Origin of the sequence: Peribacillus faecalis (assembly GCF_014712675.1) — a bacterium.
GTDB classification, from domain to species: domain Bacteria; phylum Bacillota; class Bacilli; order Bacillales; family DSM-1321; genus Bacillus_AD; species Bacillus_AD faecalis.
This window is the reverse complement of record NZ_JACXSI010000045.1, coordinates 57,672-115,342: the sequence shown is the minus strand read 5'-3', so window position 1 is coordinate 115,342 and position 57,671 is coordinate 57,672. Positions and strand designations below refer to the sequence as shown.

Here is a 57,671-nt window from a genome sequence, read left to right as displayed (position 1 = left end):
TGAGCTCGACAGCCAATGCCAAGAAGAAATTACAGGTAGAAGATATTTTAATTGCCAATCAGCAACTGAAGGATGTTGTTGTTCATACACCGTTGCAAAAAAATAAGGTGCTTTCAGAGAAATATGAGTGCAATGTGTATTTAAAACGGGAGGACCTGCAGCATGTACGCTCATTTAAGCTAAGAGGCGCTTATTATAAGATGAAGAATTTAACACAAGATGAAATGAAGAATGGCATTGTTTGTGCGAGTGCGGGCAATCATGCTCAAGGGGTAGCGTATGCTTGTGCACAAATGGGAATAGAAGGCAAGATTTTTATGCCGGCAACAACACCAAGACAAAAAATTAATCAAGTGAAGATGTTTGGTCAGAATAAGATCAGTGTTCATTTAGTAGGGGATACATTTGATGATTCTTATGCAAAAGCAGTTGAATGCGCAGAAACAGAAAATCGTGCATTTATCCATCCGTTCAACGATCAGCACGTAATGGCCGGACAAGGGACTGTTGCTGTTGAAGTATTGAATGATTGCGAGGAACAAGTTGACTTTGTATTTGCATCCATTGGCGGCGGTGGATTGATGGCTGGACTGTCTGCATATTTTCATAGTGTTTCGCCGGAAACAAGCTGTATCGGAGTTGAGCCTGAAGGGGCGCAAAGCATGAAAGCTGCGTTTCAGGAAAATAAAGTTGTGCCGCTCGATATGATTAATCCTTTTGTCGATGGAGCGGCTGTTAAATGTGTCGGAGAGCAAACGTTTGAAGTATGCCGTGAACATGTTCGGGATATAGTGGCAGTGCCCGAAGGTAAAGTTTGTACAACGATTGTGCAATTATATAACGAGCATGCGATTGTTGTGGAGCCTGCCGGCGCATTGCCTGTAGCGGCACTTGATATGTATCGAGACCAAATTAAAGGAAAGACAGTTGTGTGCGTCATTAGCGGCGGCAATAATGATATCGACCGTATGCAGGAAATTAAAGAACGTTCCTTATTGTACGAAGGTTTTTTACATTATTTTATCGTCAACTTTCCGCAAAGAGCCGGTGCTTTAAGAGAGTTTCTTGATTATGTGCTTGGACCAAACGATGACATTACCCGTTTTGAATATACGAAAAACAATAATAAAGAATCCGGTCCGGCATTGGTCGGCATCGAGTTGAAAAGACCTGAAGAGTATAATGACATGATCGAGCGCATGAAAAAAATCGGTTTTAAATTTATAGAAGTCAATAAAAACCAAGACTTATTCAATCTATTAATTTAGCATATATTAAAAAAATGTGAACTCCTTTAATTGTTTTCCATTTATGTGCAAATAAGTATATAATATACTTAGAATGATAAATCTACATAATTAAAGGGGATGTTTCTTGTGTTGCAAAATATCGGGATACCCGGTTTAATATTAATCTTGATTTTAGCACTTATTATATTCGGACCTAAGAAATTACCTGAAATCGGACGTGCTTTCGGCCAGACGCTCCGTGAATTCAAAAAGTCTGCCCGTGATCTCACAAGCGATGTAGATGAAGAACCGAAAAAGAAAATCAATTAACTTTATATTCTGTGAAAAGGTGTGAGATGTGGCCATCTTGCGCCTTTTTATGCATCATCATCTAGGAATTGCTGACGATTAGCCTTTCAATCTATTCGAGTTTAGATTGGCAGAGCTATATGAAAAAGAAGGGCATGAGAGGATTATGAATGATAAAGAATTGAATATGGTCGATCATCTGGATGAGCTGAGAAAGCGACTCATCATTTCAGCAATTGCGTTCATTGCATTTTTTATAGCGGCTTTTCTATTTGTAGAGAAGATATACCAATGGCTTGTTCGTGATTTGGATATGAAATTAATCATACTTGGACCAACCGATATTTTATGGGTGTATTTTATCATTGCGGGAGTGATGGCAATCTCGGCATCGATTCCGGTGATTGCTTTCCAAGTGTGGCAGTTTGTAAAGCCAGGTTTATTGCCGCATGAGCGTAAAACGACGCTTCGGTACATTCCGGCATTGTTCCTGTTGTTTATACTTGGTATATGCTTCGGCTATTTCATCATCTTTCCGACTGTGCTCAATTTTTTAATCGGGCTGGGCGGAGACATGTTTATGACAAGCTTTACTGCCGAAAAATATTTCCGCTTTTTGATGAATATGACACTTCCATTCGCATTTTTGTTTGAATTGCCGGCGATTACAATGTTTTTAACTTCAATCGGCATCCTGAATCCCTATGCTTTGGCGAAGGTCCGTAAATATGCATATTTCATTTTGATTGTCATTGCTGTTTTGTTATCACCGCCGGATTTTATTTCAGATGTTTTAGTGGCTATTCCGTTGCTGTTGCTTTATGAAATTAGCATTACGCTTTCCAAATTCGTTTATAAACGCCGTCAGAAAAGGCTTGAAGACAGCCGGGAAGGCGAATATGAAACGGAAGAATGGGCGTAGAAAACATCGGCATTGCTGCTGGTGTTTTTCTTTTGGATACATATTCTTAATGATTGCAGCACAATAATTTAGGCAAAGAAAAGGGAGATGGGGATAATGAGGTCGCTTAAAAGAATGGGTGTTTACATAGGTATTGCAGTGTTTGCATTATTACTAGCAAGCTGCGGTAATAACAAGGGGATTCCTGACAGCACATCTTGGGAGGTAGGTGATTTTAAATTCAAAAATCAAGACGGCGAAATGGTTTCTTTAGATGACTTGAAGGGGAAAGTTTGGGTTTCGAACTTAATTTTTACGAATTGCGTGGATGTTTGTTTGCCGATGACATCCAATATGGCCAAGTTGCAAAAGGAACTGAAGGCGCAAGGTATTGAAGATGTCGAGCTTATTTCTTTTAGCGTCGATCCGACTGTAGATACACCGGAAGTGCTGAAACAGTATGGAGGGAATTATGGCGCAGATTACAGCAATTGGAGTTTCTTAACAGGCTATTCACAGGAAACGATTGAACAGCTGGCGAGGGAAACCTTCCATACATCTGCCATCAAACCGGAAGACAACAATCAAGTGATTCATGGAACTAGCTTTTATCTTGTTTCGCCAGACGGTGTTGTTGTTAAGTCATATGACGGGGTCAAGGATTTTCCGATGGATGAGTTGATCAAACATATTAAAATTTTGCAAAGCTATTGAAAATTAAGGGGGAAATAATACAGCTTTTTTGCATAAAATAAGTATGATGTTTTATGATAAAGTTAGTTAGAAAGGAGTGTGTAGAGCATTGAAGAAGGCGATAATTTTGGCTATTATTTGCTGCTTCTTGTCTGCATGCTCTTTTTATCGTGTCGATAGTGTGACGCCATCTGAGAAGAAAGCGGATGGGCAAGAAGAGCAGGCAGAGACGTCAAAAGGTAAAGTTGAGGAAGAAAAACCGATTACAGGCAAGGAGACGTTTGAACCTGGCGAGAATGAGCAGCAACAGTTGTACGTTGAGGACGAGTCCGCAGCGGATCTTCGTGTTACGATGCTCGGAGACTCTTTAACGGAAGGGATAGGCGATGAGACGGATAACGGCGGATATAGATATTTTCTTTCAGAGAAGCTGATGGAAGAACCTAGTATCAATCAAGTATTTTTTGAGGAATACGGAAAAAAAGGATTAACCTCAGCAGGCTTGAAGAAACGGCTGAAGGAAGCGGAAATCGTTGAAAGTATTCAAAAAACTGATGTTGTCGTGGTCACAATTGGTGGCAATGACGTCATGAACGTTGTGAAAAAGAATTTTTTGAATCTGAAAGTCGGCGATTTTTATCAAGCGATGGATAAATATGATTCAAATGTCCAAGCCATTATTAAAGACATCCGAACGTATAATGAAGAGGCTGATATTTATTTGGTAGGGATATATAATCCGTTTCAGCTGCTTCTTAGCGATATTCAGGAGTTCGATATATTAATGGATGAATGGAATCGCCGCAGTAATCGAATTGTTGAACAATATGATGCTGCTTACTTTGTCGAGATATGGGAAATTTTCGAAGAACATGATGAAAACCTTATTTTTGAAGGCGATTATTTTCACCCGAATACGAAGGGCTATGAACGCATGGGGGAAGTGATTTATCAATCTGTAAAGGATAATACGATTTCTCGTGAACAGCACCTTGAGACAGAGTAGCAGTATATGGTTACACGGGACAAAGGAGGGGTCGTGTTGGAAAAAAAAGAACGAAATATATGGAAAATACTTTTCTTTACACTGTCCGGTATTGTATTAGCAGTAATAGTTGCGCTATTTGTGTTGATTGGCATACCGTCAGAAGTGCCGCTTCCGGAGAATTCGGCGACTGAAGATGAATATCCGGCACTTGAAGTTACGAGCAGTAAGGATAGTTTGAATGAAATTATTGCGCAAATGATTCAAAAACAGAAAACGACTCAGTCGTTGGATTTCAGTATGGTGTTAACAGATTCTGTCGAGTTATACTCGGTCATTCCGGTGTTTAATCGGGAAATACAGCTGAAAATGACCTTTCAGCCTGAAACGCTTGAAAACGGCGATATTATCTTAAAGCAGGAAACGATGCAGTTAGGGCTAATGCGTTTACCGGTTTCATATGTCTTGAATTTCATCAGCAATCAGGCAAGTCTTCCTGAATGGATGATTATAGATCCGGGCAATAAGCAAATATATATTGCACTTTCGGAAATAGAAATGCCGAATAATTTGAAACTAGAAGCGAATCGAATGAATTTGGCTGAAGATGATATTTCATTTTATGTCGTGTTCAAGAATGAATAAAGAGAAAGGGCTGATGATGCCCCTCCTCTTTTTCAAAAGGCAGGAAGGCACTCATGGTACTAAAATAAGTGCTTCTAAACTAGGCTCATCGCCTGCTAAGCCAATGGCGTAAACAGTATAGGCGGTGTTTGGCAGGAGATTGACGTTCGGCAATGAAAGTGCAACATCACTTGTGCCGGCTTTTTTTACTTCAAGGTCAACATTTGCGGGATAAACGCTTAAGTAATCGGTACCTTTGCGAAATGAGACATTCGTAAATAAATTGTTTCCACCTTTCACTCCGACGTCGACAGGTCCGGCATTTGGCGATAAATGAATAAAGCGTACATTTGTTAATCCGCTCGGAACGTTAAATTTATCTTCATACGTTTGCAAATACAATTTATTGCCCGATCCGGCAGCTGCCACCGTATAGGATTTTCCGCTCTCGACGTTCACTTTTCGGCTAAGCAAGCTGGAAACATGGTTTCCTGTAGGGTATACATCAACTTGGTATTTCCCTTCAGGTACAGACAAATAATCAGTCACTTTTTTGTAAGGGAAATCTTTTAGCACACGCGTTCCATTCAAAAGTACGTCTACGTTAGGTCCGTCCGGTATAGCGTGGAGAATGCGGATTTTTGCCGGCTGCACGCCTTCGCTGCGCGCCATTGCCGCTCTTTCAGCCAGCATGCCTTTTTGAAGATTGTTTAAATGTTTTTTATAGTAATGCATATGCAACGGGGGATTATGGTATTTATAATAATCGGCCAGCATTCCGTATTTGGATGCTTTTTGGAAATAGGCGTCAGTACGATCTGATGTCATGATGATACTCCTTTCCTAAACGCTTTTTTACGTAATAAATGTATGCAGCATAACTTGGGTGTGTGTCTAACTGTAAGCCTTCTTTTTGAAACGCATCCGGAAAACAGGTAAGATGGTATTCACAGAAGGAAAATACATACAATATTGAAAAGGAGTGTGTATAGATGGGCGGAAAGATTGAGAAGGCAACTTTTGCCGGCGGGTGCTTTTGGTGCATGGTGAAACCGTTCGACCGCTATGACGGTGTATTGTCTGTTGTGTCAGGCTACACGGGAGGATCAAAGGAAAATCCGACATATAAGGAAGTTTGCTCGGAGCAAACAGGCCACTATGAGGCTGTGCAAATCACATTTGATCCGAATGTAATCAGTTACGGGCAACTATTGGATATTTTCTGGAGGCAAATTGATCCGACAGATGCGGGCGGACAGTTTTATGACCGCGGGCAGTCTTACCAAACGGCGATTTTTTATCATAACGAAGAACAGAAACAATTAGCTGAAAAATCGAAGGAACAATTGAATGCGAGCGGCAGATTTTCAAAAGAGATTGTTACGCCGATTTTGCCAGCTTCGGTATTTTATGATGCCGAGGACTACCATCAGCATTACTATCAAAAAAATCCTCAGCATTATAATGCATATCATGTCGGTTCAGGCAGAGCCGGATTTATTAAACAACATTGGGGGAATGAGGAATGAAGGAAGAATTGAAGAAAAGATTGACAAAAATTCAATATGAAGTGACGCAAAACAATGCGACAGAACCACCGTTCCAAAATGAGTTTTACAATCATACGGAGCCGGGGATTTATGTGGATATCGTTTCCGGGGAACCATTGTTTTCTTCATTAGATAAATACGATGCCGGCTGTGGTTGGCCAAGCTTCACGAAACCGATCGTATCAGCAGAAATCGTCGAGAAGTTCGATGACAGTTACGGGATGAGACGGACTGAGGTAAGAAGCAAGACAGCTGATTCGCATTTAGGCCATGTCTTTCCAGATGGACCCGGACCGAAGGGATTACGCTATTGCATCAATTCGGCAGCCTTGCGATTTATTCCGCTTGAATCGCTGAAAAAAGAGGGTTACGGAGTTTATGTGAAAATGTTTACAAATTTGTGAATTTTATGATAGAATGTAAAGCTGAAATAGACATAAAAAACAATGTTGTATTAGTTTTACATCCAGAAAGGCGGAAGTTTCATGTTTTTAAAGAAACTGTTTAGTAATAAAGAACAAACTGTAATGAATGAGATTTTAGTTGCTCCTGCAACAGGTAAGCTAGTAGTGTTAGAAGAAGTTCCGGATCCTGTTTTCAGTCAGAAAATGATGGGGGACGGTTTAGCTTTTAACCCGATTGAAGGGGAGATTGTGGCACCGGTTGATGCTAAAGTTATTCAAGTTTTCCCGACTAAGCATGCTATCGGATTGAAAACTGAAAATAATATTGAAATCTTAATTCATATTGGATTAGAAACAGTTTCAATGAAAGGTGAAGGCTTCGAAGTGTTCGTAAAAGAAGGCGACCGAGTGAAAAAAGGGCAAAAACTTGTTACTTTCGACCTTGATTTAATTCGCGAAAAAGCGAAAAGCACAATTACTCCAATTGTAATCACTAACTTTGGTGATGTTGTCGAAAAATTGGAAAAAACAACGGCTGAAGCATTGATTAAAGGGGAAACAAGCTTCATGACAGTTGTTCCTAAAAACTAAACGTACATAGAAGACCTGATTGTGTTATACAGTCAGGTCTTTTTGTTTCTTAAGACAGCATAAATTTGAAGTGAAATCCAAAATAAAAAAGTACCGGTAACGGTTTTTCTAAGCAGTTTTCACAAAAATAGGCGAATACACATGCAGACACAAGCCCTGCTTCATAAAGTATGAGTGTACCGTTAGTAATAAGAAATTTTTGAGGAGTGAAAATATATGCAATATGGATATGATGGTTGTGGCGGATTTGGTTATGGCGGCGGTTGCGGCTATGGAGCAGGCTATGGCGGTGGCTATGGCGGCGGTTATGGTTGGGGCGGCGGAAGCTTTGCGTTAATCGTTGTATTGTTTATTCTATTGATAATCATCGGCGCATCATTCTGCGGCGGTTATGGCGGCGGCGGCGGTTGTTGCTAATGAGTGAGTAACCTGTGTAAAGCCTGAGATGGCTTTACACTTTTTTTATGCAAGTGGATATTGTTTCCAGGTATAATGAGTGTAGAGTTCTTTGTATAGGGGGATTATTAATGGAACGTCATCTGCTCGCGATCTCCGGCAGCGGTTTTTCAGAAGAAGAGAACGCATATATCGACCAATTTTTATTGAAGTTATGTCAAAAAACATCACCAATCAAAATTTGCTTTATTGCAACGGCAAGCGATGATGCTCCGGAATATATTGAAAAGTTTTATAAGCAATTCCAATCTGAAGAGTCAAGCCATTTATCAATAGAAGATTTGCATATGGATAACATACAGGAAATTGTCAATTCTTTCGATGTTGTTTATATTGGTGGAGGCAATACTTATCGCATGATGCAAATTTGGAAGCAAGCAGGGTTTGATCATGTAATCCGTAATGCATATGAATGTGGAGTTATTATATGTGGAGTAAGCGCCGGCGCAATATGCTGGTTTGAGGATTGCTATAGCAAGAAAGGCGACTCTTTCACAGAGTTTAGGGGATTAGCAGTTTTAAAGGGAAGCTTTTGTCCTCATTATGATAGTGAGTCACGCCGCGAAGCTTTTGATCAATGGGAAACAGAGCGAAATATTAAGCCGGTTTATAAGCTTAACGATAATGAGAGCATCCACTTTATTAATGAGGAGCCGGTTGCGAAAATAACTACATAATGTTAACAGAGGCCTTCTAACCTTAGGAGGTCTTATTATTTGCTTGTTCCCCGACATCTGCTAATCAAAGATTCTCTTTATTTTAGCAAGAATGCCTCAATCGCCTCATATAATGAAATAAGCCTGATTAGTTCCGTTATTATTTTTAAAAATCGGCCGAGCAAAGTCTGTGAGGGAGGAATGGATGTGATGGCTTCTTCGCTAATTAAACCGCTGCTTCATCATACATATTCAATGATTGATTACGGTAAGGGTGTTTTTCTTTATGATGAAGACGGCAAGGATTTTTTGGATGCCTCCTCTGGTGCAATTACTGCTAATATCGGTCATGGAGTTGAAGAAATAAAAGAAGCGATTGTCAAGCAGCTTGAGAAGGTTGCCTTTGTTTATCGTTCGCAATTCACGAATGAGCCGGCAGAGCAGTTAGCGCTAAAAATCGATGAATTGACAAGCCGGGGCTTGAAGTACAGTTTTTTCGTCAACAGCGGTTCCGAAGCAACAGAAACGGCATTAAAGATTGCGCTGCAGTATTGGCAGGAAAAAGGGCAACCGAAAAAAACACAAATCATTTCCAGATGGATGAGCTATCATGGCATCACGCTAGGCGCATTATCTATGTCCGGCCACACTGTAAGAAGAGACCGTTTTGTATCTTTGTTGGAAAGTTACCCTTCTATTTCTCCGCCTTATTGCTATCGTTGCCCCTTTAATCAATCTTACCCTAGCTGTAATTTGCTTTGTGCGACGGAGCTTCAGTCGATGATCAGAAAAATCGGCAAAGATAACGTTGCAGCTTTTATTTGCGAACCGGTCATCGGTGCTGCAGGTGGTGCTATTCCGGCTCCGGATGGCTATTTGCAGAAGTTAAAGCAAATATGCGAGCAGAATAATGTGTTATTCATTAGCGATGAAGTGATGACGGGAGTCGGCCGGACCGGAACGATGCTTGCTTGCGAGCAGTGGGATATTGTGCCTGATATCGTTGCGCTTGGAAAAGGTATGAGCGGCGGCTATACACCGATTGCGGCAGCACTCGTGAGCGAGAAGGTGATGGAGCCGATTTTAAATGGATCCGGCAGTGTAATGAGCGGTCACACATTCAGCGCTAATCCGCTGTCTTGCGCAGCTTCCTTAGCGGTTATTTCTTATATTGAAAAAAATAATATTATGCAGCAAGTGAAACAGAAAGGGGTACTGCTGCAAACGGAACTGAAAAAGCTACAGACGAAGTATGCTTTTATTGGTGATGTGCGTGGAAAAGGCTTACTGCTCGGGCTTGAATTCGTTCAATGCGCACACACAAAGCAGCCAATGGAACGGGAACTTAATTTTGGCAATGCAATCGTTGAAATTGCCCATCAGCATGGCTTATTGCTTTATCCGGCTCAAGCTGGCATTGATGGAGTGATTGGCGATGCAGTATTAGTGGCTCCGCCGCTAACAATAACATTTTCGGAAATACACGAACTGATCAAGCGACTTGATTTGACGCTTGCTGCTTGCAGCGAATATATACAAAGCGCGCAAGGAGGGACTAAATGAAAAATTCGTTCGGGAAAATAGTGGATATCAATGAGTTGGCGCAATATTTTCATAATGGCATGTCGATTATGTTCGGCGGCTTTGGCGGAATTGGAACTCCCCCTTCACTCATTAATTTCATTCTCCAATTGAACATCGGGGATTTGACGTTAATTGGAAACGACACCGGATTCCCTGATATCGGCATCGGCAGGCTTGTGACGGCGAAGAGGGCTACAAAATTAGTTGTTTCCCACATCGGCTCCAATCCGAATGCTGGTAAGCAAATGACTGACGGGGAAATCGACATTGAGTTTTCTCCGCAAGGCATTTTAATGGAGCGCATTCGCGCAGGAGGATCCGGTATTAAAGGTTTTTTATCGGATATTGGTGTCGACCATGAAGCGGTCCGTTTATCCAAGCAAGCAGTTATGGTGGATGGAGAACATTTTTTGTTGGAGACGGCTTTGACTGCGGACATCTCTGTCGTATATGCCCAATATGCTGATGAATTCGGAAATTTAATTTATGACAAAAGCGCCAGAAACACAAATCCTATTGTGGCGACAGCAGGAGACATAACGATTGTGGAAGCGGAAAATATTGTACCGCTCGGGGAGCTCCATCCGGAGGAGATTATTACACCGGGGGTGTTTGTTGATTATATCGTCCAATCAGAGGGAGTGAATTGGAAATGGGTGTGGGAGCAGACATTAGACAAAAAATAGCGAGACGAGCGGCTGGTGAAGTGCAACAGGGCATGATTGTGAACCTTGGTATCGGCATCCCGTCTCTCGTTCCTGATTTTATAAAAAACAAGGAAACGATTTTTTTTCAAGCAGAAAATGGCATACTCGGTCTTTCAGATAAGCCGGAGCCGGGAAAAGAGGATGAAAATTTGTGCAACGCAGGCGGCCTTCCTGTCACATTGCGAACAGGGGGCTGTTACTTTGACAGCGCCTCAGCTTTTGCGATGATCCGAAAAGGGAAAATTGATTTGACGATATTGGGGGCTCTTCAAGTCAGTCCGAATGGCGATTTAGCTAATTGGATTGTGCCCGGCAGAAAAGTTCCCGGGATGGGCGGAGCGATGGAACTGGCCGCTAAGGCAAAACGCGTCATTGTGACGATGAATCATTGTGATAAAAATGGACATTCGAAAATTGTGAAGCAATGCGACCTCCCGCTGACGGCAAAAAAGTGTGTCAGCATGATCATTACGGAAATGGCGGTATTTGCTGTTGAGGATGGCAAACTGATTTTAATAGAGTATTTTAGTCCATTTACAATAGAAGATGTAAGGAATGCAACCGATGCTGGTTTTGCGGTTAGTGAAAATGTGTCTGTCATTGGAGGATGAGAGATGAACGTCAAAGAGACAATAAAAACGTATATTTACAGTCAGAGGAAGGCCGCTGTTCAGTTGCTGCAGCAATTGGTTCAGCAGCCGTCCGTTAGAGGCAATGAGGGCAAGACGCAAGCGATTGTTGTGGAAAAGTGCCGGCAACTGGGTCTTGAAATTGATTTGTGGGATTTGGATGAGGACCCGAAGCTGAAAACTCATGCAAGTTTTCATTGCGACCGTGAACAGTTTAAAGGCAATCCTAATATGGTAGCTGTCTTGAAAGGAAGCGGAGGCGGAAAATCACTCATCTTGAATGGGCATATTGATGTCGTCCCGGAAGGAAATGAAGCAGATTGGCATGTTTCTCCGTTTAGCGGGGTAGAAGAGAATGAAAGAATTTACGGCCGCGGCACGACAGATATGAAGGGTGGCAATGTGGCGCTTCTTTTGGCGATGGAAGCGATTATTAAGACTGGAATTCTATTGAAGGGAGACGTTATTTTTCAAAGTGTCATAGAGGAGGAAAGCGGAGGAGCAGGGACGCTCGCCGCTGTTTTGCGAGGTTATAAGGCAGATGGTGCTATAATTCCTGAGCCGACAAGCATGAAGCTGTTTCCGTATCAGCAAGGCTCAATGTGGTTCCGACTCCATATAAAAGGGAGATTGGCACATGGCGGCACTCGTTATGAAGGAGTCAGCAGCCTTGATTTGGCATATGACGTGATTCAAGCAATTAAGCAATTGGAGTCGATGCGCAATAAAGAGCTGAAAAAGGATAAATTGTACAAAAACGTGCCGATACCGATTCCGATTAATATTGGTGTCTGTAAAACCGGCAATTGGCCATCATCGGTGCCGGATTTGACTGTTTTGGAAGGCCGATTTGGAGTATCGCCTTATGAGACGATTGAGGAAGCGCAAAAAGATCTTGAACATCAAATAGCTGAATTGAACGAAACACATGACTGGTTCCGCAGCAAACCGGTTGAACTCGAATGGTACGGAGCAAGATGGTTGCCGGGAAGGCTTGATTTAAACCACCCGCTTATGAGAACAATTAGCAAAAACTATCAACTGGAGAAAAAAGCAGAGCCGGTTATAGAAGCGTCGCCTTGGGGAACGGATGGGGGTATTTTGTCTACTGTTGCAAATATTCCAGTCGTTGTGTTTGGACCGGGTGTTACAGAGAAAGCTCATGACATTGATGAATACATTTTAATAGATGATGTGCTGGCAGCTGCCGTTATTATTGCAGGCAGTGTTATTGACTGGTGCGAAATAAACGCGGAGGAGTGAAAGGCATGTCTATTTTACCGAAAACATATGCGGAACATACCGAAAATTACAAATGGAACATTACAAAAGATTCCTATAATAAAAGAGTAAGAGTCGATGATTTTTACGGCGATGCCCGTGAAGTGATTAAAGCGGCTATACAAAAAACGGAAGAATGGCAATGCGAAAAGCTAATTATTAAAGCACGAAATGAGGATTTGTCTGCTTTTATCGAAAAGGGCTTTAATTTGGAAGCTATGGTCGATAAATATTTTTCGGGAAATACGATGTACTTTATGTGCATGTATTTAACTGCGGAGCGCCGGAAAAGCGATACGTGGGCAGAAGATGATCGGACATTGGCGAGGATTTTGGAAAAAACGGCCGAAAAAAAAGAGCCGAAACCTCCGATTCCATCTCATTTGCAGCTAAAAAAATGCGGTTCTGAAGACAGTGGTCGCTTGGCGCAGCTGTATGACGCAGTGTTCACTGTGTACCCCGTTCCGATGAACGATGAGGGCTATGTGCGAAAATCGATTGAGAGCGGAAATGTATTTTTCGCTTACTTTGATGGGGAAAAAGCAATCAGTGCCGTGTGCGGCGAAATCAATAAACATTACAGCAATGCAGAAATTACTGATTGTGCGACATTGCCGGAATATCGGCAATATGGACTGATCCAAAGTTTGCTGGGGGAGCTTGAAAATGAATTGGCAAGTCAGCATATTTTTTGCTTATATAGTATCGCCCGCTCACGCTCGTTTGGCATGAATGCTGCGTTCTACCGGCTACAATACAAATATCGCGGTAGATTAGCCAATAACTGCATCATTTCCGAAGGACTTGAAGATATGAATGTATGGGTGAAATTACTGAAGAGCCAAAAATCCGGCGATTGATGACAAGTTTCCGGCACTTTTTCATAGACTTTATTAAAAAGGAAGTGAAATAGTGCCGGAAAATGAAATGATTTCAAAAGAAATTTTAGAAGCAATTTTAAAGGTCATCGACGAAGGCATTCATGTGATTGATTTGGACGGCAGGACGATTTTTTACAATGATATTGCAGCCGCTCATGACGGTATGAAGGTTTCTGAAGTGATTGGCAAACATGTGCTCGAGGTATTTCCTTCATTGACAAAAGATAGCAGTACACTGCTGCAAGTGATTGAAAGCGAAAAGCCGCTTGTCGATCAAAGTCAAACATACGTCAATGTTCATGGAGCAACGATTGATACAGTGAACACGACGGTGCCGATTTATGTAAAGAATAAATTAGTTGGTGCGGTAGAAGTTGCGAAAGACTTTACCCAGCTCCGCAAACTGATTGAACGTCTGCTGGAGTTAGAATACCGGAGAATCCCTACAAAGCAAAAGAGGAAATCAACTGGAGCGCATTATACATTTGAACACATTTTGACCGATGATAGCGATTTGCTTGAAGTGATTGCTAAAGGTAAGCGAGCTGCATTGTCGCAGTCCCCAATATTGGTTTATGGGGAAAGCGGGACAGGGAAAGAGTTGTTTGTGCAAGGTATTCACAATGCATCGACAAGAAGAGCGAAGCCATTTATCGCTCAAAATTGCGCTGCATTGCCGGAAACGCTACTTGAAAGTTTACTATTTGGCACGGCGAAGGGCAGCTACACTGGTGCAATCGACCGTGCAGGTTTATTTGAGCTTGCTGACGGCGGAACATTGTTTCTAGATGAAATCCAGTCGATGAGTCCCGGTTTGCAGGCGAAATTGTTACGGGTTCTTGAGGATGGGGTCATTCGTCGCATAGGCTCGACGAAAAGCAATGTTGTAGATGTGCGTGTCATCGCTGCTATGAATATGCACCCCGAGCAAGCGCTAGTGGAGGAAAAATTACGTCTTGATTTATTTTATCGTTTGAATGTGTCGAGCTTTCATTTGCCTCCTTTAAGGGAACGAAAGAATGATATTGCCTTGCTTGCATATCATTTTATCGATCAGCTCAAGAAAACGAGCGGACAACACGCTAAAACGATCTCAGCACCTTTAATGAAACAGTTAGAACTTCATTCGTGGCCGGGGAACGTGAGAGAGCTAAAGCATTGTATCGAGCATATGATGAATGTCGCAAGTTCTCCGGTGCTGCTGCCGGAAGATTTGCCTGTGTTTTTTACGGAAAAAAGAAAGCTGCCAATTGAAGAGATAACGCCGCTTCGGGAAGCGCTGCAGGAAACAGAGAAAACATTAATCCAATTGGCGCTCACAAAGACGGAAGGCAATGTTCTGAAGGCGGCAAAACTTCTCAAAATTCCTCGGCAAACATTGCAATATAAAATGAAAAATCTATAAGTTGGCACGATACTTGCATTATTACCTTCTATAAGCGAGGAGGTAATGTCATGAAATCTTTTTTATATGAGCCGGAAAGACATTGGAAAGAGATTGAGCTTTGGAAGGATATCACTGATGAGCAATGGAATGATTGGCTATGGCAGTTGACACACACAATCCGCACTTTAGATGATTTAAAGAAAGTCATTAATTTGACGCCTGAGGAAGAAGAGGGCGTCAAAATATCCACGAAAACAATACCTTTAAATATAACTCCTTATTACGCTTCATTAATGAACAGAGATAATCCGCGTTGCCCGATTCGGATGCAATCAGTACCGATCGGAAAGGAAATGTATAAAACAAAATACGATATGGAAGACCCGCTTGAGGAGGATGAAGATTCGCCTACACCAGGTTTGACGCACCGCTATCCGGACAGGGTGCTGTTTCTAGTGACAAATCAATGCTCGATGTATTGTCGCTATTGTACAAGAAGGCGCTTCTCCGGGCAAATCGGCATGGGCGTTCCGAAGAAACAACTGGACGATGCTATTCGCTACATCAGAGAAACTCCTGAAGTTCGTGATGTACTGCTATCAGGAGGAGACGGTCTGCTTATTAACGATACGATTTTGGAGTATATATTGAAAAACTTGCGGGAAATTCCTCACGTTGAAATTATCCGTATCGGAACACGGGCACCGGTCGTATTCCCGCAGCGCATTACCGATAATTTATGTGAGATATTGAAAAAATACCATCCGGTCTGGCTCAATACTCACTTCAATACGAGCATCGAAATTACAAAGGAAGCAAAGGAAGCGTGCGAAAAACTTGTCAATGCCGGCGTCCCGGTCGGCAACCAGGCCGTAATATTGGCCGGTATAAACGATAGCATTCCGATTATGAAGCGGCTGATGCACGACCTCGTTAAGATTCGGGTCCGACCGTACTATATTTATCAATGTGATCTGTCAGAGGGAATCAGCCATTTCCGAGCGCCTATTTTAAAGGGACTCGAAATCATCGAAGGTTTGCGAGGGCATACGAGTGGCTATGCTGTACCAACTTTCGTCTGCGACGCTCCTGGTGGTGGAGGGAAAATCGCATTGCAGCCAAACTATATTCTGTCGCAAAGTCCTTCCAAGACCGTTCTTCGTAATTTTGAAGGCGTCATTACGACATATCCGGAGCCGGAAAACTATACGCCGGGACTGGCGGATGAATACTTCGAAAGTATTTACGGCGCACCAGCTAAAAAAGAAACCGGCATTTCCGGTTTGCTTCATGATGAGCGTTTGAATCTTGTTCCCGACAACCTGCCGCGCATTCAAAAACGAAAGCAATACGAAACAAACCCGGAACATGCCTCTTTAAAAGACAAACGTGAAAAACGCGATCAGCTGAAGGAGAAGAAATTCCAAGCCGAGCAAAAGAAAGCAATCCAACCGATAAAGGGGGACGACTAAAATGGAAACTTGTCATTGGTGCGAACAACCTAAACCTGCACAAATTAAGGATACTGTCTATTGGGAATTGCCGGACGGAACGAAGGCAATCGAAATTAGAGAAGTTCCGTCCTTCTCCTGCGAGTATTGTGGAGCAGTCTATCAAGATGAGATGGTGGCAAAGGATATTGAAAATCATTTATTTATTATTGATACGAAAAACATTGAGAAGTCGCTCACTTATGAGGAATTGATGGCAAAGCCGAAGTTGTTGAAGCGGAATTATTTTGATTTTGGGTGGAAAAATTAGTTTTATTTATATTAAGCATGATGATATAAAGGATTTTAAATCTATAACAAACCACCCGTGATAACGGGTGGTTTTGTCATTAATAAGTTACTTCAAATTCAAAAGGAGTGAAGTCTAAGTCATAATTATCGGAATAACCTTCAAAAAACACTTTTATTGTTGCTGATTCAGGGAAAGAATCAAATACAATAATACCTTCTGTAGAAACTCCCGGTAATATTTCTGATTGAATTTCCGGATAATTGTAGCTTAATTCACTGTTTTCTTCATACTGTTTGTTGTCTATTACAACTTTTGAATTAAATGTGTAGAATGAAATTTCATCATCTGAGTTGTTAGTGATATTAACATATAATCTTGTTTCATTCTCTGCTAACTCTATTTTTTGTAATTTTAGTAGATAACCGTGTTGATCGATTTCCTTGTTAACTTCAATTGTTTTCAGAGCAGGCGCGAATGCTGTAGCATAGTCTGTTATTTCAATAGACTCAGCTTCGATTAAAGGTGCAACGATGGTACCGCCCATCAAATTTTCACCTTCAAATACATCTTTTACTGTTCCTACAACGTGTATGATATCATCGTTTTTAACTTTTAAGTCAGGATCGTTTATTCCGACAAGCGTGTTTCTATCGCTATTATCTTCCGCGTATACTTGCAGGTATGTGCCTTCATCATCTTTTTCCGGTTCAGTAAACACACGAGCATAGAAATCAACTTTATCTCCCTTATACTTAGCAGGATCAGAATACATTTTAACAAATTCTTCATTTGAAAGAACTTTACCGGAATTCTCACTAGTATTCCCTGAAGAACTTTGTTTTTCACTATCGCCACAAGCAGCAAGAAGTAAAACTGATAATAAAGCAAAACTTATAAATAGTTTTTTCACTTTTCCTTTCCCTCCATTGCTAATAGTTTTGCATATAAAATATAACTACTCAAAACGAAAATTACAATATCAAACATTTCTTGTTTAATATGTAATTTTTGGGAGGGTTAGATAAAGAGAATTGAGGGTGAGTTAGGTTTCTCAATCTTCTTTTATATTGCAATAAAATTTTCCTGCAAATACATTATTAGTAAAGTAAGTTTAGAAGGTGATAATGAAAGTTTTGTAACATTTTATGATAAGATAGGAAGATAGACTGGTACTTTTAGTACTTAAGTATGAAAGCAGAGATAGGGTGAGAAAATGAGTTTTCAGAAATGGATGCGGATTATATTTCCGGAAGTCCAATTGTTTGATTTTATAAAGGCGCATGGTTTTAAAGGCAATCAGCAAAAACAAACTGCGACGATGCAGATGAATCAAGGAGGAGCTGTAACTTCTCCGGGGTTAGCACCTAATATGCCGGGTTCCAATCATAACTTGCCGCAAACAACGGGTGCGATGCAAGAAGTGCTTCAAGATACGAAAAAAGGCATCAAAAATTTAAGTTTGAATCAATCAAATGAAGAATTAGATGCTATTTTTGATGAAATTAAACTTGAATTAAATCGCAAAGTAATCTCTCAAGAAAGATATATTGACGACTTGCTCGTCAGCTTTAAAACAGCGTTTCTAGCGAGAGAAAAGGGAGCAGTCCAAAATACAATCCTTTTGGCCGGGCCTGCCGGGACAGGGAAGAAGCGTAGCTTAACGATATTGATAGATGCTTTATATCGTAAAAAATTGGTTCCTTATAAGCGATTTTCGATGATTGATTTAAGCCAATATGGAGAAAACGATGTCCATACTAATTTTATCGTTGATTGTTCGTCTGCATTCAGTTACGGAATCGGAACCGTATGCTTCTCGGGATTTGAGAAGGCGCAATCGGAGATTTTATCATATGTGACAAAACTATTTAAAGACGGTTATTTCAGAACATCGCAAGGCATCGTTGTGAACGCGTCCGATTACTTCTTACTGTTGTATAGTGATGCTGATGCAAAGGGGAAAGTTGTCGACCGGCAAATACCTGTTTCTATTGCTGAGAAAATTTCACCGGCCTTGTTGCGGGAAGTCCGTTCTTTTGCGATTACATCTGCGTTGGACGTTGATACGCTAAGCAGCATTTTACATGCACAGCTGACGAACGCTGCGAATCGATTGTATGCGCAAGCGCAAGTTGCAATCGATTTTGAACCACAAGTGTTCATCGAGCTTGCGAAACGGATTTTGCCGACGAAACGGTATGGCGAAGCGATTGAAGAATTAGTAGAAAAAGAGTTTTTCGAGTTGCTGCTGGATGCCCGGGCTAGAGGAGAGCTTTCAAGCGGTGATGCTGTAGTCATCAAAATGGAACAAAATGATTTAATAGCTAGCAGTCGTAACGGAAATATTCTGTTAAAATCAATAGCGCTCGTTCAAGAAGAAACATTAGAAGATGTAATGAATGAGCTGAACAGTTTAATCGGTCTACAATCAGTCAAAACGTTCATTCAAGAATTGCTGAAAACTGTTGAGCTTCAGGAAAAACGAAGAGCGCAAGGCGATAAAACAGCTCCAATGACGTTGCATATGGTGTTTACCGGAAACCCCGGTACAGGGAAAACGACGGTAGCCCGTTTGATTTCCCGTACTTTAAAAGCGATGGGGCTGCTTTCTCAAGGGCAGCTGGTCGAAGTTGCCAGACAAGATCTCGTAGGGCAATATGTCGGTTCGACAGCGCCTAAAACGAATGAGGCGATAAAGCAAGCGATAGGCGGCGTTTTATTTATAGACGAAGCATATACGCTATCCCGTGAGAAGCATGATAGCTTTGGTCAGGAAGCGATTGATACTTTGGTGAAAGGAATGGAAGATCACCGCGATGATACAGTTGTCATTTTGGCAGGCTATACAAATGAAATGGAAACATTCTTGAAGTCAAATCCAGGTTTGCGTTCAAGATTTCCTTTAATTGTCGAATTCCCGGATTACACGCCGAAGGATATGCTTCAAATGATGGAACTGCAAGCAAAGCAACGTGATTATACTGTAGACCCAGAAGCGTATGAAGGATTGTTGGAACTTTTTGAAGCAAGACAAATACCTGGCCGAAATGATAGCGGGAACGGCCGACTTGTTCGAAATCTGTTAGAAGAAGCGATTAGAAAACAATCTGTCCGAGTTATCGAGTCAAATGCACAAGATACCAATATGCTGGTGGCGAGTGATTTTGGCATCGGAGAGAAAGCTGTGTTCAGTTTAGAAGAGGCTTTTTCCGGCATTATTGGTTTGGATAACGTAAAGAACTTTGTACTTACATTGGAAAAACAATTGCTGGCTGACCGACGCCGAAAAGAAGCGGGTATTCATACGAAAAAAGAACAAACATTAAATATGGTGTTTGCGGGTAATCCGGGCACGGGGAAAACGACAATTGCTCGCTTGTTGGCAAACATGTTAAAAGAAATGGGCGTCTTGAAAAAAGGTCATTTAGTCGAAGTGGACCGCACGCAACTGGTTGCTGAATATGTCGGGCAAACAGCTGCGAAAACTACAGATGTGGTGGAAAGTGCATTAGGCGGCGTCTTATTCATTGATGAAGCATATACGCTGCTTGATGAAGGACAAGGCGGTTTCGGTAAAGAAGCGATAGATACATTAGTGCGCTTAATTGAAAATCACCGCGAGAACTTAGTTGTCATCATAGCCGGTTATACAGAAGAAATGAAGCAGTTTATGAAAGTAAATCCGGGATTAGCATCGCGTTTTCCGCTCAATATTGAATTCCCGGATTATACAGCGGACCAATTGGCGCAAATGACGGACATTCAAGCGCATTCAAAAGGCTTTATTTTGGAAGAGTCCGTATGTGCAGCGTTAAAACCGTATTATGAGGAAAAACAGATTCCAGGAAGAAATGATAGCGGAAATGGCCGCTTAGTGCGCAATACGATAGAGAAAGCGATTCGCAATCAGTCGATACGAATTGCCGAATATCCGGATTTACCTATTGAACAATTGAATGTGCTGACAGTAGAAGATTTCCATCTGCAGCCTGTAAAAGCGGAGACAAATGCCCTCAATGAACTCGATTCTGTCATCGGAATGGACGAGGTTAAACAATTTGTCCGCACTCTATCAGCTCAAGTCGAAATTGAGAATATGCGTAAGCAGTTATCACTGCCGAGTTTAGGTTCTCAATCGCTTCATATGATTTTTAAAGGAAATCCGGGTACTGGGAAAACAATGGTTGCCCGCATTTTAGCAAAACGATTGAAAGAATTGGGTGTCATCAAGCTTGATCACGTTGTTGAAACCGATCGCTCTGGCTTAGTTGCCGGATATGTCGGACAAACTGCATTGAAAACGAGAGAAGTATTGGAGAGTGCATTAGGCGGCGTCTTATTCATTGATGAGGCGTATGCGTTGATGGGAAGCGCCAATGATTTCGGTCAGGAAGCAATCGATACGATTGTGAAATTCATGGATGATCATCGTGATAATATTATTGTCGTATTAGCCGGCTATAGCGAAGATATGGAGCAATTTTTACAATCGAATGCCGGTCTTCGTTCCCGTTTTCCGAATATTATCGAATTCCCGGATTACAGCGCGAAGGAATTGGTGCAGATCAGTTTCCGTTTCTTATCGAAGAAAGGCTTCCATGCTTCAAGCGGGGTTGAACAAAGATTGCTTGCTATTTTCGAAGATGGCATGAAAGTTGAAAATGCAGGGAACGGTCGATTTGCCCGCAATGTTTGTGAGGCGGCCATTCGAGCGCATGCCTTACGTGTCAGCCAAATCAGTCAGCCGACTGTTGAGCAACTGACTACTATCAGTCCGGAAGATTTCGAGAAAGCAGGGAATTGAACATGAGGAAACTTTTTGCAATCGCAGGCGCGATTTTATACTATTTACTTTATCCGATGATTTTAATCGTTGTGGTTTTCGGACCGTTAATGGAGTTTGATGTGCTGTTGGATGTATATAAGTTCAATGCACCGAAGTCTGCGCTCGGAATGGGCGCCACTTGCTTCGTCGGCTTTATGTTATTTCTATCGTTCAAATATTCAAGGCTCAAATGGCTATATGAGAAATTTCCTGTTCTCATCCCATTTTTCCAAATGTGTTTGATTATGTTAGTCGGCATCGAAGCAGCTCTCTTATTTGCAAACTTATGGGCAGACAGCCAAATGTTCAGCAAGGGAATTGCGATTACGTTGTCGGTTATCAGCATCGCAGCAGCAAGAGCCTACTTATCATATTGGTATTACAAATATCCAATCAGCTATAAAGTACACAAATTGTAAAGGTGATAAATGATGCAAAAAAGAAAAAGAAAGACTAAGCACGATGCCGGACAAATTGAATCGTGGGAATCGGAACAATCTAATCAAGAAGTGGAATTAGTCCCGCATCAATCAAAGCAGAAAGACTCTATCAAGTGGATTGCGATCTTCTGTTTAGTAATCGCAATAGCATCCAGCTTTTTCGTCACCAGTTCAATGGATGAGGGGACAGCGGAAGAAGTTGTTGCGAACAGGGTCAGCACATCAACAAGCGCCGGCGAGCAAATTTTTATGGATGAATCATATGCGAGTATTGAGGCGAGAAACTTTGAAGTAAGCAGTGCCGGACCTGACGGCGGAGAAGCACGTATGCTCATTTGGGATTTTAATGCCGAAGACTTGGATGAAGTTTCCGTATTAATTGACGGGGTGCCTGTCAAAGAGAAAATCATTTTAACGAATAATGCGACCGCAATCAGTGTCCCGGTACCCAGTACGGTAAAAATCACAGGTATCCGTGATAATGGCGGCGGAATCTCTTACGCAGTCAAATTCCCTAACAATAAAACAACCTATTTTAATATAGTCGGAGTTGGCCAGTCTAATACGTATACGGTTTTGCCGAGTTTATAAATAAAACAGCTATCTTTGAGAGATTTCTCTCTTTTGGATAGCTGTTTTATTTTAATTGTATATTATAGATCATCATTTATGAAGCTTTCATTTTCGCTGATTTTATCCAGTTCATCAAGAATATGTATATTTTCATTTTTAATATAATAATAGCTGTCTTCTCCATTTCTTTCAAAATATCTTATATACTCTTTGCCAGTTTTGATGTCTTTGCCGATATCAAACCAAAAGTTTTTACTTGCATATATCGGGTGGGAGAAAATTACAGAGTGCTGTGGAACTATTTCCGGGATTTGTTCACCTTGCACTTTTAGTACTGTAATTTGTTTAAGAAGAGTTATTAATTCCTGCTTGCCTGATTCATTGTAATGAAAAGATTCACTGCTTTCACCGGTCGAAGTGCTGTCTGATAAATCATAAGAATCCACGGAATCCATGTCCTCTAAAGGAGCTTTCCCTACATCAGAAAAACTTTGCTCAAAATAGTATGGTTTCAATTTGAAATATTGAAATACAACAAAAATACAAATGATAATAGCTGCTGCAATGAGTCGCTGTTTTTTATTCATGTCATTCACGCCCCGTCTTTTCTCCTATTTAACCAATTTATTGTAAAAATGTAAATGGAAGTATTGATTTTTGTTGTGATTGTTCTCACTGTAAAAAGTGTATAAATGAAACGTAAAGAGATTAATCTGAAAGAGGTCAGTTTGCCATGTTAGGTACTATTATCGGAGATGTAGCCAGTTCAATTTATGAGCCGAAACATAGTCATATTAAAACAAAGGATTTCCCGCTTTTTACTCCGGATTCCCGTGTGACAGACGATACAGTTATGTCTTGTGCAGTTGCGGAAGCGCTCTTTTCTTACATTGATTCAAAAAATATTAATCTATTTAAAAAGGAATTGGTCAGCAGTATGCAAAAGTTCGGACGGAAGTATCCGCATGCCGGTTATGGTCATGCATTTAGAATTTGATTAAACAGTCCACATTCCGAGCCGTATGGAAGTTATGGGAATGGTTCCGCTATGCGTGCTAGAGGAAGCAGAGCAGTTAGCAATCGCATCTGCGGAAGTGACGCATAATCATGAGGAGGGCATTAAGGGAGCGAAAGCAGTTGCTTCAGCCATCTATCTGGTGAGAATGGGGAAAAATAAGGGTGAAATAATGGATCATATTAAAAATAATTATTATGACTTGGACTTCAAGCTTGATGATATTCGCATGCATTACTGTTTTGATAATTCCTGTCAAGGTTCTGTTCCGCAAGCGATTGTCGCATTTCTGGAGTCAACGAGCCTTGAAGATGCGATCCGCAATGCGATCTCCATTGGTGGAGACAGCAATACAATCGCCGCTATTGCCGAAGCGTATTCCGGTATTCCGGAATCTATTAGACATGAAGGTTTAAAGTATGTATCAAATGATCTCATCGGGGAAAACTTTGAGCTTTTCCTCAACTATTGTCCTGCCTATAGTGAAAGCCATCATTCCTGACGAACGATGGCTTTTCTTAAAAAGTTTTGATTTTATGAAATTTTCTTGTTGACATTATACCTGCAGGGGTATATTATTAAGTCTGTAATCAACAGCAAGGCAAGTTAGCTATATACAGAAAATAAACGGCAAGCATACAAATGGACAGCACATACCTCTATATGTATACTGAAAATAGAAAATAACATAGTAAGTTTTCTAAAAAAGTCGAGTGAAATAGTTATCTATCCGACTATTTATTTTTAAAATAAATATACCCTATTGGGTATAAAAACAGGTTTGTCATACTATATGAAAAGTTCATAGAAGGTGGGTTTTTATGCAAACAGTATTAATTTTGGCAGTTGTTGTTGTATTGTTCCTATTTTTGCGGATGGGATCGGCAAAAGGAGTAAACACAATTACAACAGCGCAGTTAAAAACAATTTTGAATGATCGTGACAAAGTATTCGTTGATGTCCGGACCCAAAGAGAATATAAAGGACGCAACATTAAACAATTTAAAAACATCCCTCTCGGCTCTGACTTCTCGAAACTGCCGAAGGATAAAGAAATTGTGGTCATTTGCCAAAGCGGAATGCGCAGCAGTCAAGCATGTAAACAATTAAAAAAGCTAGGTTATGAAAAAGTTACAAATGTTCGCGGTGGTATGAATGCTTATTAGGGAGGAAACTAGATGAAATGTAATCGCTACTACTCGAGTCAATCGAGATGTTGCATGTCATTTAGAAAACCTTAGCAACTAAATGGCACTAGAAAAAATTTTAAAAAATATTATACCCTCTGAGGTATGGAGGTCATGAAATGAAATCAGATGTGCAACTGGATGCTAAAGGGCTTGCATGCCCGATGCCAATTGTAAAAACAAAAAAAACTATGCAAAATTTAGTCGATGGTCAAGTTTTAGAAATTCAAGCAACTGACAAAGGTTCAAAAGCAGATTTGGCAGCTTGGGCAGAATCAGTTGGCCATCAATATATCGGTACAGTAGAAGATGGAGATGTCTTATATCACTATATCCGCAAATGCAGCAATGATACTTTAACTGAAAAAACATTTGAACAGACAATATCTAATGAAGAAATTATTTCTCGTGCAGAGTCCGGCGGTTTAATACTAGATGTACGTGAAGAAGCTGAATATCAATTTGGCCATATTGCCGGCGCCAAAAATATACCGATGGGTGAGCTAGAGAGCCGTTTGTCTGAACTAGATGAAGATCAAGAAATATACGTCATTTGCCGAACAGGCAAACGCAGCGACTTGGCAGCGCAAAAATTGGTGAATAAAGGGTTTAAGCATGTATACAACGTCTTGCCAGGAATGACTTCATGGACAGGCGAAACAACAAAAAACGTTTAATAAAGGGGAAATTAATCATGGCAAACAAAGTAGCAATTATCGCAAGTAATGGAGATTTATTCAGTGCATATAAAGTATTCAATATCGCAACAGCCGCAGCAGCTTCAGACAGTGAAGTAACAATTTTCTTCACATTTGAAGGTTTGAATCTGATCCATAAACAAGGGATGCACGGATTACAGGTGCCAGCAGGCCGAGAAGCAGTAGCGGAAGGGTTCGAAAAAGCTAATGTACCGGCAGTTCCACAATTAATAGAAATGGCTCAAGATCTTGGCGTGAAATTCATCGCTTGCCAAATGACAATGGATGTAATGGGATTAACAAAAGAAGATTTTGTTGATGGCATTGATGTAGGCGGAGCTGTAACATTCTTAGAATTTGCGAAAGACGCAGCACCAACGTTAACTTTCTAATAATCTAGACTTCTATTAAAAAATTTATAATAAATTATACCTATGGGGGCATAAGGAAATGACAGTAAACAAATGGACAGCAGCAGATGTAGCGAGAAAAGTAATTGATAATAAAGAACTATTCATTATAGATGTACGTAATGAAGATGCATTCGCAGATTGGAAAATTGATGGACATAAATTCGAATATTTGAATATCCCGTACTTTGAGCTATTAGATGGCGTAGAAGAAATTTTGCCTAAAATCCCGACTGACAAAGATGTTTTGGTGGTTTGTGCGAAAGAAGGATCATCCATCATGGTGGCGGAAATGCTGTCGGATGAAGGACGCGAAGTTGCTTATTTAGAAGGCGGAATGAAATCTTGGAGTATGTATTTAGAGCCGATTAAAGTCGGAGATCTGGCTGGCGGCGGTGAGCTGTACCAATTCGTTCGCTTAGGAAAAGGTTGCTTATCATACATGGCGATTTCAGAAGGAGAAGCGGCGATTATTGATGCTGTTCGCTTCACAGATGTATTCATCAATTTTGCAAAAGAGAAAAATGTTGAAATTAAACATGTTTTCGATACGCACTTACACGCTGATCACATTTCTGGTGGCCGTCACATCGCAGCAGCAACTGGCGCAACGTATTACTTGCCTCCTAAAGATGCTGAAGAAGTGGTATTTGAATACACACCACTTGAAGATGGTCTGACTGTTCAAATCGGTTCATCAAAAATTGAAGTTGGAGCGCTATACTCTCCGGGGCATACAATCGGTTCAACATCTTTCGTAATTGATGGAAAATACTTGCTTACAGGTGATATTTTATTCATCGACTCAATCGGCCGTCCGGACCTTGCTGGTTTAGCAGAAGACTGGGTAGGCGACCTGCGCGAAACATTGTATAGACGTTACCGTGAACTAGCGGAAGACTTAATCGTATTGCCAGCTCACTTTATGATTATTGATGAGTTAAACGAAGATGGCACAGTTGCAAAACGTCTTGGTAATCTGTTTGCGGAAAACCACGGCTTAAATATTGCAGATGAAGAAGAATTCCGTTCAATCGTAACAGAAAATCTGCCTCCTCAGCCAAATGCTTATCAAGAAATCCGTCATGTCAATATGGGTAAAATTACGCCTGACAATGACCAGCAAACAGAAATGGAAATCGGTCCAAACCGCTGTGCGGTACGTTAATTGAAAGAAAAACCGTCACCGGTCCTTTTTGAACATGATCACGCTACTCTGATGTACCTCGTTCAAAAAGGAGCCATGCGGGAGGACTAAGACGAACCGAACGAGAAACCCGGTTTTGGTTTCTTGGGCGGGGTGGCTTAGGACCGAGCATGGCAGGTGTAAGGTTAGACAATGAAAAAAACCGTCACCGGTCCTTTTTGAACATGATCACGCTACTCTGATGTACCTCGTTCAAAAAGGAGCCATGCGGGAGGACTAAGACGAACCGAACGAGAAACCCGGTTTTGGTTTCTTGGGGGAGGCAGTAAGTAATGAACATCGGCTAAAGACGCCACGTCCTGTGGCAACGCCGATGTGACCTACATCCTGTAGGCCTCCGAGCATGGCAGGTGTAAGGTTAGACAATGAGAAAAACCGTCACCGGTCCTTTTTTATCGTGAAAAATACAACATTATTAAACAATGAAATGGAGAATATAAAAATGAACATTACAAAAACATTAGATGCAAAAGGTTTAGCTTGTCCAATGCCAATCGTTAGAACGAAGAAAGCAATCGATACAATCAACTCAGGTGAAGTATTGGAAGTGCTTGTTACTGATAAAGGCGCATTGAATGATTTCGCAGCTTGGGCAAGTAAAGGCGGCCATACAATTGTTGAACAAACAGAAGATGCTGGCGTATTAAGATTTTTAATCCAAAAAGCTTAATGATGAAGGGGACGTCTATGAAGTTAGCTTTATAGAGGCCCCTGTCTCTTAATTTTAAAAATAGGGTAAGGGGTATCGTGTATCCCTTTGCCGAAAGAAGGAACATAGCATGGATTTTACTTTTATCATCGTTATCTTTTTAATCGGTTTTATCGGGTCATTCGTATCAGGAATGCTTGGAGTTGGTGGCTCAATTATTAAGTATCCGATGCTTTTATACATTCCGCAGTTATTCGGAATAGCGGCATTTACAGCCCATGAAGTTTCCGGTATTAGCGCTGTACAAGTATTGTTCGCTTCGATTGCCGGGGTATGGGGCTTCCGAAAAGGCGGTTATTTGAATAAGTCACTCATTGTTTATATGGGAGCGGCGATCTTAGTTGGTAGTTTTATAGGGAGCTATGGTTCAGGCTTTTTATCTGAGGAAGGAGTCAACATTGTCTACGGTGTTCTAGCATTAATTGCAGCTGTTATGATGTTCATTCCGAAAAAGCAAGTCGACGATAAACCTCTTCAGGACATTACGTTCAATAAGGGCTTAGCTGCTGGATTAGCTTTAATTGTCGGTATTGGTTCCGGTATTGTCGGGGCAGCCGGAGGATTCTTGCTGGTGCCGATTATGCTCGTTGTCCTTAAAATTCCAACACGAATGACGATTGCTACGAGTTTGGCAATCACGTTTATTTCTTCCATCGGAGGTACTGTCGGTAAAGTGATGACAGGGCAGGTTGATTATTGGCCAGCTTTCATTATGATTATCGCCAGTGTCATAGCGGCACCGCTTGGAGCGAAAATAAGCAGAAAAATGAACACCAAAGTATTGCAATTCATTTTAGCAATATTAATTGCGGCAACAGCAGTGAAAATTTGGATGGATATTTTATAGTAAATAAGCAGTCTCGTGTATAGAGGCTGCTTATTTCTTTTTAAACGGATACGTTCTCAGTTTGTTTTTCTTCTTCTTGGCAGCTCAGGTGCTTTCCTAAAGTTATCGATGAGATGCATGACGGCATAATACGGATTATGTACGAGTACCTTTGGACCGCTTTTGCGCATAACTTTTTTCACTTGTTTTTTCATATCCGGCTTATAGCAATGGATTTTGCAATTTTTGCATGCCGGTTTTTTTTCCTGAAAAGGGCATTTTTCTAAGCGGAAAAAGGCGTAATCTTTTAATTTTTTGCATTCCTCGCAAAGCTCCTTCTGCTTATGCTCTGACTTGCAATATAGACTGATCATGAGGCTGATTGTTTGTCTTTCTCTCTTCATTCTATCCACTTGTAATCAAACTCCTGTATCTATGATGTCTTTTCTTTTATTGAAAATAATAATTTATACCAACATATTGTTTAGTTATTCACGGGTTTTGTGTATATATCATTACAAACGAACAATAATATTCAAATATTTCACAAAGGTTTCATTATTATCCAATTCACAACGTGGTATTCTTTTGTTAGATGCAAGATACGGTATTGATTAGTCTTAAAGGGGAGAGGGAACATGTATTTTATTTTAGTTATAATGTTGGTTGCGGCAATGTGCGGATTATTTGCATGCGGCTATGCAGTAGCAATCATTAAACAAAAATATGGGAAAAGTTGGCTTCATGCAGTTCCGGTCACAGTTGCGATGTTAATGTTTAATGTGATTTGGGCGTTGCTGGAGATGGGGAAATCCGGTCGCTGGGGCTAAGGGAATAAGAACCATTTCGCATAAAGACAGTATGGAGGCGTAATATTACGCCCTATACTGTCTTTTCTATTTGTTTATCTATGATAGATTAATCGCTAACAAGAAGGAAGTTGATGGAGTACCCTCTCTAAATCAGCTTCTTTTTTGATTTATAAAGGGTAATCGTAATACTAAAAATGTTAATGATAAAAGAATAATCCAAAATTGTATGGTTGTTAAAGCGGATATTACATAGAGTATGGAACATATCTTATACATAGTAAATAGTATAAAGAAAAAATGGAGAAATTAATCTTATGAAAATAATAATATATTATTTACTATGCTTTTTATTCCTTTTGCCGATAATGGCATGCTCCAAGGAGAAAGTCATTACTTCTCTTCCAAATGATATAAAAGAGGATACAGCAAATATAATTTTCATTATGGATGATGGATGGGAGACTCAATATACAGATGGGTATAGGATTTTGGACAAGTATAAGTTGAAAGGAAATATCGGAGTTATCAGCGAAGCTGTCGGTACGCCCGGTTATGCAGATGAAGATCAATTACAAGAAATGTATGACAGAGGGTGGGATTTATTAAATCACACGAAAACGCACGCGGATTTGAGCACATTATCAAAAGAAAAGCAGAGAGAAGAAATAATAGAGGCTAAAAAGTGGTTGAAAAATAAGGGATATACGCGAGGTGAAAAGGCGTTTCTATATCCGTATGGAAGTTACAATGATGTAACACTGGAGGTTTTAAAAGAAGAGGGGTTTCTTTGGGCCAGAACGGTATTGGACGGAGAAAACTATGAGCTTAGTTATGAAGCAAAAACACTGAATTTAGTAACCAGCTTAGATCCTGAGTTGGTAAAAGATAGAGTTGACGCTGCTATTGAGAATAAATCAACACTATTATTTATGACTCATAAATATGGCGATGAAGTTGATGAGTATGACATGTTTTATGATGTGAAATCTTTTGAAGAAATAGTTTCCTATGTTTCGGAAAAGCAAAAACAAGGTGAGTTAAATGTTTTGACCGTTTCTGAGTATCTGGAAATCAGTAAAAATAAAAAAACATTAAAACAGTCATTCGTTGAGCCTATACTCTATGAAGATTTGAGTAAAGAAGAGAAACAACAATTAATTGATGATAAATGGTTAATAGTTTGGAATGAAGATTTTTCTGAATTGGATAAAACAAAATGGAATTTGATTGATGAGGATATCAACTATAACTCTGAATTACAGTATTATCGACCGGAAAATGTAGAAATAAAAGAAAATAGTCTTTATTTAATCGGCAAGGATGAAGATTACCGTGATCATAATTATACATCAGGTAAAGTCACTACAGAAAATAAGTTTGAGCTAATGTATGGAAAAATTGAATTTAAAGCTAAAACAGATTACGCAACAGGATCATTTCCTGCTGTTTGGTTATCCGCTACAGATGAGGATTATTTACCTGAGATAGATATTTTTGAAGCGGTTGGAAAAGAGTACGGTTATGCGTTCTATGTGAATCATTGGAGAGAAGGAGAAAAATTAAAAAATGAGAATACAAATATTCAGCTGACTGACCCCGAAGATTTCCACACATATTCCATTGAATGGAACAAGGATGAGATCAAATGGTTTGTAGATGATGAACACATATTCACATCAACAGAAGGAATACCGAATGAATCAATGTATTTAATAATGAACTTAGTAATTGGCGGGAATTGGCCGGGTTCACCGAATGAAAAGACTAAATTCCCAATAAATTTCGTCATCAAGGATTTAAAAGTTATGAAAGAGGTGACGAAATAGTGTTTCATTGGATAATTCTAATTATAATTTTGATTAGTGCAACTTTTATTGCCTTTCATATGATTAATGGCTTTCTGGCAATCAAGAAACAGATAAAGTATAAACTTAACAAACAATCCTCCCAACAAGGTATATCGGTTTTAGTACCTTGCTTTAACGAAGAAAACACCGTTACTTCCTCAATACAAAGCATAAACAACATACTCACTGAATACCCCAATTTAGAATATATATTCATTAACGATGGTTCAACTGATGACACGTTGATCAATTTAGCAGAAAAGTTGCAGTTGGTTGAAATCAATAAAGATTATGAGGAAACAATTTTTCACCAACCGATGATGAATATATATGAATCAACTCTTTATCCAAATGTATTTGTCTTAAATAAAGTTAATGGAGGAAAAGCTGATGCACTCAATGCCGGTATAAATTTTGCAACAAATGAACTAATTGTCACGTTGGATGCCGATACTTTATTGGACAAAGGTGCATTGCCGATTGTTAATGAAGTCTATACAGATGATAGTGTTATTGCAGGCGGCGGCACCGTTAATATCTTACAAAGTCAAGAGTACACTAAAGGAAAAATGCAATTAAGAAAATTAAAGTTGCTGATCAAATTGCAAATCATGGATTATTTGAAAGGTTTCATCATTTTAAAAGCGTCCTTATCTCGCTTAAATGCATTAAATGTAGTATCAGGAACTTTCGGTGTGTTTAGGAAATCTCTATTATTGGAACTGGGGGGATACCGGGTTACGATTGGAGAAGACATGGATATAACGCTTAAATTTCAATTGTATGCAATGGCTAATAAAGGGAAGAGGATAGTATACATTCCAAATGCAATTGCTTATACAGAATGTCCTGCCACCTGGAGAGATTTGTTCAGTCAAAGAATCAGATGGCATAAGGCTTATGTGGATTGTTTTTTATTATACTCAGGCTCTTTGTTTAAGCGATTTTTTAAAGGTGCATTACCATTTTTCTTCATTATAGACACGACGTTTTTAGGCGTAGGGTTTACAATGTTTAGCTTATTTTATCTTTCATATTTGGCTATTGTTAAGTTTTCAGTTGGTTCATTGATAATTATTTTAATTTATATTGTGTGTATAAGTATCATTAGTATTACAAGTAATTTGCTGGCTTTATATTTATATAAACTGCAGGGAGGCAGATTTGAAGAAAAGAATGCGTTGTCTCTCTTTTTAACAATAATTGCAGATATAATCATTTTTAGGTTTTGCGTTGCAGTTTTCATGGTCCTTGGAACAATATTCTATTTTATTAACCGAAAGAAATGGAATACTGTTTCTCGTACAGGAGAGGTGTATTACAGCAAAGATTCGCGACGTTAAATCTATCCCTATAGAAACTTAATTGAGTTAGAAATTAGGCTTCATGCACTAGACGTTTTCATGTAATTCCGCTATATTAAATAGCAAACAATTATGTATGGAGGCTTAATGGTGAAGTCTTTTTATCAATATTTATTAACATTCCGTCAACCTAAAAACATTGACGATATCACAAAGTTTGCGAGTGATGCATTTTTGGATCATACTTTTCCAAAGCATTCCTCCGATTATCATGAAATAAGCGCCTATTTGGAAATGAACGGGCACTATTTAGACAGCATGCGTATTTTCGATGATGTATGGGAGCAATACGCAACAATATACAACATATAAAGAAGGAAGTTGAATTCATCAACTTCCTTCTTTATTTTAGATAAGTATGTATTTTTGAATGTGAATACTGAAAAAGGACCGGTGCCGGTTTTTCTTAATAGATAAGTATATATTTTAAAAATTAGATAACTGTCTAACCTTACACCTGCCATGCTCGGAGGCCTACAGGAAGTAGGTCATATCGGCGTTGTCACACGACGTGACGGTTTTAGCCGATGTTCATTACTTGCTGTCTCCCCCAAGAAACCAAAGGCGGGTTTCTTGTGTGATTCATCTTAGTCCTCCCGCATGCCTCCTTTTTCATTGAAGACGTAGCAAGGAGCGAAAACAAAAATGAAAAAGGACCGGTGCCGGTTTTTCTTATATATCAAACCATTTATTGTAGTTTCTTCGGACAGCTACTTTTGCCTTTTGTTTATCCAGGTTATATACGACGGACCATTGAGTTTCGCTGGTCAGGCTTACGCCGGGCTCCTGAGCGACCTTCTGTAATAAAGTCATGCAGTCCTTTTCAGATAATATACCGCCTGATGCGTTCCAAGTTTGTTGCAGAATGTCGTAGCGGTCGTAACCGTGGCCTAAGCCATTTTGAATCGGGCTTACATAAAAGTTTGTCGCAATGTTTGTGGTATTTACAATCATCTCACCATTCACATATTCAATCAATTTAGATACTCCGGTTCGATCATGTAATAGAAAATGATAGCTTTTCGTGTCTCCGCAGGACTGCATATCATATTGAGATAACATTTTTATAGCTTCATCTACTGTAGACGCTTTATCCAAAACCATGCGGATGGCGATAACTGTGTTAATCTTTGTCTTTCCGGTATTTTGGCGAGTGGGGATTCCATCTAAAGACAGCACACTAATAGCAAGCCCTTTCTCATTCATTCCATCCATACAGAGGTAGGGAGCAGCCAACAGACGATAATTTTCCTTAGAAACGTCATTCTGACCGACATCTACAAATCCGAGGTTTGCTATTCCTGTTGATGCATATCCTTCTTTTGGCTTCGTTTTGATGACAACAATCCCCATATCCATCAAATAATCAAAGTTTCTTCCATATACATGATCTCCATCTTCTGTAATCGCGGTAAAAGCACTGCACCCGATTCCTTCGAAGTTTCCTTGCACTGTGGCGCCTGCAATGTTTTCGGAGACTAAATGATAAAAATCTGAATCGCTTTTCACACCTCTCTCAAGGAGACTATCAAGATGATAATCAGCATAATAAGTCATTGTGTACAGCTTGCTGTCTCCAAGTTCCTCGATTGATGTAAGCGTTTTTTCTCTGGATGAAACGGTCATTTTTTTCTCCTTTCTTAATCTGTGATATTTTCAGCACCTAATAAGTCTCTTACCCCTTATATAATCTTTTAAACTAACATCAGGTTTGCTTTTACTAATCCTTCAATATAGACAATGAACCCAATCTTACACTTATGGCGATACATTTCGATATTAAGCCCATTACATTCAATATTTATAACACCGAAAAAAACCTCGCATATACTAACGTAAGAAATGCTCTCTTAAGGGGATGTATTGAAATGAGTAATAAAAAAGCACGATATAAAGTAGGTGATACAGTTGTCATAAAAAAGTATGGCACTGTCGGCAAAATAACTGATATTAAATTTCTGGAAGGTTCATTTGTTTATGAAGTGAATTATAGTGAAGGCTTGTTTATGGAGTCCTTGTTAATTCCAATTAGTGAATATGACGGCAAGATCATTCAGGAAAAGGAACAAATCAATATTGAATATAAATATTTTTTCGGCGACCTTGTGCAAGTGTTCGGTTATGAAGAGGAGTATTTTCAAGTAGTCGGTTTTCGGACAGAAATATGGCGCTATAAGGAAAATGCTTGGGAAGACATTGTTTATGAGTTATCCAGACTTTCAGACGGTGAGTGGCTTGAGGCACATGAAGACGAACTGATATTAGTGGCAGATGCAGAGAGTGCAGAAGCGTATTTTCAAAAGCTTGGCTTGTTGTATCCATTAAAGAGCAGCGCTGGTAAAAAGGAAATCAAGGCCAGTCAGACGCTTCGGAAAGCAGAACGGAAAATTCTTCAGGAGAAAAAAGAGAAGAAGCAGCTGATTGATGATTTATTGGATTTATATAATGATTACTCCCAGCTTTATAAAACCTTTCACGACGAAGAGTATAAAAAAGTGATGATTATGGCTTTGCTGAAGCTTAAAGGGCTTACATCGCAGTCATTGACAAAGAAGAAGAAAAATAGCTTTAAAACATAAAATTTGTATTTTTTTCATTTATTGTACTTTTCTGTAAAATGTACTATTATGGATTTAACGCACATAAAGGTAAATTAAGGGAGGCGATCATATTGCGTGAGATTGAGGTTGTTATTGATACAGAGGAAATTGCGGATTTCTTCTTTAGAGAATTAACGAAGCGTGGATATGTACCTTCAACTGAAGAGCTTGAGGAATTGGCGGATATCACATTTGATTACTTGCTTGATAAATGCATTATTGATGAGGAAGAAGAGGAATAATCGAGTGCTGCCGGCAGAATGGAAATCTTGCTCGCTTATGTGTGAAAAATGAAATATTCTGTTTGCTAACTGAGAAGGCAAAATAATCGAACGACGGAGAGGTTGAATCTTCGTCGTTTTTTAAATTGATAAGATTAAAACTATTGAACTTAGATGGATGTCTAGACCTTACACCTCCCATGAAGCCTACAGGATGTAGGTCAAACGGCGAAGACATGCGGACGTAGCGTCCTTAGTCGATGTTCCTTACTTGCAGGCCGCTTCCGCTTTTCGGTTCCCGCATGTCTCCTTTTTCATTGAGGTATATCTAAAGTAGCTTAATCATAATGAAAAAGGACAGGTGACGGTTTTTCTAATAATTTTCGATTAGAAGAACGATATTTTAGTAAGAATAATAATATCCTTCATCACATAGTGTGACAGTTTTGAAGCAGAGCTAATTAAAAAATATCTAACAATTTAAAAATAGTTCTATTGTGTGGTATAGTATTGTTTGGAAAGTTATTTTTAGGAGGCCTATAACATATGAGTGTTCATATTGGAGCAAAAAAAGGTGAAATTGCAGATACAGTACTATTGCCGGGCGATCCGTTACGTGCGAAATACATAGCTGAGAATTTTTTAGAGAATCCAGTATGCTATAATGAAGTACGCGGCATGCTTGGTTTTACTGGTACATATAAAGGTAAGAAAATTTCTGTACAAGGTACAGGAATGGGAGTGCCTTCTATTTCTATTTATGTAAATGAACTAATTAGAGAATATAATGTGAAAAAACTAATCCGCGTGGGAACTTGCGGAGCAATCCAAAAAGATGTAAAAGTTAGAGATGTTATTCTTGCTATGACTTCTTCAACAGATTCAAGCATGAACAGAATGACATTTAAAGGTGTGGATTATGCGCCGGCTGCTGACTTTGAATTGTTAAAAAATGCATATGACTCAGCTACTGAGAAAGGCATGCAAGTAAAGGTAGGTTCAGTGTTCACTGCTGACCAATTCTACAATGATAACTCAGAGCTGGAAAAATGGGCGCAATACCAAATCCTTGCAATTGAAATGGAGACGACTGCGCTTTATACATTAGCAGCTAAATACGGAAGAAAGGCACTTTCGGTACTGACTGTAAGTGACCATGTTCTGACAGGCGAAGAAACAACTTCAGAAGAAAGACAAACAACGTTCAATGAAATGATTGAAGTAGCTTTAGAAGCAGCTATTAAAGAATAAGGCGTTTAGTGTGTGAATGTCTATGTTATTATCGCTGATCGGTTACATGAAATCGATAATAGCTGGACATTCTTTTTTATTCATCGTTGCGGCTCAAGATGAACATGATGAGAGGTAGACAAGCATATGATAAAAACAAAAATAACAATTGCATTGGCCGCTTTGTTGTTGGTGACCGGATGCCAAGGGCAGGAGAGCAGCGAAAAAGAGCAATCGGCGGAAACAGAACTTTCTTCTGAGCAAATTTCAGGTTCGCAAAAACAGGCAGATAATACATTGACTTTACCTGCTCAATACTTCAATCAAGTAAAGGAAGTTGGCGGCAAGAATGTAATCCAAAACTATGAGAACATTTTGGCGCTTGTTAATAAAACATATTACTTACCGGATACATATATACCTTCCGATTTGGTTCGCGCTGATGTTGAATACTCCTTCGGGGATGCTGAAGTAGAGAAAGCATTGTTACGTCAGGAAGCGGCAGTTGCTCTTGAAAAAATGTTTACAGCTGCTGATGATGACAGTATAGAACTTTATGCTGTATCAGGCTATCGTTCATATGTGCGCCAAGAGGAAGTATTCAACGCTGAAGTAGAGAGAAGCGGCGAGGAGTATGCGTTGTCAGTTGTGGCGGTACCCGGACAAAGCGAACATCAAACCGGACTGGCTATGGATATATCGGCCCGCTCTGTTGAATTTGAGTTAACGGAAAGTTTAAAAGATACAGCCGAAGGACAATGGCTGGCTGAACATGCTCATGAATACGGCTTTATTCTTCGCTACCCGGAAGGGAAAGAAGAAATTACAGGTTACAGCTTTGAACCATGGCATTTCCGATATGTCGGTACAAACATCGCTCAAACGATCTATGACAAGAAGCTGACTTTAGAAGAGTACTTCGAAATTGTTAAGGAAATTTAGGTTGAAATCAATATCGCTTAATATTGCCGAATGGTATAGAAAAGCGTTTTTCTTGTATATACGCGAAAGAGGTGAAAAATATGACAGAGGAAAATAAACAGGATAATAACGAAAGTAAGTATTTTAAAATAAAGAAGTTTCACTTCATTATGGGTGTATTCCTTGTTGTTTTTCTATCAGTAGGCATAACTGCAGCTGCGCTATTAGTCGGTGATGAAAAGGTGCAGCCGACAATTATAAATGACCGGGAAGAGTTTGCTCGTCTATATGAAGCATATGACATATTGCAGGAGAAGTATTATAAAGATCTTGATGATGAGGCTCTTGTAGAGGGAGCGATTGACGGGATGGTCGATGCGCTGGATGACCCATATTCAGATTTTATGAATAAAGAAGAAGCGAGTAGCTTTAATGAAGTCATTTCGTCTTCTTTCGAAGGAATCGGTGCTGAAATTACTCAGCAAAACTCTAAAATTGTCATTGTTTCTCCTATTAAAGGAACTCCGGCAGAAAAAGCAGGGCTGCAGCCCAATGACGTAATCGTGAGCGTAGATGGTACTGATTTGACTGGTGTCAGCTCTTCAGAAGCTGTTAAATTGATCAAGGGAGAGAAAGGCACGACTGTAACACTCGTAATTCAACGAGGAAGCGCAGAGCCTTTTACAGTAAAACTGGTAAGGGATACAATTCCAATCCAAACAGTCTATGCTGAAATGTTGGATAACGGAATTGCTCAAATTCATTTGACTACTTTCTCTACTTCAACAACAGATGAATTAGTAGCAGCGCTTGAGGAAATGAGCAGTCAAGGTATGAAAGGTCTTGTTCTCGATTTACGTGGTAACCCTGGCGGCATTATGGAACAAGCAATCAATATTGCCAATATGTTTGTTCCTGAAGGTAAAACGATTTTCCAAGTGGAAGATCCAGATGGAAATCGTCAAGTGTATAAAGCAGATGGCAGCGATAAAATCGATGTTCCAATCGTTATATTAGTAGATAACGGCAGCGCAAGCGCTTCGGAAATCGTTGCAGCGGCAGCTAAAGAGTCTGCTGGAATTAAGGTTATCGGCGAAACAACTTATGGTAAAGGAACAGTGCAAACAGCTCAAGAATTCAATGATGGTTCTAACTTGAAATATACGTCTGCTAAATGGCTGACTCCTGACGGCAATTGGATTCACGAAAAAGGAATCCAGCCTGACGAAGCTGTAGCACTGCCTGAATATGCTCAGCTTACGTACATCTCGCCGGACGTACAACTTGGAGAAGGCTCTAATGCGACAGAAGTGAAAGTTGCAGAGCAAATGCTGGAAGCACTTGGATACAATCCTGGTACGGTCGACTCGTTATTTGATGAGAAGACACAAGCAGCTGTTGAACAATTCCAAAAAGATGCTGAACTTGAAGTGAATGGAGTACTGACTGGTGATACAACGACTGCTTTAATGAATAAGCTGAGAGAATTAATTCTTGAGAATGATACACAGCTTGAAAAAGCAGAGGAATTGTTAAGCACTTCGAATAATTAATGAAAAAAATCCTTTCTTTAAAGGCAGAGGTGTCTTTAAAGAAAGGATTTTTCTTTTTCCGGAGTGTATTTATTTTGTCTAGCTACAGCGGACAGCCAGTTTTCTTCTTGGATAATCTCCCTTGAACTGTCAAATTCATGACTGCTAAGTGATGAATTTGACAGCTCAAGGTCATAAGCCAAATCACTCCAGATATTTTACAATTTCCTACGCGATTCTTCTTATGCAGGTCAGAGGCTCTCAGGACGAGAGTCACAGTGACGAAGATATGCGGACGTAGCGTCCTTAGTCGCTGTTCCTTACTTGCGGGCTGCTTTCGCTTTTCGGTTCCCGCATGTCCCCTTTTGATTTTCAGCATATTTAAGATGGTAATTAGATGAAGATGGCTGCCATTTCCTAAGTAGGTGCCCTAACAAAAGGACTAGTGCTGGTTTTTCTTAGACCTTTTTGGAATTTTTAGGTATAATGACGATAACCATTAAAGGGGAGGGATTAAGCTGGACGATTTTCATGCTTTATTTATTCGAGGCATTTCATTGAAAGGTGAGAAAGTTCCTTCATTTTCAGCGTATCCCTTTCATTTGCCGGCTGTTTCAGCATTGGAGGAGTTGCGTTTTTCACAGCCGGTCACGTTTTTTGTCGGTGAAAACGGCAGCGGTAAGTCGACGATATTAGAGGCGATTGCTTCATCTTATGGCTTCAACCCGGAAGGCGGCACACGAAATTTCAATTTTTCTTCCTTTCAATCGCATTCTAATCTTGATGAATACTTGACCGTAATAAAGGGTGTATTTCGACCGGAAGACGGCTTTTTTCTGAGAGCTGAAAGCTTTTATAATGTAGCTTCGGAGATTGAAAAACTCGATGACGATGGAAAATTAATTGGCAGTTATGGCGGCATATCCCTGCATGAGCAATCGCATGGTGAATCGTTCATGTCGCTGTTTTTGCATAAATTCAAAGGGAACAGCCTGTATATTTTAGACGAACCGGAAGCCGCTTTATCACCAGCCCGGCAAATGACGATGATTGCGAGAATGCATGAATTGGTGCTTGCGGGCTGTCAATTTATTATCGCTACGCACTCGCCGATCATTATGGCGTATCCGGAAGCCGAAATATATACGTTAAATGAAGATGGATATACGAAGATGAGCTATAAAGAGACAGAACATTATCAAATTACAAAGGCGTTTTTGAATGCGCCGGATCGGATGCTTAACATATTGCTTGAGGAAGAGGAATAACGGCTGTGACCTGACAGCCGTTATTAATTAAGAAGGGCCAAATAACTGCGAATTTTCCTTTTCTTGTCATCAATCAGCTCTTGGAGAAACTTCTTATACTCCTCGTTTTGGTTAGCTTGCAGCTCTTCATACAAAATATTTAAATGCTGCAAATGATCTCGTAAATTGTAGTCTTCAAAACCGGAACCGCCTGATTCTACTTTGCGTAAAATAATCTCAACCAACTTTTCGTAATTCGCTTCAATAGATTTCGTTCCTTGGCGGATATAGATTGCGCCATATTTTAATTCACCTTGGTTGACGACAGATGTGTAGGGCACATATTTTGGGTCATATTCAATGATCAATACTTGAAAGGTTTTGCCTTTTAGTTTATCATGTGTCCTCATCGGAAAAATAAAATCTTCTGTTCGATATTTAATATATTTAGGAAGCAGATGCTCAAGCTTATTATCAATATCGGCTTTGTCTAAAACATCTCCCGGATGCAATCCTTCAAGAACGGGAGTGCCATCATCAAGCTGATTCACTCCGACGATAATGCAACCTCCTCCGGAATTGGAAATTGCTAAAATGTGTTTAGCCAGTTTTGTCATATCAATCCATTTTAATTTGAAATCAAGAAAATCCGTTTCACCTGTATTATGGAGAAGCAGTTCCTTCAAGTTATCCAAAGTCGGTTCGAGCATAAATTGTTTTAAAGTGAGCGGATAAATATTTGAATAAAATATTTTCATTGTTTCACCCCTTAGTTTTCATTATAATTATTTACTAACAGTCTTGTAATCAGTAAAATAAAAATAATATACATACAGCTCAAACATCTGGCGAATATCAGATTTTTTATAAAGAAAATGCCTATTTAAAGGAGAATTACAATGAAGTCTACAGAGGTTTACATTATAGGAGGGTTTCTTGGAAGCGGGAAGACAACCTTGCTGCAGCATATAATTCAGCAAGAAAAAGAAGCTGGTAGAAAGATTGCGGTTTTGCTGAATGAACTCGGAAGTCTTAGCATTGATTCCGCTCTTATCGAGGATCAAGGTGTACCATTCCGCGAAATGTTTGATGGATGCATTTGCTGTACGATTTCAGAAAAATTGGAAGCGCAGCTACATTCAATGCTTCATGAATATGAATTGGATGCGATTTATATTGAAACAACCGGGGCGGCCCACCCTGTGGAAGTGGTCGATAGTATTATGTCGCCGCTATTGGCTGATCGCTTGAATTACAGAGGGATTATTACCGTCGTCGATATATCCCGTTGGAGCGAAAGAAGCAAGCTTACGCCTCAGATTAGACAGTTGCTAGTCGAGCAAATAGTCCATGCGGATACAATTTTGCTGAATAAAAAGGATATTTTGACAGAGAGTGAAAGCAGCAAAGTATTGTTTGAAATTCAGGCGTTAAACAGTGAGGCCCTTTGCCTCTTCACGGATCACAGCAAAATTTCCTTGAAAGATTTTCAGAATAGGAAATTTTCCTTGAAGGAAAAATCAGCAACTTCTAAGCATAGTATTGCTGACTTGCAATTGCAGACAATTATTCATACATTCAAAACTTCAATATCGTATGAGTCTTTCGAAAAGTGGCTGCGCGGATTACCTGATACTGTATATCGTATAAAAGGGTATATCGGTTTTACCCATTCACAATATCCTTTCTTATTTCAATATTCTTATGGCACGCCTGTTATGATTCAGGAATTGATTAAAATGCCTTTAAACATTGTCATTATCGGACAGAACTTAGATAAAGACATGATTATTGAACAGCTTAGAGCTTTGGAGAAAGAATTAGAGATTGAGTAAATGAAAGAGGCGCGAAAAGTACTATTTCAACTTTTCGCGCCCCTTTTTGTTTTTAAAAAAGGACCGGTAACGGTTTTAAAAAACAATAAGAAACCATCTATTTCTGAACTTAGATAGCTGTCTAACCTTATACCTGCCATGCTCGGTCCTAAGCCGTTTCGAACAAGAAACCAAAGGCGGGTTTCTTGTCGCCCCGTCTTAGTCCTCCCGCATGTCTCCTTTTTGATTTGTGACATTTCGTGAGATAGTAGTCATCTGAAGTTAACTTCAATTCTTGAGTATGCGTCTCACCAAAAAGGACCGGTAACGGTTTTTCTTAATTAATCCTTCCGTAGGATGTGAAGGTTTTTTCATCTTCAATTAGTCCGCATGAAGCACATTGAACACGCATGACAGGTCCATTATATTTAATGTGGAACGGGTCCAATGTTTCGTTATCGAAGGACTGCAGAACATCGCCGGTTTGCGGATCCTTTTTTACAGGATGAGCAATTTGTTCGATTAGATTAAATCTCGTCTTATTAGTTTTACAATTGGGACAGCAATAGCGATTGGGCAATTTAATAACTCCTTTCGAAAGACAGTCTTGATTTTAGTTTTTCTATAAACGAAGAATTTATGTAAAATATTTCAATGGAAAAAATTAAAAGGTCGATTTGAAATAACTTCACACATACTTCACATTTTAGAAGTAAAATTGTAACGAATTAAAGGGATAGGGGATTTTAATGAAAAAGCTAAAGGGAGTTATTGTACTTTTTGTGCTCATTTTAGCAGGTTGTTTTCGGAATGGGATGCCGACAATACCAGTGGAGGAAACGTTTATTGCTACTGTCAATTTAAAGGATAGCAGCATTACCTTTTTGGATGGTGAGACATTTGAGAAGATTGCATACTGGGATTTAAAAGAACCGTTTACCGGTGCTCTTTTGTTGCCGGACTGTGATCGCATAGCTGTTTACGGCAAAAAAATGTCTGTCATGCAAATCTATTCTCTCAGCAAGGGAAAGCTTATTGAAGAGTGGCCGGTTGGCAGCGGAATTGTTTCTGCCGGGCTTATAAATGATAAGAAAGAGATTGTTCTTGTTGACCAGTCGCGTGACAGTATCAGAATCTTCTCGCTGGATGGTGAAGAGCTTCGAAAAGCGACTGTCGGGAAAAATCCGATTTCTTTTGTTGAGGACAAGGAACAGGCTAAGCTGTATGTCGTTAATTTTGATGATGAGAAGATTACGGTGCTGAATTCTAAAACGCTGGAACGTGTAAAGGAGATTGCCGGTAATCGCTCTTCTGCAGGAATTCTTTTGCACGAAGATGAATTGTGGGTAGGCGGACATGGCGAGGGAAGCACAATGGAAGAAAGTGTTCGAATTTACTCTGCAGATAACGGACAATTGTTATCTTCTTTAAAAGCGCCTTCTATGCCGATTAAGTTCCTCTCATGGGAAGACTCTATTTTTATATTGAGTCATGGCTCCAATACTATTTATAAATACAATACTCTAACCGGTGACATGCAATCTGAGAATGTTGGGGTTAATCCTTTCGAAATGACGTCTTATCATAATTATGTTGCAATTACAGCTTATGATAGTGATGAAGTAATTCTGCTAAAACCAAATTCCTTCACAGTCGAGAAAAGGGTTAAGGTCGATAAGGGACCTTTTCAAATATTTGTAAGGGAGTAAGTATATATGTCTAATTTCCGTGTACTTGTTGTTGATGATGAAGAAGATATGAGACATCTGATTGAGATGTACTTGTTAAATTCGAAGTATGAATGCACAAAGGCGAGCGGTGGAAAAGAAGCACTGCATGCTATGGAGAACGAAAAAATTGATGTTGTTCTGCTTGATATAATGATGCCTGACCAAGATGGTTTCAAGGTATGCGAAGAAATCAGAAAAACTTCTGACGTTCCTATTATTTTTGTCAGCGCCAAAGGTGAAGAATGGGACAAAGTGAAGGCATTGAAGCTTGGCGGGGATGACTATATTGTCAAACCTTTCAGTCCCGGTGAGCTGATGGCAAGAATTGAAGCATTGCTTCGCCGTGCCGGCAAGAAACGTGATTTGTCGGAAGAGGATTATATTAAATACGGCGAGATCTTAATCAATAAAAAATCGCGTAAAGTTACAATAAATGATGAAGCGATTACGCTGACTCTTAAAGAATATGAACTTTTAAATTTCTTAATCATCCATGCGAACCAAGTGTTGAGCAGAGAGCAGCTTCTTGAACGTATATGGGGCAATGATTATAGAGGTTCATTGCGTACAGTTGATACTCATATTAAAACGTTAAGAATGAAGCTGAAAACAGCGGATTACATACACACAGTATGGGGCATTGGATATAAATTCGAGGGATTAGATGAAAAATAAGAATATTTCCTTGCAGCAAAAGCTATGGATGATTGTGTTTGTCATACTGTTTTTAAGTTTGGCATTCGGATTTATATTATCGCAAATATTTTATGACAAACTTTATGTCGATTATGTTAAAGCAGATTTGCTGCATCTTTCTGAGACTGTAGCCGAGGATTATGAAGGCGGGGAAATAACGGATGAATTTAAAGAGAGAATCGAATGGATAAACACAAAAAGAACAGGTGAGTTATTTGTTGTGAATAATCCTAAGGAGCTGAGTGTTTGTCTCCCTTTTGACATCGATTATGATTCCTTAGTGGATGGTGAGGATAGACAGCAACTTTTAATGGGAGAGCCAGTATTTAAGAAGGAATACGTTGAAAGGTTTGAACGAGAAGTAATAGCTGTCATTCATCCGCTGCTGCATGAAGGTAACTTAGAAGGAATCGTCTATGCGTATTCACCAATCCAGCCCTTCTTGAAATTCGGCAAGGTCTTAACGAATATGTGGGCGTTTACGGCCAGCTTGTTTTTAGTGATTATGTTCTTTTTCGGAGCAACTGTTGTAAATAAAACAATTCGTCCGATAAAAGAAATGGAGGCAGCTGCCATAAAGGTGTCCAAAGGAGATTATTCTACGATTTTGCATTATGACAGTACAGATGAAATTGGAAGTCTTTCCGCAGCTTTTAATAAAATGTCAAAGGCTATTCAAGGAGAGGATGAGCGGAGGAGAATGTTTCTCGGTGACGTTTCTCATGAGCTGAGAACACCGCTTAGCTATATAAAAGGCTACACACAAGTTTTGCTTGATGATATCGTCGAAGATAAGGAAGAGCAAAAGAAATACTTGAAGTTGATAGCCAGAGAATCGAACAGATTACAGGGCATTGTTCAAGATTTGTTGGATTTGACGAAACTTGAAGAAAATGTCTATAAATTGAATCTTGTGCCAATTGCATTTGCTCAATGTATTGAAGATGTTATGCTGAAGTATGAGCCGATTTTAACGGAGCGCGGTTTAAAGTTGGAGATGGATTTAAATCCTGATGTCATTATTTTAGGGGATGAAGACCGACTTGAGCAAATTATCGGGAACATTGTCGAAAATGCAATGCGTTATTCGAAAGATGGTGGTTCGATTGCCATTGAACTATTTATGGAAGATGATTATTGTAAACTGGTGATTAGCGATAATGGTATTGGTATGAGTGCTGAAGATTTAGAAAGAGTAACAGAAAGATTTTACCGTGTGAATAAAGCCCGTTCACGATTTGATGGAGGCACTGGCATTGGTTTATCAATTGTGAAAAAATTGATGCAATTGCATAATGGAACGTTGTTGATTGACAGCCGTTTGAATATCGGCACGGAAGTCAGTCTTATTTTCCCGGTAGTGAATGAGGATACTATGTTTTAATTGATGGTTGAAGGATGCTTGTTGATGTCGAATGTGTTCGCATCAGCAAGCAATTACATAACTAAAGGGGTTGGGGAGAAGAATGAAATATTTTTCACGGGGATTAGCTGTTGTTTCCGTCTTATTTTTGGCGGCATGCGGCGGACAGGGAGCGCATTCAGATGAAGTTGCTTTTTTGGATGTTGCCTTATCACTTAAACCTGAAGCAGTGCAAATTGAAGAGCCTGTGTTGTTTGAAGCCACGGTTTTATATGGTGATGAGCCAGTGACGGATGCTGATGAAGTGAAGTTTGAAATTTGGCATGCTGAAAATGAGGAAAATCGTGAAGTGGTTGAGGTAGAACATAGCGGCGATGGCTTGTACAAGCTAGAAAAGTCATTTACTGAAGAAGGTACATATTATGTTTATGCGCATGTGACAGCAGAAAGTATGCATTCCATGCCGAAGAAAGAATTTACGGTCGGTGAACCGAGCGTAATCAAAGATAACGAAAACAGTTCCAGTTCAATTATGGAAGAGGATTCTTCTGATCATTAATTGAATAGCAATTAAAATCGTCTTGATAAATGAGAGACGATTTTTTTCTTCTTTAAAAAGTGAAATTTTTGGACTGGGAAAGCTGTTAACCCTGCTCGGGTCTACAGGATGCAGGTCCTATCGGTGTTGCCGCATATCGTGGCGTTTTTAGCCGCTGTTTCTTGCTTGCGGGCCGTTTCTGCTTTTCGGTTCTCACATGGCTCCTTTTTCACACTATAGTATTAAATTGGCAACGAGATGGAAGATTCGACGTAGTCGCCAATTTTAAGTCCATAGTATAAGGGCAACTATACCTTTGCCTGCACCTTATCAAGCTTGCCAAAGGCAAGTGTTCTTTATTGAATTGAGTTAAGAGGCGGATTCAAAAAAAATGGACCGGTTACGGTTTTGATGTGTTCTTTTGCCGGCTGATTATGAATACGATTGGTTATAGGCAACTAATAGGCGGGGTGAAGTCTGTATGCGTAATCGATTTAGGCATAGACCGCAAAAGAAGGAAGAAGAAGAGGCGTATTATCAAGAAGTGTTGGAGGGCGAGGAAATACCTAACCAATGGTCATTGAGGCTCAGAAAACTGGAATCGTTCCATTTTCCGCAAAGCAATGAGCCATCAGTCATTCCAATCGATATAAAAAGAGCTTTAATAATAACTAAGGATCGTTCAGCTTCGATTACTTTTGATATCTCGACCTTCCGGAAGTATACGATTTGCATTATTAATGAAAGTCAACATACGATAACATTCAGTTTTGAGCTTAGTCCGAATAATGTTCATTTTATGAAGAAGGATTATTGCGAGGTGAAATCCGGTGAAATGGAATGTGTAATGGCAGATGATTATTTGAAATATGCTCGAATTAGTGTCAAAGGCTATGCATCAACAACAGTTATCGTATACTTGCAAGGCTATCAATAAACTATTGTTCAGTAATATTTATTTCTGAATATTGTAAATCATTTACTTTCGGCAGCTTGATTTCCAAAGTGCCATCTTTATAAAGAGCAGTATTTCCCTTTTTTCTGACAATGGCCGGCAGCGTATACGTATTTCGATCAGTACGCTCCGGAATCCCCTCTACAATCAGCAAATTAGATGTATGATAGATTTTCATATGTTTCATGAGTGCGCGTTCTGCAATCGGTATGCGGACATAAACATCGCTATGTGTTTCGAAGATTGCTGCTGCCAGTTTATTTTGTGCAGATTCTTGTTGATTGGCAGAAGCTGTATTATTCATCATTTGTCCAAAGTCACCGTTCTGCAAGCCCGATAGAAATTTTGATATATATTCATCCATATCTTTCATTTGATTGGCTCCGTTGAAGTTCTTCATATATTTTTGGAATGGAAAAAGAATATTCCATGGATTCATGGCATTAAACCTCCCTATGGGCACATATGGTTACATCATCTTATGCACTAATTGGTCAGTATGTTCAGTCGGATTTTGGGCAGTTGTGCTATCTCCGTAGTTGCTACTTACTATCAAAACGCACATAATTTTCTGTATAATATAATTATTAAAATATTAAGCATTTGGGAAAAGTGCTTAGAAAAAGAGGGGAATGGATGTGAGGAAAAAAGTAGCCCTTGTTACAGGCGGTGCGACAGGCATCGGCAAAAAAACATTGCAGCTTCTCGCGGATGCTCAATGTGATTTAGTTTTTACTTATGTAACGAGCGAAGAAAAGGCGCATCTATTATGTGAACAATTGCAAATGCAATACGGTGTTAAGGTGGATTGTTTTTCGTGTGATGTTTCGGATTTGAAAAGTTGTGAGCGATTGATGAAGGAAATAGCATTCATTTATGACGGCATCGATATTTATGTGCATAATGCAGGACCGTACATTCATGCCCGAAAAACAATGATGGAATACACAACGGATGAATGGCAATACATAATGAATGGGAACTTGAACAGTTTCTTTTATATAACAAAGTATATTTTGCCTCATATGCGAAAAGAACGCTGGGGAAGAATTATTACGCTGGGATTTGACCGTTCAGATACGGCACCGGGCTGGATTTATCGCTCAGCATTCGCTGCTGCTAAAAGCGGTTTGACATCTTTGACCAAAACGCTTGCGATGGAAGAAGCTTCTTCAGGCATCACGGTGAATATGGTATGCCCCGGGGATATAACCGGGCAATGGAAGGAAGCGACGATTGAGGAAGCAGTTTTGGAAACGGAAAAAAGAGTGCCTGTTGGCAGACCGGGCACAGGAGAAGATATTGCAAGGGTAATTGCTTTCTTAACTGATGATAAATCCGGCTTCATTACTGGCAGCGTCATACCTGTTACAGGCGGTGTAGATGTGCTGGGGAAAGTATTCAGAAACTAATAGAAACGCCTCCGAGTTGATTCGGAGGCGTTTTTCCCGCTTACACTTTTGGGATAGCAGCAAATTTTTTCTTTTGAATATAAATTAATCTAACTGCCAAGCTGATTGCTCCGCATGCCAGGCCGACAATCAAGCCTACCCAATAGCCATAAGGTCCCATGCTTGTGAAGTTAGCAAAGACGTAACCGACTGGAAGACCGATGATCCAAAAAGCTGTAAAGGACAGGATGAAGGTTAAGTTTACATCTTTATAGCCTCGCAAAGCACCTTGTATAGGAGCCATAATCGCATCTGAAATTTGGAAGCAAAGTGCGAAAATCAGGAAATTGCCTGCAAGTTTAATAACCTCAGTGTCCTTCGTGTATATAGCAGCAATATCGAAGCGGAAGAAATATAATACAATAGCAAACAATACAGCCATGCTGACTGCAAAAATCGTTCCAATTGCGCTATATTGCTTCGCATCATGATAGCGTTTACCACCGACCTCAAAGCCGACTAAGATCGTCAAGGCCATTGAAATGCTAAGCGGCACCATATACAGAAGCGAAGAGAAGTTTAATGCTGTTTGGTGGGCAGCGATTGTATTTGTATTATATTCGCTCATCAGCAATGTGACAGCTGAGAAAATACTCGTTTCAAAAAAAATTGATAGTCCGATAGGTACACCAATTTTAGAAATGGTTATACACTCTTTCCATGAAAATGGAACAATTGATCTAAACAGACGGTATGTGCTGAATGGTTTTACTTTTAAAATAATAGCAAAAGCAATTAGCAGTACAATCCAATAAGTAATTGCTGTCGCATAGCCGGAACCAATACCACCGAGCTCTGGAAATCCAAGCTTACCGAAGATTAACACATAGTTGAAAAAGACATTAATCGGCAATGCCACAAGTGTAATAATCATTGATACTCTCGTTTGGCCGAGCGCATCGATAAATGACCGAATGACACTGAAGAAAAAAAGTGGAATAATTCCCCACGAGAGTGCAACTAAATAATCATGCGCGATGACTCGAACATGCGGTTCAAGTGACATGCTATTTAAAATCGGGTTTAAAACAATTGAGCCAATTGCTAGCACAATTGCTGCCAATATTATAGATAAATAGATGCCTTGCGTTACCGAATATGGAACTTTCTTTTCCTTGCCGGCACCTACTAATTGCGAAACGATCGGTGTAACAGCAATCAAGATGCCTGACAGTCCGGTATATACGGGTGTCCATATAGAACTTCCAATAGCCACCCCAGCTAAATCTGCTGAGCCGTAATTGCCGGACATCACTGTATCGAAGAACGTCATAGCAAACATGCCAACTTGTGTAATAAGAACGGGCAGCATAATGGTAATAAATAATTTCAGTTTTTCTTTCTTAGAATGCGTAATATTCATTGATTCCCCCATGACTCAATAGTTTGCCTATTTCCATTCGAGAATTATAGCATTGCAGTATTTCCTTGTAAATTGATGAGGGAAAAATAAATGAAACTAAACACCGCTTCTGTCGTATAATATAAATGAAAGGAGTTTGTTTAAAATGCCTAGTAATGATGAAAGATTGTTTGCTGCACTCATTTATGTGACGAGTCTATTTACAACGATTATAGGTCCACTTATTATATGGATTATAAAGAAGGATCAATCTTCATTTGTCGATTATCATGGAAGACAATATTTTAATTTTATTATTTCCTATTTCATTTATTCGGTAATTGCCGGTATTCTTACACTTGTTTTTATCGGAATGATTATCCTGCCGATTCTCGGTATTGCAGCTTTTGTATTCACGATTATTGCAGCAGTCAAAGCATATGAGGGAAGCGAGTACAGAATTCCGTTTATTTTCCGGATTTTGTAATTTGTTTAAGACAGCATAAAACAACATGTAAAAGCAGACTATCAAGAAGAGCTAATGGTTCTTTTATAGTCTGCTTTTTTTATTGTAAATAATTTTTTAAATCGGTGGGCTGTCTAACCTTATACTTGCCATGCTAGGTCATAAGCCACCCCCACCCAAGAAACCAAAACCAGGTTTCTCGTGTGGCGCTCTCACGATGAGAGTCACAGCGACGAAGATATGCGGACGTAGCGTCCTTAGTAGCTATTCCTTACTTGCAGGCCGCTTCCGCTTTTTGGTTCCCGCATGGCTCCTTTTTCATTGAAGTGGAATCAAGGAGTGAAATCAAAAATGAAAAAGGACAGGTAAAGGTTTTTCTGAATTGGAGAGGATTATATGAATATTAAGGAATACTATAAATCTGTTGCAGCGGCTTCGCTTAATATTTCACTTTATGCTGCGCTGTTAAGCGTTGTTATATTCGTTGTCATGAGCCGGTTTCTGCAAAGTTCACATGTTTGGGAGACGACTGTTCCGTTTATGTTGCTGAGCGGTCTGTTTTTTCTGCAATTTCATATTAATAAGAAGCGCTATCGGGAGATGCCAAACCACATTGAAGTGAGTGACCGATCGCTATTTGAACAAAGGAATGTATTAATGACCTTTATGCCGGCACCTACTATGAGGATTGTATTATTCGACCCTAATGGTCAATGCGTTGGCGAAATGAAAGATGAAAATGCCGCTTGGTATAAATGGCTGATACCGAATGCATTGCTGATTTTTTTGCCGCAAAATTATTGTTTGCTGGATGGTCGAGGACAAAAACTGGCGAGATTCAAAATCTCCGGATTTCTTGGAAGGCAAATGACAGTATGGGATAATGCCGGCAGAACAATCGCTGTTTATGAGGAAAACTTAAAAAAATCGTTATTCCGCTACAATGGGATTGTGTATGATAGTGAATGTGCTGTACGCATGAATGTAAATATCAGCGGTTATCTGAATTCTTTTGAAATATGTTCTGCAGGAGGAAAAAAACTTGTTTCTTTTCAAAAAGGTTATATGCCGCTTGAGTGGAACGATAGGTTTCAACTGAATACACCGATTATCGATTTTGCCGACGAAACCAGTAAGGATGATTTGATATCAATATATGCTTTATGCGCTAAATTACTTAGTTTCTCCAAAAATTAACGGTACTATGCAAAAATGAGGAAAAAAATGGGCGGTTTTGTTATAATAAATTCATTATATTAGTAAAGTGGTGAATATTATGAATGTTTTGAATGAAATTTTAGCTCACAATAAGCAGTTTGTAGAAAATAAAGGGTATGAAAGTTTCCAATCGGATAAGTTCCCGCAGAAAAAAATGGTCATTATAAGCTGTATGGATACAAGATTAGTAGAATTGCTTCCTAAGGCGATGAATTTTGGTAATGGTGATGTTAAAATCATCAAAACAGCCGGTGCGGTTGTTTCTCATCCATTCGGCAGTGTCATGAGAAGTATTATGATTGCGATTTACAGCCTAGGTGCTGAAGAAGTGTATGTGGTCGGCCACCATGATTGCGGGATGGCTGCTGTATCAGTAGATGATGTAGTAGAGGCAATGAAAAAACGTGATGTATCACCGGACACTATGACAATATTAGAAAATGCCGGCATTGATTTAAATGTCTGGCTGCGCGGATTCAAAGATGTTTCGGAAAGTGTTGAAAATAGCGTGAATGTCATCCGTAATCATCCGTTAATTCCTGCTGATGTAAAAATTCATGGACTTGTCATTCATCCGACAACGGGTAAGCTTGATGTTGTTGTTGACGGAAATGCATAATAGATATTTATAATCAATTGGGGCCTATTGGGAAAGTCGTATGACACTTTTTCAAATTGGCCCTATTTCTGCTTCCAAATAACGTTTTTTGTATAGTATGATAAAGCTAATTACATTTTTTAGAGTGAGGAATGAAGAAATGAAGCTGAATTTAATTAAATGCCACGGGTCAGGCAATGATTTTTTTATACTGGATGAATATAATGCGCCGCTATCATGGTCGGATGAAGAGCGTGCTAATTTGACCAAGTTGATTTGCGACCGTAAAACAGGGCTTGGCGCGGACGGGATTTTGTTTTTCCAAAACAGCGAGGTTGCTGATGGGAAAATGCGGGTATTCAATAGTGATGGAACGGAAGCCTCAATGTGCGGAAACGGTTTGCGCTGTATAGCTCGTTATGCTTGTGAATTACTTGGAAAAAAACAGCTTCGAATCGAAACGATGAAGGCGGTGCTTGCAGTCGAAGAAACAGCGCCGATTTATGGGGATATTCCGACTTATCAAGTTGAAATATCGCCTATTTCGTTTAATGTTGCTGATTTGCCTATGAATGCAGAAGGTGATACATTCATGCAACAGACTTTTCCGGAATTGGCGGGAGATTTGAAGTTTACCGCAGTTGCCGTTCCTAATCCTCACATTATTACGATTGTGAATAATGATGTTTTGCAAGGCGATGTGCAAAAAACATTTTCTGAGCATGTGAATGGTGAAAATCGTTATTTCCCTGACGGCGTCAATGTTAGCTTTGTTGCAATTCTTGAGCAGGGCAATATTTTTGTGAGAACATTTGAAAGAGGAGTTGGCTTCACAAATGCGTGCGGTACAGCGATGAGCGCTTCTACTCTTGTCACATGTCTCTTGAATAAAAATAGCTTTGAAGAAGCTGTTACTGTCTACAATCCGGGCGGAAAAGTAAAATGTATTGCCCATCAAAAAGGTGAAGAATATAGCATTGACTTGATCGGAAATGCTACTTATGAGTATGAAGTGCTAATTGATGTATCAAATTCCGAATTTGTTGCATCTGAAAAAACAATGTTCGATGCAGAAGCTGAGAGCTATCGCCAAATGCAGAAGGATGCAAAAGCCTATTTGAAATCGAAATTAGTATAAAAAGATAATGGCTCTATGAAGCTGTTTATCGCCAAGAGGATGATAGACATGCTTCATAGAGCCGTTTTATGTATATTAATCTGAGACCAGTGACGGTTTTTCTAGTGCATTTGGAAATTACAAAAATGTACATTGTATATAAGTTAAAGAAAGTGTATCGACGTCCAGCTCCAGCGCCCAGCACCTATTGCCCTTCGGCAACCTCCTGTTGATAAGTCAACGTTGAAATGTGGAATCGGCCCGCAAGTAAGGTTCAGCGACTAAGAGCGCTACGTCCGCATATCTTCGTCGCTGTGACTCTCGTCCTGAGAGCCTCCGACCAGCATAAGACAGATCTCAGTAGGAAATCTGGTTTTGATTTCCGAAGGAGAGATGGCTTATGACCCGAGGGGCTGGCTGATGCAACTAGACACATCGAATCACTATCGTTCTTCGTGTTTCCTATATCTCCGGGAGGGTGGAACAAAGACTAAATCCGCCACGGCCGCATGTCTTCGTCTTTGTGACTCTCATCCTGAGAGCCTCAGTTCATACGGTGCTTTTTAGGGGGCGCTTGCACTTTTGTTCAGTTAACCAACTTTTGCTAATGAAATACTTTTTTATTATGGGTATATTTACATAATAAAGACTTGTAGAAGTAAAAGGAGTATTTCATTTGATTAACAACCAAGAGAGACAGATTTCACAAACAAATGTTAAATATTTTATTTACTTAAGTATTTTGCTCGTTCTATTTGCTTTTATTTTTGTTGAAGTAGCCGGGAAATTAAGGGCGGATGATCTAAAAGTTTTTGATCATAGCGTAATTGAGATGATACAGGGGAACATTACTCCGCATTGGACAGCATTTATGAAAGTTGTCACGTTTTTCGGCGGGAAAGTGTGGAATGTATTGGCCATTGCTGGCTCAGCAATCATATTAGTTATTTTTTATAAGAAACGATACGCACTGTTTATAGTTTTGACATGTGGACTTGGAGCAGGATTCAATTTACTCCTGAAGGATTGGTTTGAGAGAGAAAGACCGAATTTTTACCGCCTGATTGTCGAAAGCGGCTATAGTTTTCCAAGCGGTCACAGCATGGGTTCTATCATTTTATATAGTGCGTTAGCTATTGTTTTGGTGAAAATATCAAAGAAGACGGTGCTGGATGCATTTATCATTGCTTGCTTTGCTTCATTAATAATAGCAATTGGCATAAGCCGAATTTATTTGGGTGTGCATTATCCTAGTGATGTCGTTGCTGGTTTTGCCGCTGGCGGATTTTGGGTTTGTTTTTGCACATTGGCTCTTAATTATTATGAATATCGCATGGCAAATCGGTGATTTTTAAAAATTTTAATTTTATTTGTGAATAAATGCTATAATTATTATTCAGATATAATGTTTTGAAAAGGGAGCGAATAGATGTCTACTTTATATAGTATTGGGGAAGTATTAATTGATTTTGTCGCAAACGAGAAAGGCAAGGGGTTGGATGAGGTTGAAGCATTCACGAAGCTCCCGGGAGGCGCTCCTGCCAATGTTGCGGCGGCTGTAAGCAAGTACGGCCATCAATCAAGTATGATTACAAAGCTCGGCAAGGATAGCTTTGGTGATTTTTTGACAGCTGTATTAAAAGATGCAGGTGTGAAGACAGATAAAATTTTACGCACAGCAGAAGCGCCGACAGGACTTGCTTTTGTTTCGTTAAAAGATAATGGCGAACGTGATTTTGCATTTTACCGAAAGCCATCAGCTGATTTATTGCTTAGCGCTGATGAAATCGGTGAAGACTGGTTTACTAAAGGTGACTTGCTGCATTTTTGTTCCGTCGATTTAGTGGAAAGCCCAATGAAGTATGCGCATGCGAAGGCTATTGAACTTGTAAAGAAAGCAGGAGGCGTTGTTTCTTTCGATCCGAATATCCGCTTGCCGCTATGGGAAGATGAAAAGGCATGTCAAAGCACGGTACATGAGTTTTTGCCGAAAGCGGATATTGTAAAAGTATCTGATGAAGAATTGGAATTCATTACAGGCATCACTGAAGAAAAACAAGCACTTCAATCATTGTTTACCGGCGATGTGAAGGTTGTTGTTTATACGAAAGGTGCAGCAGGTGCGGAGATTTGGCTGAAAGATAAATTTTACCCTTCGGAAGGTCATCGTGTAGAGGCGATTGACACAACAGGAGCAGGAGATGCGTTTATTGGCGGATTCCTGGCGAAGCTGATGGAATACAGCGTGAACGACGAAAACATCGAAGAAGTCATCCGTGTCAATTACCACGATATTTTGCGTTTTGCTAATGCATCCGGTGCATTGACGACTACAAGAAAAGGCGCTATTTCAGGGCTGCCGACAGTTGAAGAAATTAATGAATTGATGTTTCAATTAGTTTAAATATAAATATGTCTTTATAAATGAAAGAAGCAATTCCGGATTTATATATTGCCGAAATTGCTTCTTTTTATGTTATTATGCTTCAGCTTGTACTTCTAAATGTGTCGTGCAGGCAGGGCAGCGTGTCGCTTTTAATGGAATGTTTGATAGGCAAGCTGGACATTCTTTTGTTGTAGCAGGCGCCTCCTCTTTCTTTGGCGTCAGCTTGTTCAGTTGGCGGATGACTAGGAAAATGCAGAAAGCGATAATCAGGAAATTGATTATATTATTAATAAATAATCCGTAATTAATAGTAGCAGCACCAGCAGCCTTTGCATCTGCTAAAGAAGCATAGTCCTTTCCGGATAGATTAATATAAAGATCAGTAAAGTCCACCTTACCGACTAATAGTCCGATAGGCGGCATTATGATATCTTCTACGAGAGAAGTGATGATCTTTCCAAACGCTGTCCCAATGACAACACCGACAGCTAAATCAATGACATTGCCGCGGTTAATGAACGTGCGAAATTCTTTAAACATGTTACACAATCCTTTCTATTAATTTCCAAAAATAGTTACTACTTTTTATATCATATTTTCTTGGAAAATACGACCTGAAAGATTTTACATCTTTAAACACCGGACACAAGTATAGAATGACAATATATTGTCAGTAAATTGTGAAAAGATATTGACAGTAAGGTAATAGTTTATTATGATATAAAAAATGAATTATTCCGAAAATTTAATATTTACTCTTATCTAGAGAAGCGGAGGGATCTGGCCCTGAGAAGCTTCAGCAACCATCATTTATTGAACGGTGCTAATGCCAGTAGATTGTGAGTTCTAGTCGATGAGAGCATTGTAATGAGAATTTACGAACGCTCTTTTCATACGAAAAGGGCGTTTTATTGTATGTTCACTTTGATTTTCTAAGAACGGCATGGCTGTACAGTCAGCTGATTTACTTTTGATTATATGGGGGTTATGAAACATGAATATTGAAACAAGACTGGCTCAGGCGGGCGTAAAACAGGATCCGCAAACCGGGGCAATCAGCACACCGATTTATTTAACTTCAACATTTGAGCATCCTGAGTTTGGCAGAAGTACAGGATTTGATTATTCGCGTACAGCCAATCCGACGAGGAAGGTGCTTGAAGAAGCAATTGCCGCTTTAGAGGAAGGGCATAGCGGATTTGCCTTTTCTTCCGGTATGGCAGCAATTACGTCAGTCTTGTTTTTGTTCAAACCGGGAGATCACTTAGTTATTTCCGATGACTTATATGGTGGTACATATCGCTTGATTGAGCAAGTGTTTAAGCAATATGACATTAGCGCTTCCTATGTCGATACTAGCTGTTTAGACGAAGTGAGGAAGGCAATTACGGATAAAACTGCGGCTTTATTTATAGAAACACCAACTAATCCATTAATGAAAATCACTGATTTGAAGGCTATCAGTGAGATTGCGAAAGAGCATAATTTATTGACGATTGTTGACAATACATTTTTAACTCCTTATTTGCAGAAGCCTATCAGGTTAGGTGCAGACATTGTCATTCATAGCGGCACGAAATATTTGGGCGGTCATAATGATGTCATTGCCGGTTTAGTCGTTACAGCAACGGAGGAGCTGAGTGCGCGCATCGTCGCATTCCAAAATGGCGCTGGGGCGATTTTAAGCCCGTTTGATTCTTGGCTGTTACTGAGAGGAATGAAA

General features: G+C 39.7%; 63 protein-coding genes, 1 pseudogene and 1 riboswitch (2 of these 65 cut by a window edge). Of the genes and pseudogenes, 54 read left to right on the top strand and 10 right to left on the bottom strand.

The features are described 5' to 3' along the window. The 6 genes from ilvA to IEO70_RS16045 all read left to right on the top strand — a co-directional run. Positions 1-1,268, top strand: the 3' portion of a protein-coding gene (gene ilvA / locus IEO70_RS16070; protein ID WP_190999387.1) for a threonine ammonia-lyase IlvA. Its footprint begins 1 nt before the window's first position; 1,268 of the gene's 1,269 nt are visible here — the last part of the coding sequence; only part of the start codon is in view: it crosses the left edge, with 2 bases visible at positions 1-2; it ends in the stop codon at positions 1,266-1,268. 108 nt (positions 1,269-1,376) lie between these two features. Then, entirely contained in the window at positions 1,377-1,559 is a 183-nt protein-coding gene (gene tatA, locus IEO70_RS16065) for a twin-arginine translocase TatA/TatE family subunit (protein ID WP_328820950.1), read from the top strand. Between the two features lie 145 nt (positions 1,560-1,704). Continuing rightward, positions 1,705-2,460: a twin-arginine translocase subunit TatC gene (tatC, locus tag IEO70_RS16060; RefSeq protein WP_190999385.1), complete on the top strand. Its 756-nt coding sequence runs from the start codon at positions 1,705-1,707 to the stop codon at positions 2,458-2,460. A gap of 87 nt (positions 2,461-2,547) precedes the next feature. After that, on the top strand, positions 2,548-3,153 hold the full coding sequence (locus IEO70_RS16055) for an SCO family protein (protein WP_328820949.1): 606 nt from the start codon (positions 2,548-2,550) through the stop codon (positions 3,151-3,153). 88 nt (positions 3,154-3,241) lie between these two features. Next, entirely contained in the window at positions 3,242-4,138 is an 897-nt protein-coding gene (locus tag IEO70_RS16050) for a GDSL-type esterase/lipase family protein (RefSeq protein ID WP_190999383.1), read from the top strand. A gap of 36 nt (positions 4,139-4,174) precedes the next feature. Then, entirely contained in the window at positions 4,175-4,762 is a 588-nt protein-coding gene (locus tag IEO70_RS16045; RefSeq protein WP_190999382.1) for a YpmS family protein, read from the top strand. A 51-nt stretch (positions 4,763-4,813) separates the two neighbouring features. On the opposite strand, the gene IEO70_RS16040 is transcribed toward IEO70_RS16045, so the two are convergent. Further along, positions 4,814-5,569 carry a DUF4397 domain-containing protein gene (locus IEO70_RS16040; protein WP_190999381.1) on the bottom strand — a complete coding sequence of 252 codons (756 nt, stop codon included), beginning with the start codon at positions 5,567-5,569 and terminating at the stop codon, positions 4,814-4,816. Between the two features lie 164 nt (positions 5,570-5,733). Between IEO70_RS16040 and msrA the strand changes: the two genes are divergently transcribed. The 13 genes and pseudogenes from msrA (at position 5,734) to IEO70_RS15975 (ending at position 16,628) form a co-directional block, all read left to right on the top strand. Further along, a complete protein-coding gene (gene msrA, locus IEO70_RS16035; RefSeq protein ID WP_190999380.1) occupies positions 5,734-6,270 on the top strand; it encodes a peptide-methionine (S)-S-oxide reductase MsrA in 537 nt (178 codons plus the stop codon). After that, a complete protein-coding gene (gene msrB, locus IEO70_RS16030; RefSeq protein WP_190999379.1) occupies positions 6,267-6,695 on the top strand; it encodes a peptide-methionine (R)-S-oxide reductase MsrB in 429 nt (142 codons plus the stop codon). Before msrA ends, msrB begins: the two co-directional genes overlap by 4 nt. Positions 6,696-6,776: 81 nt before the next feature. Beyond that, the gene (locus tag IEO70_RS16025; protein WP_235973627.1) at positions 6,777-7,286 is read left to right on the top strand and encodes a PTS sugar transporter subunit IIA; all 510 of its coding nucleotides are present in this window, start codon (positions 6,777-6,779) and stop codon (positions 7,284-7,286) included. Between the two features lie 309 nt (positions 7,287-7,595). Further along, positions 7,596-7,703, top strand: a pseudogene (locus tag IEO70_RS20235) (YjcZ family sporulation protein); the annotation flags it as partial. Positions 7,704-7,813: 110 nt separating this feature from the next. Beyond that, positions 7,814-8,419 (top strand): Type 1 glutamine amidotransferase-like domain-containing protein, encoded by a 606-nt coding sequence (locus tag IEO70_RS16015; protein ID WP_190999377.1) that lies wholly within the window; start codon positions 7,814-7,816, stop codon positions 8,417-8,419. 186 nt (positions 8,420-8,605) lie between these two features. Beyond that, complete coding sequence (locus tag IEO70_RS16010) at positions 8,606-9,961, top strand: aspartate aminotransferase family protein (RefSeq protein WP_407949520.1); 1,356 nt, start codon at positions 8,606-8,608, stop codon at positions 9,959-9,961. Then, entirely contained in the window at positions 9,958-10,668 is a 711-nt protein-coding gene (locus tag IEO70_RS16005; protein WP_190999375.1) for a 3-oxoacid CoA-transferase subunit A, read from the top strand. The genes IEO70_RS16010 and IEO70_RS16005 overlap by 4 nt, the downstream gene beginning before the upstream one ends. After that, positions 10,635-11,300, top strand: coding sequence for a 3-oxoacid CoA-transferase subunit B (locus IEO70_RS16000; protein ID WP_190999374.1), 666 nt, complete (start codon positions 10,635-10,637; stop codon positions 11,298-11,300). The genes IEO70_RS16005 and IEO70_RS16000 overlap by 34 nt, the downstream gene beginning before the upstream one ends. 3 nt (positions 11,301-11,303) lie before the next feature. Next, entirely contained in the window at positions 11,304-12,581 is a 1,278-nt protein-coding gene (locus IEO70_RS15995; RefSeq protein WP_190999373.1) for a peptidase, read from the top strand. Between the two features lie 5 nt (positions 12,582-12,586). Beyond that, complete coding sequence (ablB, locus tag IEO70_RS15990; RefSeq protein WP_190999372.1) at positions 12,587-13,459, top strand: putative beta-lysine N-acetyltransferase; 873 nt, start codon at positions 12,587-12,589, stop codon at positions 13,457-13,459. Positions 13,460-13,526: 67 nt separating this feature from the next. After that, a complete protein-coding gene (locus tag IEO70_RS15985; RefSeq protein ID WP_190999412.1) occupies positions 13,527-14,885 on the top strand; it encodes a sigma-54 interaction domain-containing protein in 1,359 nt (452 codons plus the stop codon). A gap of 50 nt (positions 14,886-14,935) precedes the next feature. Continuing rightward, positions 14,936-16,339, top strand: a complete 1,404-nt coding sequence (gene kamA, locus IEO70_RS15980; protein WP_190999371.1) for a lysine 2,3-aminomutase — start codon at positions 14,936-14,938, stop codon at positions 16,337-16,339. A 1-nt stretch (position 16,340) separates the two neighbouring features. Then, a complete protein-coding gene (locus tag IEO70_RS15975) occupies positions 16,341-16,628 on the top strand; it encodes a YokU family protein (protein ID WP_190999370.1) in 288 nt (95 codons plus the stop codon). A gap of 79 nt (positions 16,629-16,707) precedes the next feature. Here IEO70_RS15975 and IEO70_RS15970 read toward each other — a convergent pair whose 3' ends face one another. Next, positions 16,708-17,520, bottom strand: a complete 813-nt coding sequence (locus IEO70_RS15970; RefSeq protein WP_190999369.1) for a DUF4352 domain-containing protein — start codon at positions 17,518-17,520, stop codon at positions 16,708-16,710. A gap of 303 nt (positions 17,521-17,823) precedes the next feature. Here IEO70_RS15970 and IEO70_RS15965 point away from each other — a divergent pair, with 303 nt between their 5' ends. Genes IEO70_RS15965 through IEO70_RS15955 form a run of 3 tightly spaced genes read left to right on the top strand, consistent with a single transcriptional unit; the run spans position 17,824 to position 22,466 of the window. Next, the gene (locus IEO70_RS15965; RefSeq protein ID WP_190999368.1) at positions 17,824-21,414 is read left to right on the top strand and encodes an AAA family ATPase; all 3,591 of its coding nucleotides are present in this window, start codon (positions 17,824-17,826) and stop codon (positions 21,412-21,414) included. Between the two features lie 2 nt (positions 21,415-21,416). Next, the gene (locus tag IEO70_RS15960; RefSeq protein WP_190999367.1) at positions 21,417-21,854 is read left to right on the top strand and encodes a hypothetical protein; all 438 of its coding nucleotides are present in this window, start codon (positions 21,417-21,419) and stop codon (positions 21,852-21,854) included. 9 nt (positions 21,855-21,863) lie between these two features. Beyond that, positions 21,864-22,466, top strand: a complete 603-nt coding sequence (locus IEO70_RS15955) for a hypothetical protein (RefSeq protein WP_190999366.1) — start codon at positions 21,864-21,866, stop codon at positions 22,464-22,466. A gap of 62 nt (positions 22,467-22,528) precedes the next feature. Here IEO70_RS15955 and IEO70_RS15950 read toward each other — a convergent pair whose 3' ends face one another. Continuing rightward, positions 22,529-23,035, bottom strand: coding sequence for a hypothetical protein (locus IEO70_RS15950; RefSeq protein WP_190999365.1), 507 nt, complete (start codon positions 23,033-23,035; stop codon positions 22,529-22,531). A 146-nt stretch (positions 23,036-23,181) separates the two neighbouring features. On the opposite strand from IEO70_RS15950, the gene IEO70_RS19890 reads away from it, so the two are divergent. The 8 genes from IEO70_RS19890 (at position 23,182) to IEO70_RS15915 (ending at position 28,521) form a co-directional block, all read left to right on the top strand. Beyond that, complete coding sequence (locus IEO70_RS19890; protein ID WP_206711626.1) at positions 23,182-23,445, top strand: hypothetical protein; 264 nt, start codon at positions 23,182-23,184, stop codon at positions 23,443-23,445. 25 nt (positions 23,446-23,470) lie between these two features. Continuing rightward, positions 23,471-23,965: an ADP-ribosylglycohydrolase family protein gene (locus tag IEO70_RS19885; protein ID WP_328820948.1), complete on the top strand. Its 495-nt coding sequence runs from the start codon at positions 23,471-23,473 to the stop codon at positions 23,963-23,965. Positions 23,966-24,284: 319 nt separating this feature from the next. Continuing rightward, positions 24,285-24,629: a rhodanese-like domain-containing protein gene (locus IEO70_RS15940; protein ID WP_190999364.1), complete on the top strand. Its 345-nt coding sequence runs from the start codon at positions 24,285-24,287 to the stop codon at positions 24,627-24,629. Between the two features lie 140 nt (positions 24,630-24,769). Then, the gene (locus tag IEO70_RS15935; protein WP_190999363.1) at positions 24,770-25,327 is read left to right on the top strand and encodes a sulfurtransferase TusA family protein; all 558 of its coding nucleotides are present in this window, start codon (positions 24,770-24,772) and stop codon (positions 25,325-25,327) included. A gap of 17 nt (positions 25,328-25,344) precedes the next feature. Next, positions 25,345-25,740 (top strand): DsrE/DsrF/DrsH-like family protein, encoded by a 396-nt coding sequence (locus IEO70_RS15930; protein WP_190999362.1) that lies wholly within the window; start codon positions 25,345-25,347, stop codon positions 25,738-25,740. A 58-nt stretch (positions 25,741-25,798) separates the two neighbouring features. Continuing rightward, complete coding sequence (locus tag IEO70_RS15925; protein ID WP_190999361.1) at positions 25,799-26,926, top strand: MBL fold metallo-hydrolase; 1,128 nt, start codon at positions 25,799-25,801, stop codon at positions 26,924-26,926. A 481-nt stretch (positions 26,927-27,407) separates the two neighbouring features. Next, entirely contained in the window at positions 27,408-27,635 is a 228-nt protein-coding gene (locus tag IEO70_RS15920; RefSeq protein ID WP_190999360.1) for a sulfurtransferase TusA family protein, read from the top strand. Positions 27,636-27,744: 109 nt separating this feature from the next. Then, on the top strand, positions 27,745-28,521 hold the full coding sequence (locus IEO70_RS15915; RefSeq protein ID WP_190999359.1) for a sulfite exporter TauE/SafE family protein: 777 nt from the start codon (positions 27,745-27,747) through the stop codon (positions 28,519-28,521). Between the two features lie 56 nt (positions 28,522-28,577). Here the strand turns inward: IEO70_RS15915 and IEO70_RS15910 are convergent, their stop codons facing one another. Then, positions 28,578-28,913, bottom strand: a complete 336-nt coding sequence (locus tag IEO70_RS15910; protein ID WP_190999358.1) for a nitrous oxide-stimulated promoter family protein — start codon at positions 28,911-28,913, stop codon at positions 28,578-28,580. Positions 28,914-29,138: 225 nt separating this feature from the next. Here IEO70_RS15910 and IEO70_RS15905 point away from each other — a divergent pair, with 225 nt between their 5' ends. The 4 genes from IEO70_RS15905 (at position 29,139) to IEO70_RS15890 (ending at position 32,835) form a co-directional block, all read left to right on the top strand. After that, the gene (locus IEO70_RS15905) at positions 29,139-29,330 is read left to right on the top strand and encodes a hypothetical protein (protein ID WP_190999357.1); all 192 of its coding nucleotides are present in this window, start codon (positions 29,139-29,141) and stop codon (positions 29,328-29,330) included. Positions 29,331-29,626: 296 nt separating this feature from the next. Then, a complete protein-coding gene (locus IEO70_RS15900; protein WP_190999356.1) occupies positions 29,627-31,138 on the top strand; it encodes a family 16 glycosylhydrolase in 1,512 nt (503 codons plus the stop codon). Next, positions 31,138-32,502 (top strand): glycosyltransferase, encoded by a 1,365-nt coding sequence (locus IEO70_RS15895; protein WP_190999355.1) that lies wholly within the window; start codon positions 31,138-31,140, stop codon positions 32,500-32,502. Before IEO70_RS15900 ends, IEO70_RS15895 begins: the two co-directional genes overlap by 1 nt. 108 nt (positions 32,503-32,610) lie before the next feature. After that, positions 32,611-32,835 carry a YozE family protein gene (locus IEO70_RS15890; protein WP_190999354.1) on the top strand — a complete coding sequence of 75 codons (225 nt, stop codon included), beginning with the start codon at positions 32,611-32,613 and terminating at the stop codon, positions 32,833-32,835. 360 nt (positions 32,836-33,195) lie between these two features. Here IEO70_RS15890 and IEO70_RS15885 read toward each other — a convergent pair whose 3' ends face one another. Next, positions 33,196-34,149 carry a linear amide C-N hydrolase gene (locus IEO70_RS15885; RefSeq protein ID WP_190999353.1) on the bottom strand — a complete coding sequence of 318 codons (954 nt, stop codon included), beginning with the start codon at positions 34,147-34,149 and terminating at the stop codon, positions 33,196-33,198. 242 nt (positions 34,150-34,391) lie between these two features. Between IEO70_RS15885 and IEO70_RS15880 the strand changes: the two genes are divergently transcribed. The 6 genes from IEO70_RS15880 to IEO70_RS15855 all read left to right on the top strand — a co-directional run bounded on the left by IEO70_RS15880 (position 34,392) and on the right by IEO70_RS15855 (position 40,295). Next, entirely contained in the window at positions 34,392-35,102 is a 711-nt protein-coding gene (locus IEO70_RS15880; RefSeq protein ID WP_190999352.1) for a hypothetical protein, read from the top strand. Positions 35,103-35,194: 92 nt separating this feature from the next. After that, complete coding sequence (locus tag IEO70_RS15875) at positions 35,195-35,365, top strand: YozD family protein (RefSeq protein WP_190999351.1); 171 nt, start codon at positions 35,195-35,197, stop codon at positions 35,363-35,365. 525 nt (positions 35,366-35,890) lie between these two features. After that, complete coding sequence (gene deoD / locus IEO70_RS15870) at positions 35,891-36,595, top strand: purine-nucleoside phosphorylase (RefSeq protein ID WP_190999350.1); 705 nt, start codon at positions 35,891-35,893, stop codon at positions 36,593-36,595. 126 nt (positions 36,596-36,721) lie between these two features. After that, positions 36,722-37,516: a M15 family metallopeptidase gene (locus IEO70_RS15865; protein WP_190999349.1), complete on the top strand. Its 795-nt coding sequence runs from the start codon at positions 36,722-36,724 to the stop codon at positions 37,514-37,516. Between the two features lie 80 nt (positions 37,517-37,596). Next, positions 37,597-39,048 (top strand): lmo1851 family serine protease, encoded by a 1,452-nt coding sequence (locus tag IEO70_RS15860; protein ID WP_190999348.1) that lies wholly within the window; start codon positions 37,597-37,599, stop codon positions 39,046-39,048. A 497-nt stretch (positions 39,049-39,545) separates the two neighbouring features. Then, the gene (locus IEO70_RS15855; protein ID WP_190999411.1) at positions 39,546-40,295 is read left to right on the top strand and encodes an AAA family ATPase; all 750 of its coding nucleotides are present in this window, start codon (positions 39,546-39,548) and stop codon (positions 40,293-40,295) included. A 23-nt stretch (positions 40,296-40,318) separates the two neighbouring features. On the opposite strand, the gene IEO70_RS15850 is transcribed toward IEO70_RS15855, so the two are convergent. Beyond that, on the bottom strand, positions 40,319-41,032 hold the full coding sequence (locus IEO70_RS15850) for an AlbA family DNA-binding domain-containing protein (protein WP_206711624.1): 714 nt from the start codon (positions 41,030-41,032) through the stop codon (positions 40,319-40,321). A gap of 141 nt (positions 41,033-41,173) precedes the next feature. Between IEO70_RS15850 and IEO70_RS15845 the strand changes: the two genes are divergently transcribed. After that, positions 41,174-42,109, top strand: coding sequence for a CobW family GTP-binding protein (locus tag IEO70_RS15845; RefSeq protein ID WP_190999347.1), 936 nt, complete (start codon positions 41,174-41,176; stop codon positions 42,107-42,109). A 316-nt stretch (positions 42,110-42,425) separates the two neighbouring features. Here IEO70_RS15845 and IEO70_RS15840 read toward each other — a convergent pair whose 3' ends face one another. Beyond that, on the bottom strand, positions 42,426-42,668 hold the full coding sequence (locus IEO70_RS15840; RefSeq protein ID WP_190999346.1) for a DNA alkylation repair protein: 243 nt from the start codon (positions 42,666-42,668) through the stop codon (positions 42,426-42,428). Between the two features lie 169 nt (positions 42,669-42,837). On the opposite strand from IEO70_RS15840, the gene IEO70_RS15835 reads away from it, so the two are divergent. From IEO70_RS15835 to IEO70_RS15815, 5 genes are all read left to right on the top strand, one after another. Continuing rightward, the gene (locus IEO70_RS15835) at positions 42,838-43,797 is read left to right on the top strand and encodes a YncE family protein (protein WP_190999345.1); all 960 of its coding nucleotides are present in this window, start codon (positions 42,838-42,840) and stop codon (positions 43,795-43,797) included. Between the two features lie 6 nt (positions 43,798-43,803). Then, complete coding sequence (locus IEO70_RS15830; protein ID WP_190999344.1) at positions 43,804-44,493, top strand: response regulator transcription factor; 690 nt, start codon at positions 43,804-43,806, stop codon at positions 44,491-44,493. Next, positions 44,483-45,898, top strand: a complete 1,416-nt coding sequence (locus IEO70_RS15825; RefSeq protein ID WP_190999343.1) for a sensor histidine kinase — start codon at positions 44,483-44,485, stop codon at positions 45,896-45,898. Before IEO70_RS15830 ends, IEO70_RS15825 begins: the two co-directional genes overlap by 11 nt. Positions 45,899-45,980: 82 nt before the next feature. Continuing rightward, positions 45,981-46,436: a FixH family protein gene (locus tag IEO70_RS15820; RefSeq protein ID WP_190999342.1), complete on the top strand. Its 456-nt coding sequence runs from the start codon at positions 45,981-45,983 to the stop codon at positions 46,434-46,436. A 460-nt stretch (positions 46,437-46,896) separates the two neighbouring features. Then, positions 46,897-47,352, top strand: a complete 456-nt coding sequence (locus IEO70_RS15815; protein WP_190999341.1) for a DUF6385 domain-containing protein — start codon at positions 46,897-46,899, stop codon at positions 47,350-47,352. 1 nt (position 47,353) lies between these two features. Here the strand turns inward: IEO70_RS15815 and IEO70_RS15810 are convergent, their stop codons facing one another. Further along, positions 47,354-47,809, bottom strand: coding sequence for an Hsp20/alpha crystallin family protein (locus IEO70_RS15810; RefSeq protein WP_190999340.1), 456 nt, complete (start codon positions 47,807-47,809; stop codon positions 47,354-47,356). A gap of 199 nt (positions 47,810-48,008) precedes the next feature. On the opposite strand from IEO70_RS15810, the gene IEO70_RS15805 reads away from it, so the two are divergent. Continuing rightward, positions 48,009-48,782 carry an SDR family oxidoreductase gene (locus IEO70_RS15805; protein ID WP_190999339.1) on the top strand — a complete coding sequence of 258 codons (774 nt, stop codon included), beginning with the start codon at positions 48,009-48,011 and terminating at the stop codon, positions 48,780-48,782. A gap of 40 nt (positions 48,783-48,822) precedes the next feature. On the opposite strand, the gene IEO70_RS15800 is transcribed toward IEO70_RS15805, so the two are convergent. Next, positions 48,823-50,184, bottom strand: coding sequence for an MATE family efflux transporter (locus IEO70_RS15800; protein ID WP_190999338.1), 1,362 nt, complete (start codon positions 50,182-50,184; stop codon positions 48,823-48,825). A 145-nt stretch (positions 50,185-50,329) separates the two neighbouring features. Between IEO70_RS15800 and IEO70_RS15795 the strand changes: the two genes are divergently transcribed. From IEO70_RS15795 to IEO70_RS15770, 6 genes are all read left to right on the top strand, one after another. Continuing rightward, positions 50,330-50,650 carry a DUF4870 domain-containing protein gene (locus tag IEO70_RS15795; protein WP_190999337.1) on the top strand — a complete coding sequence of 107 codons (321 nt, stop codon included), beginning with the start codon at positions 50,330-50,332 and terminating at the stop codon, positions 50,648-50,650. Positions 50,651-51,025: 375 nt separating this feature from the next. Then, positions 51,026-51,826, top strand: coding sequence for a hypothetical protein (locus IEO70_RS15790; RefSeq protein ID WP_190999336.1), 801 nt, complete (start codon positions 51,026-51,028; stop codon positions 51,824-51,826). A gap of 79 nt (positions 51,827-51,905) precedes the next feature. Then, a complete protein-coding gene (locus IEO70_RS15785; RefSeq protein ID WP_190999335.1) occupies positions 51,906-52,466 on the top strand; it encodes a beta-class carbonic anhydrase in 561 nt (186 codons plus the stop codon). A 139-nt stretch (positions 52,467-52,605) separates the two neighbouring features. Continuing rightward, positions 52,606-53,583 carry a diaminopimelate epimerase gene (gene dapF / locus IEO70_RS15780; RefSeq protein ID WP_190999334.1) on the top strand — a complete coding sequence of 326 codons (978 nt, stop codon included), beginning with the start codon at positions 52,606-52,608 and terminating at the stop codon, positions 53,581-53,583. 655 nt (positions 53,584-54,238) lie between these two features. After that, entirely contained in the window at positions 54,239-54,910 is a 672-nt protein-coding gene (locus IEO70_RS15775; protein ID WP_190999333.1) for a phosphatase PAP2 family protein, read from the top strand. A gap of 81 nt (positions 54,911-54,991) precedes the next feature. After that, on the top strand, positions 54,992-55,966 hold the full coding sequence (locus IEO70_RS15770; RefSeq protein ID WP_190999332.1) for a carbohydrate kinase family protein: 975 nt from the start codon (positions 54,992-54,994) through the stop codon (positions 55,964-55,966). Positions 55,967-56,041: 75 nt separating this feature from the next. Here the strand turns inward: IEO70_RS15770 and mscL are convergent, their stop codons facing one another. Further along, positions 56,042-56,488, bottom strand: coding sequence for a large conductance mechanosensitive channel protein MscL (mscL, locus tag IEO70_RS15765; protein WP_190999331.1), 447 nt, complete (start codon positions 56,486-56,488; stop codon positions 56,042-56,044). A 215-nt stretch (positions 56,489-56,703) separates the two neighbouring features. Further along, a riboswitch (SAM riboswitch) is annotated at positions 56,704-56,808 on the top strand. 134 nt (positions 56,809-56,942) lie between these two features. Here mscL and IEO70_RS15760 point away from each other — a divergent pair. After that, a protein-coding gene (locus IEO70_RS15760; RefSeq protein WP_190999330.1) for a trans-sulfuration enzyme family protein crosses the window boundary here: on the top strand, positions 56,943-57,671 show its 5' portion. 423 nt of this gene lie beyond the right edge of the window; only the first 729 of its 1,152 coding nucleotides appear in the window; its start codon is at positions 56,943-56,945; the stop codon falls past the right edge of the window.

Coding starts and splice junctions, on each gene's coding strand:
- tatC (WP_190999385.1), top strand. CDS start 1,705: ATGAATGATAAAGAATTGAATATGGTCGATCATCTGGATGAGCTGAGA.
- IEO70_RS16055 (WP_328820949.1), top strand. CDS start 2,548: ATGGGGATAATGAGGTCGCTTAAAAGAATGGGTGTTTACATAGGTATT.
- IEO70_RS16040 (WP_190999381.1), bottom strand. CDS start 5,569: ATGACATCAGATCGTACTGACGCCTATTTCCAAAAAGCATCCAAATAC.
- msrA (WP_190999380.1), top strand. CDS start 5,734: ATGGGCGGAAAGATTGAGAAGGCAACTTTTGCCGGCGGGTGCTTTTGG.
- msrB (WP_190999379.1), top strand. CDS start 6,267: ATGAAGGAAGAATTGAAGAAAAGATTGACAAAAATTCAATATGAAGTG.
- IEO70_RS16025 (WP_235973627.1), top strand. CDS start 6,777: ATGTTTTTAAAGAAACTGTTTAGTAATAAAGAACAAACTGTAATGAAT.
- IEO70_RS16015 (WP_190999377.1), top strand. CDS start 7,814: ATGGAACGTCATCTGCTCGCGATCTCCGGCAGCGGTTTTTCAGAAGAA.
- IEO70_RS16005 (WP_190999375.1), top strand. CDS start 9,958: ATGAAAAATTCGTTCGGGAAAATAGTGGATATCAATGAGTTGGCGCAA.
- IEO70_RS16000 (WP_190999374.1), top strand. CDS start 10,635: ATGGGTGTGGGAGCAGACATTAGACAAAAAATAGCGAGACGAGCGGCT.
- IEO70_RS15995 (WP_190999373.1), top strand. CDS start 11,304: ATGAACGTCAAAGAGACAATAAAAACGTATATTTACAGTCAGAGGAAG.
- ablB (WP_190999372.1), top strand. CDS start 12,587: ATGTCTATTTTACCGAAAACATATGCGGAACATACCGAAAATTACAAA.
- IEO70_RS15985 (WP_190999412.1), top strand. CDS start 13,527: ATGATTTCAAAAGAAATTTTAGAAGCAATTTTAAAGGTCATCGACGAA.
- kamA (WP_190999371.1), top strand. CDS start 14,936: ATGAAATCTTTTTTATATGAGCCGGAAAGACATTGGAAAGAGATTGAG.
- IEO70_RS15975 (WP_190999370.1), top strand. CDS start 16,341: ATGGAAACTTGTCATTGGTGCGAACAACCTAAACCTGCACAAATTAAG.
- IEO70_RS15965 (WP_190999368.1), top strand. CDS start 17,824: ATGAGTTTTCAGAAATGGATGCGGATTATATTTCCGGAAGTCCAATTG.
- IEO70_RS15960 (WP_190999367.1), top strand. CDS start 21,417: ATGAGGAAACTTTTTGCAATCGCAGGCGCGATTTTATACTATTTACTT.
- IEO70_RS15955 (WP_190999366.1), top strand. CDS start 21,864: ATGATGCAAAAAAGAAAAAGAAAGACTAAGCACGATGCCGGACAAATT.
- IEO70_RS15950 (WP_190999365.1), bottom strand. CDS start 23,035: ATGAATAAAAAACAGCGACTCATTGCAGCAGCTATTATCATTTGTATT.
- IEO70_RS19890 (WP_206711626.1), top strand. CDS start 23,182: ATGTTAGGTACTATTATCGGAGATGTAGCCAGTTCAATTTATGAGCCG.
- IEO70_RS19885 (WP_328820948.1), top strand. CDS start 23,471: ATGGAAGTTATGGGAATGGTTCCGCTATGCGTGCTAGAGGAAGCAGAG.
- IEO70_RS15940 (WP_190999364.1), top strand. CDS start 24,285: ATGCAAACAGTATTAATTTTGGCAGTTGTTGTTGTATTGTTCCTATTT.
- IEO70_RS15935 (WP_190999363.1), top strand. CDS start 24,770: ATGAAATCAGATGTGCAACTGGATGCTAAAGGGCTTGCATGCCCGATG.
- IEO70_RS15930 (WP_190999362.1), top strand. CDS start 25,345: ATGGCAAACAAAGTAGCAATTATCGCAAGTAATGGAGATTTATTCAGT.
- IEO70_RS15925 (WP_190999361.1), top strand. CDS start 25,799: ATGACAGTAAACAAATGGACAGCAGCAGATGTAGCGAGAAAAGTAATT.
- IEO70_RS15920 (WP_190999360.1), top strand. CDS start 27,408: ATGAACATTACAAAAACATTAGATGCAAAAGGTTTAGCTTGTCCAATG.
- IEO70_RS15915 (WP_190999359.1), top strand. CDS start 27,745: ATGGATTTTACTTTTATCATCGTTATCTTTTTAATCGGTTTTATCGGG.
- IEO70_RS15905 (WP_190999357.1), top strand. CDS start 29,139: ATGTATTTTATTTTAGTTATAATGTTGGTTGCGGCAATGTGCGGATTA.
- IEO70_RS15900 (WP_190999356.1), top strand. CDS start 29,627: ATGAAAATAATAATATATTATTTACTATGCTTTTTATTCCTTTTGCCG.
- IEO70_RS15890 (WP_190999354.1), top strand. CDS start 32,611: ATGGTGAAGTCTTTTTATCAATATTTATTAACATTCCGTCAACCTAAA.
- IEO70_RS15885 (WP_190999353.1), bottom strand. CDS start 34,149: ATGACCGTTTCATCCAGAGAAAAAACGCTTACATCAATCGAGGAACTT.
- IEO70_RS15880 (WP_190999352.1), top strand. CDS start 34,392: ATGAGTAATAAAAAAGCACGATATAAAGTAGGTGATACAGTTGTCATA.
- deoD (WP_190999350.1), top strand. CDS start 35,891: ATGAGTGTTCATATTGGAGCAAAAAAAGGTGAAATTGCAGATACAGTA.
- IEO70_RS15865 (WP_190999349.1), top strand. CDS start 36,722: ATGATAAAAACAAAAATAACAATTGCATTGGCCGCTTTGTTGTTGGTG.
- IEO70_RS15860 (WP_190999348.1), top strand. CDS start 37,597: ATGACAGAGGAAAATAAACAGGATAATAACGAAAGTAAGTATTTTAAA.
- IEO70_RS15850 (WP_206711624.1), bottom strand. CDS start 41,032: ATGAAAATATTTTATTCAAATATTTATCCGCTCACTTTAAAACAATTT.
- IEO70_RS15845 (WP_190999347.1), top strand. CDS start 41,174: ATGAAGTCTACAGAGGTTTACATTATAGGAGGGTTTCTTGGAAGCGGG.
- IEO70_RS15835 (WP_190999345.1), top strand. CDS start 42,838: ATGAAAAAGCTAAAGGGAGTTATTGTACTTTTTGTGCTCATTTTAGCA.
- IEO70_RS15830 (WP_190999344.1), top strand. CDS start 43,804: ATGTCTAATTTCCGTGTACTTGTTGTTGATGATGAAGAAGATATGAGA.
- IEO70_RS15825 (WP_190999343.1), top strand. CDS start 44,483: ATGAAAAATAAGAATATTTCCTTGCAGCAAAAGCTATGGATGATTGTG.
- IEO70_RS15820 (WP_190999342.1), top strand. CDS start 45,981: ATGAAATATTTTTCACGGGGATTAGCTGTTGTTTCCGTCTTATTTTTG.
- IEO70_RS15815 (WP_190999341.1), top strand. CDS start 46,897: ATGCGTAATCGATTTAGGCATAGACCGCAAAAGAAGGAAGAAGAAGAG.
- IEO70_RS15810 (WP_190999340.1), bottom strand. CDS start 47,809: ATGAATCCATGGAATATTCTTTTTCCATTCCAAAAATATATGAAGAAC.
- IEO70_RS15800 (WP_190999338.1), bottom strand. CDS start 50,184: ATGAATATTACGCATTCTAAGAAAGAAAAACTGAAATTATTTATTACC.
- IEO70_RS15795 (WP_190999337.1), top strand. CDS start 50,330: ATGCCTAGTAATGATGAAAGATTGTTTGCTGCACTCATTTATGTGACG.
- IEO70_RS15790 (WP_190999336.1), top strand. CDS start 51,026: ATGAATATTAAGGAATACTATAAATCTGTTGCAGCGGCTTCGCTTAAT.
- IEO70_RS15785 (WP_190999335.1), top strand. CDS start 51,906: ATGAATGTTTTGAATGAAATTTTAGCTCACAATAAGCAGTTTGTAGAA.
- dapF (WP_190999334.1), top strand. CDS start 52,606: ATGAAGCTGAATTTAATTAAATGCCACGGGTCAGGCAATGATTTTTTT.
- IEO70_RS15770 (WP_190999332.1), top strand. CDS start 54,992: ATGTCTACTTTATATAGTATTGGGGAAGTATTAATTGATTTTGTCGCA.
- mscL (WP_190999331.1), bottom strand. CDS start 56,488: ATGTTTAAAGAATTTCGCACGTTCATTAACCGCGGCAATGTCATTGAT.